This window comes from Bacillus sp. GW823-FHT06A11 (assembly GCF_058795355.1).
The window spans coordinates 1467892-1523670 of record NZ_JBXAHS010000001.1 but is presented as its reverse complement, the minus strand read 5'-3'; the positions used below and the strand labels follow the sequence as shown (position 1 = coordinate 1523670).

General features: G+C 35.2%; 50 protein-coding genes and 3 pseudogenes (1 of these 53 only partly in view). 38 read left to right on the top strand and 15 right to left on the bottom strand.

Translation table 11 applies throughout. The annotated features are described in order from the left end of the window. A pseudogene (locus AC1Q8L_RS07680) lies at positions 1-1775 on the top strand (MSCRAMM family protein); the annotation flags it as partial. A 68-nt stretch (positions 1776-1843) separates the two neighbouring features. Here AC1Q8L_RS07680 and AC1Q8L_RS07675 read toward each other — a convergent pair. Beyond that, on the bottom strand, positions 1844-3547 hold the full coding sequence (locus AC1Q8L_RS07675) for an S-layer homology domain-containing protein (protein ID WP_000726527.1): 1704 nt from the start codon (positions 3545-3547) through the stop codon (positions 1844-1846). A gap of 252 nt (positions 3548-3799) precedes the next feature. On the opposite strand from AC1Q8L_RS07675, the gene AC1Q8L_RS07670 reads away from it, so the two are divergent. Then, positions 3800-5287 (top strand): coproporphyrinogen III oxidase, encoded by a 1488-nt coding sequence (locus AC1Q8L_RS07670; RefSeq protein ID WP_000908776.1) that lies wholly within the window; start codon positions 3800-3802, stop codon positions 5285-5287. 257 nt (positions 5288-5544) lie between these two features. Further along, positions 5545-7101, top strand: a complete 1557-nt coding sequence (locus AC1Q8L_RS07665; RefSeq protein ID WP_098312152.1) for a fatty acid--CoA ligase — start codon at positions 5545-5547, stop codon at positions 7099-7101. Between the two features lie 555 nt (positions 7102-7656). On the opposite strand, the gene AC1Q8L_RS07660 is transcribed toward AC1Q8L_RS07665, so the two are convergent. Continuing rightward, a complete protein-coding gene (locus AC1Q8L_RS07660) occupies positions 7657-7854 on the bottom strand; it encodes a hypothetical protein (RefSeq protein WP_001098258.1) in 198 nt (65 codons plus the stop codon). 134 nt (positions 7855-7988) lie between these two features. Continuing rightward, entirely contained in the window at positions 7989-8453 is a 465-nt protein-coding gene (locus AC1Q8L_RS07655) for a hypothetical protein (protein ID WP_000954998.1), read from the bottom strand. A gap of 187 nt (positions 8454-8640) precedes the next feature. Here AC1Q8L_RS07655 and AC1Q8L_RS07650 point away from each other — a divergent pair, with 187 nt between their 5' ends. The 4 genes from AC1Q8L_RS07650 (at position 8641) to AC1Q8L_RS07635 (ending at position 15202) form a co-directional block, all read left to right on the top strand. Next, complete coding sequence (locus AC1Q8L_RS07650) at positions 8641-10110, top strand: SulP family inorganic anion transporter (protein WP_098312151.1); 1470 nt, start codon at positions 8641-8643, stop codon at positions 10108-10110. Positions 10111-10440: 330 nt separating this feature from the next. Beyond that, a complete protein-coding gene (locus AC1Q8L_RS07645) occupies positions 10441-11961 on the top strand; it encodes a putative polysaccharide biosynthesis protein (protein WP_061660968.1) in 1521 nt (506 codons plus the stop codon). A 143-nt stretch (positions 11962-12104) separates the two neighbouring features. Then, positions 12105-13193, top strand: coding sequence for a polysaccharide pyruvyl transferase CsaB (gene csaB / locus AC1Q8L_RS07640; protein WP_001241596.1), 1089 nt, complete (start codon positions 12105-12107; stop codon positions 13191-13193). Between the two features lie 146 nt (positions 13194-13339). Next, entirely contained in the window at positions 13340-15202 is a 1863-nt protein-coding gene (locus AC1Q8L_RS07635) for an S-layer homology domain-containing protein (RefSeq protein WP_061660967.1), read from the top strand. A gap of 47 nt (positions 15203-15249) precedes the next feature. Here AC1Q8L_RS07635 and AC1Q8L_RS07630 read toward each other — a convergent pair whose 3' ends face one another. Further along, positions 15250-16644, bottom strand: coding sequence for an O-antigen ligase family protein (locus AC1Q8L_RS07630; protein WP_098015365.1), 1395 nt, complete (start codon positions 16642-16644; stop codon positions 15250-15252). 301 nt (positions 16645-16945) lie between these two features. Here AC1Q8L_RS07630 and AC1Q8L_RS07625 point away from each other — a divergent pair, with 301 nt between their 5' ends. The 3 genes from AC1Q8L_RS07625 (at position 16946) to AC1Q8L_RS07615 (ending at position 18541) form a co-directional block, all read left to right on the top strand. Then, positions 16946-17758, top strand: coding sequence for an enoyl-CoA hydratase (locus AC1Q8L_RS07625; RefSeq protein ID WP_001999174.1), 813 nt, complete (start codon positions 16946-16948; stop codon positions 17756-17758). Positions 17759-17879: 121 nt separating this feature from the next. Further along, positions 17880-18197: a YjcN family protein gene (locus tag AC1Q8L_RS07620; protein ID WP_061660965.1), complete on the top strand. Its 318-nt coding sequence runs from the start codon at positions 17880-17882 to the stop codon at positions 18195-18197. Between the two features lie 17 nt (positions 18198-18214). After that, complete coding sequence (locus AC1Q8L_RS07615; protein WP_001277348.1) at positions 18215-18541, top strand: nucleoside triphosphate pyrophosphohydrolase; 327 nt, start codon at positions 18215-18217, stop codon at positions 18539-18541. Between the two features lie 21 nt (positions 18542-18562). Here the strand turns inward: AC1Q8L_RS07615 and AC1Q8L_RS07610 are convergent, their stop codons facing one another. Beyond that, on the bottom strand, positions 18563-18742 hold the full coding sequence (locus AC1Q8L_RS07610) for a hypothetical protein (RefSeq protein ID WP_001027083.1): 180 nt from the start codon (positions 18740-18742) through the stop codon (positions 18563-18565). A gap of 127 nt (positions 18743-18869) precedes the next feature. On the opposite strand from AC1Q8L_RS07610, the gene AC1Q8L_RS07605 reads away from it, so the two are divergent. The 3 genes from AC1Q8L_RS07605 to AC1Q8L_RS07595 all read left to right on the top strand — a co-directional run bounded on the left by AC1Q8L_RS07605 (position 18870) and on the right by AC1Q8L_RS07595 (position 22896). Next, on the top strand, positions 18870-19919 hold the full coding sequence (locus tag AC1Q8L_RS07605) for a M42 family metallopeptidase (protein ID WP_000930086.1): 1050 nt from the start codon (positions 18870-18872) through the stop codon (positions 19917-19919). A gap of 265 nt (positions 19920-20184) precedes the next feature. Continuing rightward, positions 20185-21792: an N-acetylmuramoyl-L-alanine amidase gene (locus AC1Q8L_RS07600; RefSeq protein WP_000875328.1), complete on the top strand. Its 1608-nt coding sequence runs from the start codon at positions 20185-20187 to the stop codon at positions 21790-21792. A 150-nt stretch (positions 21793-21942) separates the two neighbouring features. Beyond that, a complete protein-coding gene (locus AC1Q8L_RS07595; RefSeq protein WP_001059320.1) occupies positions 21943-22896 on the top strand; it encodes a TRM11 family SAM-dependent methyltransferase in 954 nt (317 codons plus the stop codon). Between the two features lie 143 nt (positions 22897-23039). Here the strand turns inward: AC1Q8L_RS07595 and AC1Q8L_RS07590 are convergent, their stop codons facing one another. Then, complete coding sequence (locus AC1Q8L_RS07590) at positions 23040-23270, bottom strand: YflJ family protein (RefSeq protein WP_072939984.1); 231 nt, start codon at positions 23268-23270, stop codon at positions 23040-23042. A 208-nt stretch (positions 23271-23478) separates the two neighbouring features. On the opposite strand from AC1Q8L_RS07590, the gene AC1Q8L_RS07585 reads away from it, so the two are divergent. Together AC1Q8L_RS07585 and AC1Q8L_RS07580 are read left to right on the top strand one after the other, a co-directional pair. Beyond that, entirely contained in the window at positions 23479-24483 is a 1005-nt protein-coding gene (locus AC1Q8L_RS07585) for a proline racemase family protein (RefSeq protein WP_098312150.1), read from the top strand. 19 nt (positions 24484-24502) lie between these two features. Continuing rightward, the gene (locus tag AC1Q8L_RS07580) at positions 24503-25480 is read left to right on the top strand and encodes an ornithine cyclodeaminase family protein (protein ID WP_000960318.1); all 978 of its coding nucleotides are present in this window, start codon (positions 24503-24505) and stop codon (positions 25478-25480) included. A gap of 163 nt (positions 25481-25643) precedes the next feature. Here AC1Q8L_RS07580 and AC1Q8L_RS07575 read toward each other — a convergent pair whose 3' ends face one another. Further along, the gene (locus AC1Q8L_RS07575; protein WP_000141782.1) at positions 25644-25982 is read right to left on the bottom strand and encodes a hypothetical protein; all 339 of its coding nucleotides are present in this window, start codon (positions 25980-25982) and stop codon (positions 25644-25646) included. 318 nt (positions 25983-26300) lie between these two features. Here AC1Q8L_RS07575 and AC1Q8L_RS07570 point away from each other — a divergent pair, with 318 nt between their 5' ends. From AC1Q8L_RS07570 to AC1Q8L_RS07550, 5 genes are read left to right on the top strand one after another with little or no spacing between them, the layout of a single operon-like run. Next, positions 26301-27887, top strand: coding sequence for an ABC transporter substrate-binding protein (locus AC1Q8L_RS07570; protein WP_025117822.1), 1587 nt, complete (start codon positions 26301-26303; stop codon positions 27885-27887). Positions 27888-27942: 55 nt separating this feature from the next. Then, positions 27943-28893 carry an ABC transporter permease gene (locus AC1Q8L_RS07565; RefSeq protein ID WP_000278780.1) on the top strand — a complete coding sequence of 317 codons (951 nt, stop codon included), beginning with the start codon at positions 27943-27945 and terminating at the stop codon, positions 28891-28893. Positions 28894-28899: 6 nt separating this feature from the next. Then, positions 28900-29751, top strand: coding sequence for an ABC transporter permease (locus AC1Q8L_RS07560; RefSeq protein WP_001065278.1), 852 nt, complete (start codon positions 28900-28902; stop codon positions 29749-29751). A 26-nt stretch (positions 29752-29777) separates the two neighbouring features. Then, entirely contained in the window at positions 29778-30770 is a 993-nt protein-coding gene (locus tag AC1Q8L_RS07555) for an ABC transporter ATP-binding protein (RefSeq protein WP_001291162.1), read from the top strand. Beyond that, the gene (locus AC1Q8L_RS07550) at positions 30763-31734 is read left to right on the top strand and encodes an ABC transporter ATP-binding protein (RefSeq protein ID WP_000544130.1); all 972 of its coding nucleotides are present in this window, start codon (positions 30763-30765) and stop codon (positions 31732-31734) included. Before AC1Q8L_RS07555 ends, AC1Q8L_RS07550 begins: the two co-directional genes overlap by 8 nt. 414 nt (positions 31735-32148) lie before the next feature. Here AC1Q8L_RS07550 and AC1Q8L_RS07545 read toward each other — a convergent pair whose 3' ends face one another. Then, the gene (locus AC1Q8L_RS07545; RefSeq protein WP_002093893.1) at positions 32149-32448 is read right to left on the bottom strand and encodes a hypothetical protein; all 300 of its coding nucleotides are present in this window, start codon (positions 32446-32448) and stop codon (positions 32149-32151) included. A 16-nt stretch (positions 32449-32464) separates the two neighbouring features. Further along, positions 32465-33501, bottom strand: a pseudogene (locus AC1Q8L_RS07540) (hypothetical protein). A 257-nt stretch (positions 33502-33758) separates the two neighbouring features. Between AC1Q8L_RS07540 and AC1Q8L_RS07535 the strand changes: the two are divergent. Further along, a complete protein-coding gene (locus AC1Q8L_RS07535) occupies positions 33759-34070 on the top strand; it encodes a hypothetical protein (protein ID WP_001042355.1) in 312 nt (103 codons plus the stop codon). A gap of 60 nt (positions 34071-34130) precedes the next feature. On the opposite strand, the pseudogene AC1Q8L_RS07530 reads toward AC1Q8L_RS07535, so the two are convergent. Further along, a pseudogene (locus AC1Q8L_RS07530) lies at positions 34131-34402 on the bottom strand (alpha-ketoglutarate transporter); the annotation flags it as partial. Between the two features lie 628 nt (positions 34403-35030). Between AC1Q8L_RS07530 and AC1Q8L_RS07525 the strand changes: the two are divergent. The 7 genes from AC1Q8L_RS07525 (at position 35031) to AC1Q8L_RS07495 (ending at position 39516) form a co-directional block, all read left to right on the top strand. Next, entirely contained in the window at positions 35031-35651 is a 621-nt protein-coding gene (locus tag AC1Q8L_RS07525; protein ID WP_000448622.1) for a DsbA family protein, read from the top strand. Positions 35652-35976: 325 nt separating this feature from the next. After that, the gene (locus tag AC1Q8L_RS07520; RefSeq protein WP_000477281.1) at positions 35977-36798 is read left to right on the top strand and encodes an MBL fold metallo-hydrolase; all 822 of its coding nucleotides are present in this window, start codon (positions 35977-35979) and stop codon (positions 36796-36798) included. A gap of 4 nt (positions 36799-36802) precedes the next feature. Next, the gene (locus tag AC1Q8L_RS07515) at positions 36803-37195 is read left to right on the top strand and encodes a nuclear transport factor 2 family protein (protein ID WP_001046367.1); all 393 of its coding nucleotides are present in this window, start codon (positions 36803-36805) and stop codon (positions 37193-37195) included. Between the two features lie 151 nt (positions 37196-37346). Then, a complete protein-coding gene (locus tag AC1Q8L_RS07510; RefSeq protein WP_000764214.1) occupies positions 37347-37871 on the top strand; it encodes a nuclear transport factor 2 family protein in 525 nt (174 codons plus the stop codon). 536 nt (positions 37872-38407) lie between these two features. Beyond that, positions 38408-38803 carry an alpha-ketoglutarate permease gene (locus tag AC1Q8L_RS07505; RefSeq protein WP_098312149.1) on the top strand — a complete coding sequence of 132 codons (396 nt, stop codon included), beginning with the start codon at positions 38408-38410 and terminating at the stop codon, positions 38801-38803. A gap of 288 nt (positions 38804-39091) precedes the next feature. Beyond that, positions 39092-39253, top strand: a complete 162-nt coding sequence (locus AC1Q8L_RS07500) for a hypothetical protein (RefSeq protein ID WP_000598350.1) — start codon at positions 39092-39094, stop codon at positions 39251-39253. A 104-nt stretch (positions 39254-39357) separates the two neighbouring features. Beyond that, positions 39358-39516, top strand: a complete 159-nt coding sequence (locus tag AC1Q8L_RS07495) for a hypothetical protein (RefSeq protein WP_002093894.1) — start codon at positions 39358-39360, stop codon at positions 39514-39516. 168 nt (positions 39517-39684) lie between these two features. On the opposite strand, the gene blaIII is transcribed toward AC1Q8L_RS07495, so the two are convergent. Next, the gene (blaIII, locus tag AC1Q8L_RS07490; RefSeq protein ID WP_000497845.1) at positions 39685-40632 is read right to left on the bottom strand and encodes a class A beta-lactamase BlaIII; all 948 of its coding nucleotides are present in this window, start codon (positions 40630-40632) and stop codon (positions 39685-39687) included. A 567-nt stretch (positions 40633-41199) separates the two neighbouring features. Next, positions 41200-42519 (bottom strand): MFS transporter, encoded by a 1320-nt coding sequence (locus AC1Q8L_RS07485; RefSeq protein ID WP_016513670.1) that lies wholly within the window; start codon positions 42517-42519, stop codon positions 41200-41202. A 225-nt stretch (positions 42520-42744) separates the two neighbouring features. Here AC1Q8L_RS07485 and AC1Q8L_RS07480 point away from each other — a divergent pair, with 225 nt between their 5' ends. The 4 genes from AC1Q8L_RS07480 to AC1Q8L_RS07465 all read left to right on the top strand — a co-directional run bounded on the left by AC1Q8L_RS07480 (position 42745) and on the right by AC1Q8L_RS07465 (position 46809). Next, a complete protein-coding gene (locus tag AC1Q8L_RS07480) occupies positions 42745-44334 on the top strand; it encodes an ATP-binding protein (RefSeq protein WP_000749650.1) in 1590 nt (529 codons plus the stop codon). Between the two features lie 19 nt (positions 44335-44353). Further along, a complete protein-coding gene (locus tag AC1Q8L_RS07475; protein WP_000921517.1) occupies positions 44354-45031 on the top strand; it encodes a response regulator in 678 nt (225 codons plus the stop codon). After that, complete coding sequence (locus AC1Q8L_RS07470; RefSeq protein WP_098312148.1) at positions 45028-46002, top strand: tripartite tricarboxylate transporter substrate binding protein; 975 nt, start codon at positions 45028-45030, stop codon at positions 46000-46002. Before AC1Q8L_RS07475 ends, AC1Q8L_RS07470 begins: the two co-directional genes overlap by 4 nt. A gap of 138 nt (positions 46003-46140) precedes the next feature. Further along, positions 46141-46809 (top strand): BglII/BstYI family type II restriction endonuclease, encoded by a 669-nt coding sequence (locus tag AC1Q8L_RS07465; protein ID WP_061660999.1) that lies wholly within the window; start codon positions 46141-46143, stop codon positions 46807-46809. A 230-nt stretch (positions 46810-47039) separates the two neighbouring features. Here AC1Q8L_RS07465 and AC1Q8L_RS07460 read toward each other — a convergent pair whose 3' ends face one another. Then, the gene (locus tag AC1Q8L_RS07460; protein WP_061661000.1) at positions 47040-48431 is read right to left on the bottom strand and encodes a Sau3AI family type II restriction endonuclease; all 1392 of its coding nucleotides are present in this window, start codon (positions 48429-48431) and stop codon (positions 47040-47042) included. Positions 48432-48691: 260 nt separating this feature from the next. Here AC1Q8L_RS07460 and dcm point away from each other — a divergent pair, with 260 nt between their 5' ends. Then, positions 48692-49975: a DNA (cytosine-5-)-methyltransferase gene (gene dcm / locus AC1Q8L_RS07455; RefSeq protein ID WP_000241631.1), complete on the top strand. Its 1284-nt coding sequence runs from the start codon at positions 48692-48694 to the stop codon at positions 49973-49975. Between the two features lie 1116 nt (positions 49976-51091). Here the strand turns inward: dcm and AC1Q8L_RS07450 are convergent. Both AC1Q8L_RS07450 and AC1Q8L_RS07445 read right to left on the bottom strand, forming a co-directional pair. Continuing rightward, positions 51092-51361, bottom strand: a complete 270-nt coding sequence (locus tag AC1Q8L_RS07450; protein ID WP_061660154.1) for a helix-turn-helix domain-containing protein — start codon at positions 51359-51361, stop codon at positions 51092-51094. A gap of 148 nt (positions 51362-51509) precedes the next feature. Next, positions 51510-51875, bottom strand: a complete 366-nt coding sequence (locus AC1Q8L_RS07445) for a type II toxin-antitoxin system RelE/ParE family toxin (RefSeq protein WP_061660155.1) — start codon at positions 51873-51875, stop codon at positions 51510-51512. 615 nt (positions 51876-52490) lie between these two features. Between AC1Q8L_RS07445 and AC1Q8L_RS07440 the strand changes: the two genes are divergently transcribed. The 5 genes from AC1Q8L_RS07440 to dnaB form a co-directional block, all read left to right on the top strand. Next, positions 52491-53135 (top strand): hypothetical protein, encoded by a 645-nt coding sequence (locus AC1Q8L_RS07440; protein WP_061660156.1) that lies wholly within the window; start codon positions 52491-52493, stop codon positions 53133-53135. A 32-nt stretch (positions 53136-53167) separates the two neighbouring features. Further along, positions 53168-54007: a toll/interleukin-1 receptor domain-containing protein gene (locus tag AC1Q8L_RS07435; protein WP_061660157.1), complete on the top strand. Its 840-nt coding sequence runs from the start codon at positions 53168-53170 to the stop codon at positions 54005-54007. Between the two features lie 145 nt (positions 54008-54152). Continuing rightward, positions 54153-54479 carry a nucleoside triphosphate pyrophosphohydrolase gene (locus AC1Q8L_RS07430; RefSeq protein WP_061660158.1) on the top strand — a complete coding sequence of 109 codons (327 nt, stop codon included), beginning with the start codon at positions 54153-54155 and terminating at the stop codon, positions 54477-54479. Positions 54480-54671: 192 nt separating this feature from the next. After that, positions 54672-55538 carry a DnaD domain-containing protein gene (locus tag AC1Q8L_RS07425; RefSeq protein ID WP_000312060.1) on the top strand — a complete coding sequence of 289 codons (867 nt, stop codon included), beginning with the start codon at positions 54672-54674 and terminating at the stop codon, positions 55536-55538. Further along, a protein-coding gene (dnaB, locus tag AC1Q8L_RS07420) for a replicative DNA helicase (protein ID WP_000027328.1) crosses the window boundary here: on the top strand, positions 55535-55779 show its 5' end (the start). 1045 nt of this gene lie beyond the right edge of the window; 245 of the gene's 1290 nt are visible here — the first part of the coding sequence; it begins with the start codon at positions 55535-55537; its stop codon lies beyond the right edge, outside the window. The genes AC1Q8L_RS07425 and dnaB overlap by 4 nt, the downstream gene beginning before the upstream one ends.

The window sequence follows — 55779 nt, the reverse complement described above, 5'->3', positions numbered from 1 at the left end:
AGTTACGAATGAAAAAGTAACGGGTCAATTCGAAATCGTGAAAGTAGATGCGGAAGATAAAACGAAAGTATTATCAGACGCAGAATTCGAAGTGTATAAAGATGGTAAAAAGGTAGCGGAACTGAAAACAGATGAGAGTGGAAAAGTGATGTCACCAAAATTACCGCTAGGTGAATACACAGTGAAAGAAACGAAAGCACCAGCGGGCTACAAGCTTTCAAATAAAGAATGGAAAGTAACAATTCAAAACGAGAAAGAAGTAGTAAAAGTAGAGGCAGAAAACGAAAAAATCTTAGGTTCTCTACAAATTATTAAAATGGATGATAAAGATCAAACGAAACGCTTAGCAGGCGCAGAATTTACATTGAAAGATGCGAAAGGAAATGTTGTAAAAGAAGGAATTACAACAGATAAGTCTGGAACGGTTAAAGTAGACGGACTTGTGCCAGGTGAATATACGTTAGAAGAAACAAAAGCACCAGAAGGTTATGAGTTAACAAAACAAATAATTCATGTAACAGTTGACGGTGAAAAAGTTGTTGATGTAAAAGTAACGAACAGTAAGAGTCTTGGTCAATTCGAAATTGTAAAAGTAGATGCGGAAGATAAAACGAAAGTATTATCAGACGCAGAATTCGAAGTGTATAAAGATGGTAAAAAAGTAGATACGTTACGAACAGATAAAACTGGTAAAGTAGTTTCACAGAAATTAGAACCAGGAAAGTACACATTAAAAGAAACGAAAGCACCACAAGGATATAAATTGCTAAAAGAAGAAATTGAAGTCGTTGTGGAAGCGGACAAAGTAGTAGAAGTACAAGTAGAAAATGCAAAAGAACTAGGAAGCTTACAAGTAATCAAAAAGGATGCAGAGAATGGAAAAGTTCTAGCGGGTGCGGAATTTAAATTAAAGAACGAAGCTGGTCAAGTAGTTGGAGAAGCGAAAACAACGAATAAAGACGGCGTTGTGAAATTCGAAAGCTTAGTGCCAGGAAAGTATACGTTAGAAGAAACGAAAGCACCAGAAGGTTATAAAGCGTTAGAAGTAACAGTAGAAGTAAATGTTGTAGCAAATGAAGTAGTAAAACAAGAAGTTATGAATGAAAAAGTGAAAGAAGAAATTACAGGTCAATTAGAAATTACAAAGGTAGACGCTAATAATACAAATAAAATATTAGCAGGCGCAGTGTTTGAAATTTGGAAAGACGGAACAAAAATCGACACATTAACAACAAATAAGAGCGGTAAAGCGACTTCTAAGAAGTTAGAACCAGGAGATTACACTTTAAAAGAAATCCAAGCGCCAGAAGGATATACTTTATCCGATAAGGAAATGAAATTTACGATTTCTAATGAAAAAATTGAATTTGTAAAACTTCAAATTACAAATAAAAAAGATACAGAAAAAGGTCCGGAAAAACCAGGGTGAAGGAACAGAAAAACCAGGTGAAGGAACAGAAAAACCAGGTGAAGGAACAGAAAAACCAGGTGAAGGAACAGAAAAACCAGGTGAAGGAACAGAGAAGCCAGGTGAAGGAACAGAGAAGCCAGGTGAAGGAACAGAGAAGCCAGGTGAAGGAACAGAGAAGCCGGGTGAAGGAACAGAAAAACCAGGTGAGGGAGTAGAAAAACCTAATTTACCAGAAAAAGGACAAGGTTCTTCTAATAATCAACAACTTCCAGCTACAGGACACAATACGAATTACGTTCCATTCATCGGTTTTATGCTTCTGTTACTAGGAATACGTTTAAGATTCATGGCTAAAAATAGTTAAAAGATGTATAAAAGGCATCAGAGATTATACAATCTCTGATGCCTTTTAAATTAATACAGATAAATATTTTAAGCTTCAATTACGCTAAGCATTCTGTTTATAAATGCAGCTGCGTGTGCACGTTGTGATGGTCCTTTTGGTACGAATTGATTAAATTCATTACCTTTTACAATTCCATATCCATACACTCTTTGTACTTCTTCTTTAGCGTAAATTAAGTTTTGGTCTACGAATGGTAGTTCAACTTGTTTTGCAAAAATACCAGCGTGTTTTAGAGAACGATCAATCATAATAACAGCTTCTTCGCGTGTAATTGTAGTATTTGGATCAAATGTATTATCACCACGTCCGCGGATTATGCCTGCGCTTGCTGCACGATTAATACCGTCTCTTAAAGATGGGTGTACTTGTTCTAAGTCTGTGAACTTAGCGTTTCCACTTGGTAATTGTAAAGCACGAGTAATTAGTGTAGCAAATTCAGCACGCGTTACAAGACGTTCTGGGAAGTACTTGCCGTTCCCTTCTCCTTGCATAATGCCTCTAGCTGCTAATTGACGAATGTCTTGTTCATACCATCCACCTGTAATGTCATCAGTTACGGGATTTTTTTGGTTTTCCTTATAGTATGTTTCAGTTCCTTTTAAGAAAGCATTCCATTGTCCGCGTTGAATCATAAACGCAGGGCAGTTTTTTCCTGACCAAAATTGGTGTTTTTGGACCTTATCTAGAGAAATATTTAAGTCGTTCATTAAATAAGCTGCCAATTTACGGGCATTTTCTACCGCTTTTTCATAGTTTCCATCTTGATTAACGGCAATTTCAATTCCGATAGATTCATAGTTTCCAGTTTTATTTCCAGCATGCCATCCAACTTCATTTACTGGAAGATGTTGATAAATTTCTTTATCATCTACTGTGAAATGCCAAGATGCGGCGCGATCAGCTGTTCCGCGTGCTTGATTATCTAAGAATTTTGCATGATTTAGAGCATTGGCACCTTTCGCTGTATTAGCCGTTTCGTGAATCGTAATATATTTAGGTACCATCGGGTAGCCAGGGCGAATATCGTCATTTCCTTTTGGGACAATCATTTCTTTAAATGTAACGCCATAAATATTGTTTGTTTGTAGAGCTTCCGGAGCTCTCAATAAACTATTTTTAGCAGTACGACTGTTTTTTAATAATGAAGCTTTTGTACCTTCAAATGTAGCAGAAGGTGCATAAATCCATTTTGCTGTTTCGTTTATTTGGACTTTAAACCAATTTCCAGCTTGTTCAGTAGGAGTAATGACTTGTGGTTGTAGTTTCCCTTCTTCTTTAAACGATTGGAACGGAAGGGCATGTATGGAAGCTTCTTCTTTTACGATTAATTTTTGGTTAGATAGTTTATGAATCTCTTGAACTTCTAAGCTATTATCATTGTTATCTATCCATCCAGCGCCAGTTGGCGTCGTTATGTAGTAAGCATTTCCTTTTTTCTTTGTCGCCGTTACGACTTGTTCTGTAATCTCGATATTCGATTTGTTTTTTAAATCATTCGCGGTATATAATGAATGTTTTTTTGAAGTGTATAGTAGGAATTGGCCAGTAACCTCGATATCTTCTTCATGAGTACTATGCTCATTAACATGCTCTTTAATACTTTTAAAAACTTGATCCTCCGTATATACTTCGGCGGATTTTTCAGCACTCTCTGCAAATGAATAAGTAGGTGCAAGAACAGTTTGTAATGCAAGAGAGAGAGTTAAAACACTATAAAATTTCTTTTTCATATTTTTTTTAACACATTAGATTATAGAATCTAGTGTTAACATTCCTCCTTTTTATATTGTATTTTCACTATGTATCGATTTTAACACTAATAAATTTTAACAAGAGAAAATCAGGATGTCTATATACATGAGCGATATTCATAAAAAGAATTATTTGAAAAAATGTAAGAGAAACAGGTAAAACCTTCTGTATTGACCTGTAAACGCCCTTCAAGTAAACTAAAGAGAGTTTGCAAATGAAAAGGTGATAATGTGTTAATTTCAATTAAAACGTTACAAGATGATCGTTTTTTACGTCCGCTACAAAATATTGGCGGCTTATTTTTTGAAGATAGTACGATTGGATTTGAACAAGAGGAAGCGAATCTGATCGTTGATATACACATTGAGGATAATGTGAAAGCATCCGCTCGATTAACGGATGTTAGCACAGGAAATGTGTATGAAGAAACATTCTCGAAAGATTTATCTGCTTTCACAGATGAAAAAGAGCGTATGAAGCAAGTGAAGCATGTTGTTTCTTATGTATATCTTTCTGTTCTTCAGCAGTTAACTGGACTTGAACAAAGCTGGGGTATTTTAACGGGAGTACGTCCGACGAAACTTCTTCATAAAATGCTTCAAAATGGTATGTCAAAAGAAGAAGCGCATCAAGAACTTCGTGAAAGTTATTTAATTCATGAAGAGAAAATTGAACTTCTTCAGCGTATTGTTGATTGCCAATTAGCAGTTGTTCCGGATTTATACCGTTTGAAAGAAGAAGTAAGTATTTATATCGGTATTCCGTTCTGCCCAACGAAATGTGCATACTGTACATTCCCGGCTTATGCGATTAATGGACGCCAAGGGTCTGTTGATTCGTTCTTAGGTGGTTTACATTATGAAGTTCGTGAAATTGGTAAGTTTTTAAAAGAAAAAGGTGTGAAAGTTACGACGATTTATTATGGCGGCGGTACACCTACAAGTATTACAGCAGAAGAGATGGATATGCTGTATGAAGAAATGTACGAAGCGTTCCCAGACGTGAAAAATGTACGTGAAGTTACAGTTGAGGCAGGTCGTCCAGATACAATCACGCCAGCAAAGCTAGAAGTGTTAAATAAATGGAACATTGACCGTATTAGTATTAATCCGCAGTCATACCATCAAGAGACACTAAAAGCAATTGGACGTCATCATACTGTAGAAGAAACAATTGAGAAATACCATTTAGCTCGTGAAATGGGAATGAACAATATTAATATGGACTTAATTATTGGTCTTCCTGGTGAAGGGTTAGATATCTTCAAGCATACGTTAGATGAAACAGAAAAGTTAATGCCAGAATCATTAACAGTTCATACGTTATCATTTAAACGTGCTTCTGAAATGACGCAAAACAAACGTAAATATAAAGTAGCAGGTCGCGAAGAAATTACAGCGATGATGCACGAAGCAGAAGAATGGACGCAAAAGCATAATTACGTACCATATTACCTATATCGTCAAAAGAATATTTTAGGTAACTTAGAGAACGTTGGTTATGCAATGCCGACGCAAGAAAGTATTTACAACATTGTCATTATGGAAGAAGTACAATCAATTATCGGACTTGGTTGCGGTGCATCAAGTAAATTTGTTCATCCGAAGACGGGGGCAATTACGCACTTCGCGAATCCGAAAGATCCAAAATCATATAACGATGGCTTCGTAAAATATACAGAAGATAAATTGAAAATTTTAGAAGAGCTATTCGCATAAGAAGAAAGAGGTTGTTCCGAGTCGGAACAACCTCTTTTTATCCTGCAGTAACGGGGGCCGATTATATCTTGTCAGTTTTTGTCGGTAAGTCGATATATTCGAAAAATCGCCGATATAATTTCATTTACCGTCTAGCGGTACCGTATGTAAAACTATGTCGATAATAATCAGAAAAATTAGTCAAAACATTGAAGGACAATGTCTACTTATAGACGAAATGATAGATTTATGAAAGAGAAAAGGGGGAAATTGTTGGCATGTACATGACGATAGGGAGAATTTTTGATTTATCTGTTGGTAAGTATACGAATAAAGAGGCGTTAGTGGAACCTGAAAAAAATATTCGCTGGACATATAAACAGTGGGATGAACAAATAAATAAAACGGCACACGCTTTATTAGAAGACGGAGTAAGAAAGGGAGATACAGTATCTGTTTACTTATATAACTGCCATGAATTTGTAAACGTTTACTTAGCTTGTGCGAAAATTGGTGCGATTTTTAACCCGATTAACTTCCGCTTAAAGGCGAAAGAAGTATCTTATATTCTTCAGGACGCATCCTCGAAAGTCGTTGTCTTTGAAAAAGCAGTTGATTCAACTGTTGCTATCATTGAACGAGATTTTCCAAATACATCTTTTTGGTCTATAGAAAACGATAAACCTTCCTATGCAAGTTCCTACCATGAAAAAGTGAATGCAGCATCTTCTGAGAAAGTAAATATCGAAATTGATGAAATGGATTATTGTTCAATGCTTTATACGAGCGGTACGACAGGTCATCCGAAAGGCGTATTACATCGTCATCGTGAAATGGCTGAGCATAGTATGATTTGTACGTATTTCCTAAAATATAATAGAGATAGCGTTGGGCTTGTTGTTGCACCTTTATATCACTGTGGTGAATTAAATGCCGGAATCATACCACGCATTCAAGTTGGCGGAAAGAATGTCATTTTGCATCATTTTGATACAGAAACAGTATTACATACGATTCAAGAAGAAAAGATTACGACGTTCTTTGCAGCACCGACGATGTGGAATATGTTGTTGCAAAAAGATTTAATTCAGTATGATTTAACTTCAATGAAAATCGGTATATATGGCGGAGCGGCAATGGCACCGGCGTTAGTGAAGGAATGTAAAGAACGTCTTTATATTGACCTTGTTCAAATATACGGAATGACAGAAATGGGACCAGTTGTGGCGTTTCTCGTAGAGGAGGATCAAATTACGAAAGCTGGTTCAGCAGGCACGCCATGCTTTAGTCATGAAGTTCGTATTGTGAAACCGAACGAGGATGCACCGGCAGAACCAGATGATGTATTACCTCCATATGAAGTAGGAGAAATTATTTTACGCGGCCCAACTATGATGGCTGGCTATCATAATCGCGAAGAGGCAAATAAAAAATCGATGTATAAAGGATGGTATCATTCTGGTGATTTAGGATACTTTGATAAGGATGGTTATTTATTCGTTGCAGATCGTGTTGATGATATGGTAATTAGCGGTGGCGTAAATATTTACCCTCGTGAAATTGAAGATTTCCTTCATAGTCATCCCGGTATATTAGATGTGGCGGTACTTGGTGAGCCAGATGAATTATGGGGAGAGCGTGTTGTAGCAGTTATTGTGAAGAAAGATGAAACAATAACAGAAGCTGATTTAGAAACGTATTGCAAAGAAAGTGACGAATTAGCAGATTATAAGCGTCCACGTCATTATTTATTTGTAGATGAACTTCCACGTAATGCGAGCGGGAAGTTGCAGAAGTTTGTGCTGAGGGAGTCACTGAAAGGTGCGAAAAAATAGAAAATGAAGGATGCCCCATATCTATGGGGTATCCTTCATTTTTCTGTATTAAACAGAAGAAACAATATCTTTTTCAATTCTCATTTCTTCTTGGTGAAGGTTAATTAGCGCATTTGAAATAAGGTGGAAAAACAAAATGGATGTAATGTCCAAAAAGAAAAGACACCTTAAGGTGCCTCTCTCCGACTTGAACCATTTCATTTCATACGAATCGGAATCTATCCGTATTACCATTACCCCTTTGTTATGAGTGTAAACACACACTATAAAGCAGAATCGTCTATATACACTAGATTGTTAGTTCACAAAAGACAAGAGATTTGAGATCAATATCGAAGTGACGCCACATCCCCTATAATAATTGATATGTTACGCCTTTTAAAAGAATCTGCTTTATAGAACGTGCCCACAAGTTATATTTTACTACATGTAATATTCATTTAGTGTATTTTTTAATGAATATGTATAATTACATAAACTGTATGAAAAAAAAGAGAGTATACTCTAACATTTTGTAATAAAGATAAAGCCCGCTTACGGAATAGGGGGCTTTTCTTACTTTTTATAGATATTTATTCCAATTATATTATCAGATGAATCTAAACGAATATAAACGTCAGCTGATAAAAGGTGTGCATTATATATTCGTTGTTTATATGTTGATATCTCGAAGCGTTTTCCATTTAATTCACATTCTAGAATAATCATATCGCCATGTTCTTTCCAATTTATTAATTTAGCAGTTGTATTCATATAAACCTCCTCTGAATCATTTTATGAAAATTAATAGAGATAGTGTGAGAAAGGAGTTTATATAACAAAAAAAGACACCTTAAGTGTCTTTTTTGATTACTATAAAAGTCGTTGGATGAAATAGGTTTCTATTTTTATTTACGTGAAAACCCTTCTTCATCAAGGTATTCCGCAGCTTCTGGATAAGAGTTGAATGTACCGTCTAAGTTTACACCAGCGTACACGTTCCACATGTCATCCTCTGAAATAAGAGTAAGAATATGACCATCTTCGTTCTGCCATTCTTCTTCTTTTGCAGGTTCTACAGGTGCTACTACTTCTTCTTGTGATAGAAGGTCAATTGATTTCTCAATTACTGAACGTAACTCTTCTGCTGAAAACTCACGGATGTTAACCATACCCTTATCATCCGTTTTGTAACCTTTAATACCGCTTGCATACACAAATCCATTTCCATTTGGGTGTAAATGAAATACAACGTTCTTTTTATCTAAACGACTTTCTTCAAAGTGGAAGTTTACACGTTTTAATGATACGTTCTTTCTTTCTAGTTCTGGGAAAGATTCAATAATCGATAATTTTTCTTCAAAAGTTAGCATAGTGCCTCCAAGTATATAGTAAAAGATTTAATTTGTTCATTATAGCATAGTTGCAATTGTTTCCAAAGATAAGGGGGAAACTTTTCATTGAATACGTTTACGTCACGAGAATGTAAAAAGTGAGCTAACGAATGTATCTTTTTAGGTGTACAATGGAACATGGACTTTATACAAAGGTGGTTTTTTTATGTTTCAAAAAATAGTAAAGGAATGTTTAGCAGGATTTACTGTTGCGATTGTTGCGTTACCACTTGCGATTGCATTTGGTATTGCCGCGACAGGAACGTCTGAGGGAGCGCTTGTTGGATTGTATGGTGCGATTTTTGCAGGTTTATTCGCAGCGTTATTTGGCGGGACACCTGGGCAAGTAACGGGGCCAACTGGACCAATTACCGTTATCGCAACAGGAGTTATTGCGACGCACGGGTTAGAGGCAAGTTTTATTGCCTTTATGATGGCAGGGTTATTTCAAATTTTATTCGGTGTATGTAAGCTCGGTTCTTACGTTCGATATATTCCGTATCCTGTCGTTTCGGGATTTATGAATGGTATTGCATTAATCATTATTTTAGGTGAAATAAAGCACGTACAAAATAGTTTTCTACTTGTTGTGTTAACGATTATTGTAATGATTGTTTCTGGTAAGTGGATTAAGGCGATTCCGTCTAGTTTAGTAGCACTAGTCGGTGTGACAGCTTTGCTACCTTTATTTTCTTCCCTACTCGAAGGACTTACAGTAAATTTACCGATTATCGGAAATCTTTCATTAAATAAAGTAATTGAAAAGATTGGAACCATTCCAGAAGCGATGCCTACGCTTCATATTCCATCTTTAAGTGGAACAGGAATAGCAGCACTTATTTTACCAGCGCTTAGTATTGCTTTATTAGGATCGATTGACTCGTTGTTAACATCGGTCGTAATGGATAATGTGACAGGTACACGTCATAAAAGTAATAAAGAGCTCGTTGGACAAGGTATCGGTAATATGATGAGCGGATTGTTTGGCGGATTAGCAGGTGCAGGTGCGACTGTAAGGTCTATCGTGAATATAAGAAGTGGCGGTAAAACGGCACTTTCGGCATGTATGCATAGTGTTATCTTATTCATTTTTATTATGGGTCTTGGTTCGGTCGTACAATATATTCCACTTGCTGTACTATCAGGTATTTTAATTTTAACTGGTATTGGAATGTTCGATTGGGAAAGCATGAAAAAGATGCATGTCACTCCTAAAGGTGATGTCGTTGTTATGCTCGTAACGATGATTGTAACGGTGAAGTTCGATTTAATGATTGCTGTTGCATTCGGTATTATTCTTTCGTTCATCATATATATGGTGAAATGTAAAGAACGTAAAACTTCTATCGTAAAAGAAAGAGAAGAAACGTATACAATTCAAGGACCGCTCTCTTTCTTATCAGTAGATCGTATTTTCTCTACTTTACAAGATGTGAAGTCACCGGTTGTTTTACGTATGAAAGATGTGCGTTATATGGATGTATCAGGAGCTATGGCATTATTAAATTTTGTTGAGCAATCAAATAAAGCAGGGGCAAGTGTAAAGCTTGAGCAAGTACACCCGAGTATTGAAAAAACAATCGTAGTAATGGCAAGCGATGAACAGAAAGAGCAATTGAAAATCTTAAGTGTTTAGATGGTAATTGGAATATCTCACAATCTTACATACATTATAATGTAGAGTTGTGGGATATTCTTATAATGTTTTTAGTAATATGTACCGCAGTGATAGAGAAGAGCTCTTTTTGAGTAACGAAAACAGTTATAATGTGCACATATAATGGAAGGTATTGGAAATTAGAGTGTGAAGAGATAGGCGTGAATTGGTTCTCTTTTCTATTTTGTAAAAAAAACCAAGTATTCAACCTATAATAAATTTGTTATGATAACCAATGGGATAAAGTGAATCCCTATCGTTTAAAACAATATGTTTGAGAGTATATGTATAAAAGAAAAGAGAAAAAATATGAATAAAACATTTGTAAAAGGAGCAGCGATTTTAACAATTACAACCTTTTTGTCAAAATTGCTTGGTAGTTTTTTTCAAATTCCATTACAAAATATTGCAGGAGATGAAGTGCTCGGTATTTTCCGCCTTGTTTTTCCTGTATATATGATTGCTCTTACATTATCGGTAGCCGGAGTTCCACTTGCAATTTCGAAATTAATTGCAGAGTTGAACGAAAAAAATAAGCAAAAGGAAATTGCGAAATTATTTACATCAGCGTCAATTATAGGGATAGCATTTGGCGTTTTCGGCTGTTTAGTCATTGTATTATTTTCTATTGAAATTGCAAATATGCTTGGTGGACAAGAAACTAGAATGCCGTTGCTTATTACTTCATTAGCATTACTCATTGCTCCATACATGGCAGTTTATAGAGGGTATTTTCAAGGTTTCGGTGATATGAAACCAACAGGGGTATCACAGGTCATTGAGCAATTTGTACGTGTGTTTTTTATGTTAATAATTGCTTACATACTAGTATCATGGGATAAGAGTAATACTGTTATTACTAGTGGTGCGATGGTTGGCTCTTTTCTTGGAGTCATTAGTTCCCTTATATATTTGCGTATAAAATATAATAGAAGTCCATACTACAATAAAAGCAATTCCTATTCACTCCGAGATTTAAGAGAAAACGGCAAAAAGATATTGCGGGTATCGATCCCAATCGCTATCGGAGCTTTATCAATGCCACTTTTAAATTTAGTAGACTCGCTTACAATACCGCATGTATTACAAGGATCATCAACAGAAATTCAAGAACAATTTGGAATATACAGTCGCGGTTTTGCATTCACGCAAATAATTGTTATTTTTGCAAGTGCAATTGTATTTCCGTTAATACCACTCTTAACTTCCGCATTGGCCAAAAGAGATATAAATTTGGCGAAAATAACAATTCAAAATACAAATCGACTAGCGCATGTTTTGACAGCACCGTTAACAATATGGTTGATGGCATTAACAGTACCGTTAAATGTCGGATTGTTCACAGACGTAAAAGGCAGTAGTATGTTAACAGTTATGATTGGCAGTTCGTATTTTACTGCGGTTATGGTATTATCAATAGGTGTTTTACAGGGCATTAATCGTTCTGCACAAGCTGCATGGATTGTTATTGGTGCGAGTTGTGTGAAAGTCGTGTTAAACATAATGTTCGTGCAGAAGTTTGGCATAGATGGAGCGGCGTATAGTACATTCATTACTTACGTATTGATTTGTATTGTAAATCATTTGTATATTCGAAGCTATATTGCCTATTCTATTCATTTAAAAAGCTTTTTTGGTGTGCTAGCAATAGCATCTATTTTAGGACTAGGATTGTATGAACTATTTAATGTGATAGATGTTACATTTTCAAGAATTATGACGTTATTATTCAGTGGTATAGCATTAAGTATTACAACCATTTTGTATGGTGTATGTGCTTTGAAATTAAAATGGATATCAATAAAAAAAATACCATTTTTGAAAAGATAAATATAAAAATTTAATTTTTTATTAAAATTCATATGAGCTGATAAAGAGGAAACTATGTAGGGTATTAAGTGTTTAGGTAAGGAATGGGTACCAGTTTATGTTAGATGAAATAAACGGTTACCTAGTTTTGGAGGAGATTTAGGGTGCGTTTAGTCTTATCAGGATATTATGGTTTTTATAATGTTGGAGACGAGGCGATTCTACAATCAATTATTGAATCGTTAAGTAAAGAGAACCCGGATATAGAACTAGTAGTACTATCAAATGATTCTAAATATACAAAGGAAATGTATGGTGTAGAATCGGTAGATCGCTGGGATATAAAAGCTGTTTATCATGCGATCAAAAACAGTGATGGAGTTATTAGTGGTGGCGGGAGCCTTCTTCAAGATCAGACAAGTACGAAGAGTATTCTATATTATACGGGTATTATGGGACTCGCTCGATTATTAAAAAAGCCGTATTATATTTATTCACAAGGAATAGGTCCAATTACAAAAGGATATAATCGTCTATTAGTAAAATGGAACTTGTCAAAAGCTTCCTATGTATCAGTTCGAGATGAGGATTCGTTTTTATATTTAAAAGGACTTGGCATAAAAAACGATATTGAAATTGTTCCAGACCCTGTTTTAACATGGAAACGGACAAAACAATCGGATTGGTTGCAAAAGCATTCGATACATGGAAAAGTAATCGCGGTTAGTGTGCGTTATTGGAATGCAAAAGAAGATTATATAAAAAAATTAGCTGCGGCATTAAAAAAATTAAAGCAAGAAGGATATCAAATTCTATTTGTTCCAATGCATGAGCCATTTGATCAAAAAGCTTCGCGTGAAGTAGTAGACTTAATGGGAGAAGAGACGTATATGCTTCCATATAAAATGGATATCGACGAGAAAATATTCATTTTATCACAATGTTCATTACTAATTGGTATGCGTCTTCATGCACTAGTTTTTTCTGCTGTAGCCAAAACTCCAATGGTCGGGATTTCATACGATCCGAAAATTGATTCGTTTTTAAGTCAAGTGAATCAGCCAGTTATAGGAAGTGTGGATGGCGAATGGAGTGCTGAATATTTATATGAAATTGCGAAAAAGCAATTAATGCAACAAGGAACTGTGCAGCAAGAGTTACAATTGACAATAGATGAGCTTCGGTTGCAAGGCAAACAGGCAACAAAGAAACTCATTGATCATATGGAAAAAGGCACTTTATTAAAAAAGTAAAGTGTCTTTTATTTTGTTTTGAATGTAATGAAAATTCTAATTAAAAAACGTTTTATTTTAATTCCTATTTATTATGCTAAAATGATTGTGAGTATTATATAATCAAATTTGTGATAATAAATTCGTAGATTACGAGGAGGATAACCTTGAAGACTTTTTCAAAAGGTATAACAGCAGTGGCATTAACGGGATCATTACTTTTAACTCCTATTTCAAGTTATGCGGCAAATGATGATATTACAGGACATATGTTTGAGACGCATATGCGCTCACTTATTACTAAAGGAGTTTTAATGGGGTATGGAGACAATGTATATGCGCCTGATAAATTAGTAACAAGAGCAGAGTTTGCTACATTCATAGCAAGGGCTTTAAATTTACCGAAAGCTGATTCGAATTTTGAGGATGTGCCGAAGACTTACGGTTTATATGATGGTGTAAGTAGAGCATATGGAGCGAAAATTATTAATGGTCGTACGAACGAGACATTCTCACCAAATGATGTGATTACACGTGAAGAAATGTCGATAATGGTAAAGCGAGCGTTAGACTATAAAAATATTAAAGTAGCTGTAAGTCCGCTTACCTTTACTGATAAAGATAGTATTAACTATAAAGAGCATGTGCAAGTTATGGTGGCTACTCAAATTATTAAAGGGTATCCAGAAGATAATACATTTAGACCACATTTATCAGCTACAAGAGGGATGGCTTCAGCTATGTTGGATCGTATGCTTCAGACGATTGAAAAAAACGGAAATAGCAATCCTGTAGAAACTAAGAAATATGTTGTGACAAATGTAAGAGAAAACGGAACAGAGCAAGAAGTAGAGCGCTATAATACGTATAAAGAAGCGGTTACGGCTGCTCAAAATAAAGGTATGAATGCGGTAAAATACGAGAACGAATTTTTATGGATTAAAGATGGTTTTGCAAGTGCGAAAAGAATAACTGGGCAAAACATCATTAATATTTATGATGAGAATTTATCAACAGTATATACGTATATTCAGTATGGAACAGAATTGAAAGTGTTAGAAGTTGGCGAAGATCGTGTGAAAGTTCAACTTTCTGGTTTGACAGGTTATGTGAAGAAGAATGAAATCACTTTAATTCCTACAAATGAAATGAAACAGTCGTCTTATTATGTGAAATCAGATGGATATTTATACCATAAATATTATACATATAATACAAGTTCACCTGGATATACAGAATTTAGATATGGTGTGGCACCTTCTTTCATGAAGCAAGGACAGCAAATGTATAGTGTAGATGGAAAGACATTTGGAGACGAAACTTTCTATCAATATTTCAATTATTTATCATTACGTTCGAAAACAGATTATACAGCTGAACAACTAGATAGTTATGTGAAATCGATTAAGCCAGACTCTCCATTAATTGGTTTAGGAAAGAAATTTAAAGAAGTAGAAAGCAAGTATAATGTAAATGCATTATTCTTATATTCATTAGCAATTCATGAAAGTTATTATGGAACAAGCGCTCTTGCAAAAGACAAAAATAATTTATTTGGTTTAAAAGCAACAGACGATAGTCCATATGGCAACGGAGAAGCATTCAATTCAAAAGAAGATTGTATTGAACATGCAGCACAATTATACATGAATGAAGGATATTTAAATCCAGGACATTGGCGTTATACAGCAACATATACAGGTGATAAAGCTGCTGGTTTAAATGCGAAATATGCATCTGATGCGAACTGGGGTAAAAAAGTAGCGGGGCATATGAACCGTTTTGATTCTTATTTAGGTAAAAAAGAATACAACAAGTACAAACTTGCACGTGTGATGAATAACGTGGAAGTGAAAAAGAATCCTAGTATATCAAATGAGCGACTGTATCGTTTAAATACAAATGTAGTTGTTACAGTTACTGGTGAAGAAATAATAAATGGAAAAGCGTGGGTTAAAGTTATTTCAGATAATCCTACTGTAACAGAAGCGTATATTGCGAAAGAAAGCTTAGAATACGTAAAACATTAATTAAATAAAAAAGAAGGTGCTACTGACATTTCGTAGCACCTTCTTTTTTATTCAATTTCAAAATCAACAATGATATAAGCGAGAATAACAACGAAGAAAATGCTAACGGCTGGCGCTGTTAATACGTGGCCAGACATAAAGCCAATGCCAAGTGATAGAATGAGTGTGCTCGCTAATAGCATATACTTTACAGTCATGATTTTCTTAAAGTTTGTGATCATGCGGATGAATAATTTAATACCAAAGTATAGAAGTGGTATTAAGTAAATAAGGAAACCGACAATTCCAAAGGCGAAAAATAGGTCATGGAAGTCCATTTCAATTAATTTAATTTTATCTGTGTAGTTACCAGCGTAACCCATTCCGAATAGTTTTTGTGAAAGCGGTGCGTCTTTATAGTACTGTTTGTATGTTTTTAAGAATTTGTCGCGATCACTGTAAATTAAACTTTTCACTTCAGAATCTGTAAGTTCACCTTTTGCATGTTTTTTTGCATCTTCTGGATCTTCTTTAATTACTTTTCCTTCTTTTCGATCTTTCTCTTCTTGTACTGATTTTTTGTATTCGTATATTTGCATGTGAATGCCCATATTTTTTGCGATAGGAGTATGCGGTGTAAGAGCAATTAAACCTCCTAGTATAACAGCTGCAACAACGGTATTTACAATATGTGTGAATCCTTTTCCTTCTTTTTTACGATTTATCATGTACTCAATGAATGAGAAGAAAAGTGCTACGCCTAATGTAATAACAATTGCGCCATATCCGACTTTCGTTCCGACCATAATACTTGCATACATCGCAAGTATTGTTGGAATCCAGTAATATATTTTCGAGAAAGAAGTTGTTTTATGAATTGAATATAAGACAATGATTGGGAACATAATGGCGAAAAGAGAACTTAAATCATTTCCAGCGAAGAACCAACCTCTTGAACCGATTTTTGAATGAGGATAGCTTGGGAAATCCGTTCCAGTTTGCATTGCGACAATCATTGTGATGCTTAAAATTAAAGTTGCATATAAGAAATATGTAATGATTTTATGAAATACATACTCTTTATTTTTTAGCTCTTTAAAGGCGATAATATATCCAAACAGTAGCACAATTGGATATACGCTCTTTAAAATGAATTTAACTTCTTCTCCAAATGAAACTGGAGATTTAACCATCATATTATTTACAAGACCGATTGCGAGTGCGATTCCGAGTAAACATAAATAGAGGATGTACTTTTTCGCATCTTGTTGTTTGTGATGAAGAAGTAGGTATCCTAATGCAAGAAGCATAAAGGCGAAACGGACTACAACTCCAACTGTTGCGCTCATGTGTAATATATAGATTGAAAAAGATGTTAATAAATCTAAAATTGGTTGAAACACAATGAATAGCAATAGGAAATGTGGGAAGTAGTTATCCGTTTGTTTCAACTTATTAACCATATGTTCCTCCAGTTCTTCATTCCTTTATTACAACACCCAAAAGATGGGTATAAAGCCTTTTTTACATAGTAAGGCGAATGAATTTCAATATTTGTTTTTTTATCAAACTTAAGAATACACCATTTCATTGTAATGGTAAATAGATGAAAAGCATGGATAAACCGACTTTAATTTCTATATTTTTCAACGGAATTGTATGTTTTATACGGTATATGTACAAATTGCGAGATTATTAGACAGAAAATTGAGAAAAAAGAAGGATTTTTCAATGGTTCTCTATAATTATATAAGTATAATCTTTATGGAGAAAAGAGGGGTATATATAATGGAAATAACAAGTAAAACAGAATCTGTCGTTGTGAAATATGAAGGCCACGTTGCAACGGTTATGGTCAATCGCCCAGAGGTGTTAAATGCGTTAGATGAGCCGACATTAAAAGAGTTATTACAAAAGTTGAAAGAAGTAGCGGAAAGTTCTGCGCATATCGTTGTGTTATGTGGGAACGGCCGTGGTTTTTCTGCGGGTGGGGATATTAAATCGATGCTTTCAAGTAATGATGAAAGTAAGTTTGATGGCATTATGAATACTATTTCTGAAGTTGTCGTGACGTTATATACGATGCCAAAGCTTGTTATTAGTGCAATTCATGGACCAACTGCAGGTCTTGGGTTAAGTATTGCGTTAACAGCTGATTATGTAATGGCGGATATATCATCTGTTATTGCGATGAACTTTATTGGAATCGCTTTAATTCCAGATGGAGGCGGTCATTTCTTCCTTCAAAAGCGCGTCGGTGAAAATATGACGAAGCAAATTATTTGGGAAGGTAAGAAATTATCAGCGACAGAAGCGCTTGATATCGGCTTAATTGATGAAGTAATCGGCGAAGATTTCCAAACGGCTGTGAAGCAAAAAATTAATGAATGGTCACAAAAACCGATTAAAGCAATGATTCAAACGAAGCAAATTTTATGTGAAGTAAATCGCTCTAATTTAGAGCAAACATTGCAATTAGAGAAGCGTGGTCAATATGCAATGAGACAAACAGCGGATCATAAAGAAGGAATTGCTGCGTTTTTAGAGAAACGTTTACCAGCATTTAAAGGGGAATAAAGTGAAGTGAGGATTTTGTCCATTCCTCACTGATTATTAGCTCGTTAATTCGGGATAAAGGGGAGAAAGTGCTAACACATTTTAGTATAATTGTGTTAGCACTTTTTTTAAGGAGTAATACATGAAGAAAATGATCGGTGTTATTACTATTATTTTGCTTACATATTCTGCTTTGCATAGTACACCATCTTTGGCAGTTCGGACTGCGTTGTTTTTTGAGGGACATCCAAGTGTTGCATTTTCTGATGGGGTGACGAAAGAAAAAGATGTGAAAAAAGAAGCGATTCTAGATGAGTATCAAACTCTATATGGTAAGGACGAAGACTTAGAGCACTATTTCTTTCCACATGTAAGAGCACATGGATCAGGAATTGATATGTTAAGTGCGTGCGTGAAGAAAAAATGGTTTTTCTATAAAGCAGAGCTCGGATGTTATTAAATATAGGAGGATGAATGATGTCAGCATATAACAAGTTAGTAAGAGATCGTGTTCCAGAGAAGATTTTAATGTCTGGAAAAACGTATACAGCACAAAAATTAACAGGGCAAGCATACATACAGGCTTTAGCGAAAATTGGAACGGAAGAAATTCGTGAATTTGCTTCTATGAAAGAACGCGAACATGCGCTAGATTCTCTTGCGGATGCGCTAGAAGTTATCATTTCATTAGCACGTGCAGAAGGTGCATCGATTGAAGATGTAGAACGCCTTCGTAAGAAAAAAGAAGTAGAGCGCGGTGGATTTGAAAGAGGTATTTATTTATTAGACGTTTCAGAAGAATAGTTTTATAGGAAAAGCATAGCGTTAATGAGTAACGCTATGCTTTTTTGTTGCAATGAAGCTAATAATGAAGAAGATAGCTGTTAATATCCAGCCGATTGTAATAGAAGTAGTAGTATGAATGGCATAAGAGATTTGTAAACAAAATAATGATGCTAAAAACCAAATGAGTGCAATGTGTATATATTTTTTTGATATATTCATATTTCAGGACTCCTTTTTGTATACTAAAAAGAATTTTACTACAATTTAGAAAATTAAGCTATATAAGTAGAGGTTTTCTGGCGAATTTTGTATACTGAATAGTAGAGAAAATGAGGAGGAAACGACAATGGCACATCATACGAAAGAAACGATGGAATTGATCAAGGAGCTTGTCTCTATTCCGAGTCCATCTGGAAATACAGCAAAAATTATTAATTTCATTGAAAACTATGTAAGTGAGTGGAACGTAGAAACGAAACGTAATAATAAGGGTGCTCTTATTTTAACGGTAAAAGGGAAGAATGATGCGCAGCACCGCTTATTAACGGCACACGTTGATACGTTAGGTGCGATGGTGAAAGAAATTAAGCCTGATGGTCGCCTGAGTCTTTCTATGATTGGTGGATTTCGTTGGAACTCTGTAGAAGGAGAATATTGCGAAATTGAAACATCAAGTGGCAAGACGTATACAGGAACGATTTTAATGCATCAAACATCTGTACATGTATATAAAGATGCAGGTGAAGCAAAACGCGATGAGAAAAATATTGAAGTTCGTATTGATGAGCGCGTATTTTCAGCTGATGAAGTACGCGAATTAGGAATTGAAGTAGGAGACTTCGTGTCATTTGATCCACGCGTTCAAATTACAGAGAGTGGATACATAAAATCACGTCATTTAGATGACAAAGTAAGTGTTGCGATTTTATTAAAATTAATTAAAAGATTACAAGATGAAAACGTAACATTACCATATACGACGCATTTCTTAATTTCTAATAATGAAGAGATTGGATACGGTGGTAATTCTAACATTCCAGAAGAAACTGTTGAATACTTAGCAGTTGATATGGGAGCGTTAGGTGATGGACAAACATCTGATGAATATACAGTATCTATTTGTGCAAAAGACTCTAGCGGCCCGTATCATTACGCACTGCGTAAACATTTAGTAGAGCTTGCGAAAACGAATCATATTGAATATAAAGTAGATATCTATCCATACTACGGATCTGATGCATCAGCTGCGATTCGCGCGGGATTTGATGTGAAACATGCTTTAATTGGAGCGGGTATTGATTCTTCTCACGCATTTGAACGTACACATGAAAGTTCTATTGCGCATACAGAAGCATTAGTGTATGCATATGTAATGTCTAATTTAATTGAAGAATAATTTCATAGATAATAAAAAGCGATTAGGAGACATGTCCTAATCGTTTTTTTTATCCTGCTATTTGTGGGTTGATTAAAATTTTATTTTATATACATTCATTATAAGTTATATATATGCGATTTTTGTTATACGGCCGGAAACGTATTTACTATAGATATATAATGTTATACACTATGAAAGGAATTAATTAATAGTTAATATTTTTTAGTTAGCTTGAATAAAAAAATTGTATGAATATGAAGTTTTGAGAGGAGATTTATTTTTCATGAAGTACAAAGCAATAGCCGCAGGTTTATTAGCAGCAAATTTACTAGCACATCCAATTAGTAGTTTAGCAGAAACGAAGAAATTTCCTGATGTTTCAGATAGTGCGTGGTCGAAAGACGCAATTTATTATTTAGTAGAGAGAAATGTAATTAACGGTATGCCAGATGGTAACTTTATGCCATACGGAAATTTAACACGTGCCCAGGCAGCAAAGATTATCGCAACAGCAATTGGTGCTAAAGTAGATCCGAATGCAAAGCCGTCTTATAATGATGCAAAAAATAATTGGGCAGCTTCATTTATTGCAGCCATGGAAAAAGAGAATATTATTAAAGGGCGAGAACCAGGAGTATTTGATCCTGAAGGAAAAGTAACTCGTGCTGAAATGGCAGCTATGCTTGTAAGAGCATATAATCTGAAAAGCAAAGTAACAGGACCAGTTCCTACAAAATTCGCTGATTTAGAGAATCATTGGGGTAAAGAAGAAGTTAATATTTTAGTAGAATTAAAACTTTCTTTAGGTACAGAGAATGGCTGGAAACCGAATGATTCTATTACGCGTGAACAAGCAGCTCAGCTTACTGCGCAAACAGATAAATTTAGCAAGAATAGTGATCGTCCAGTAGAAACAAAGAAAATGTACATAGATAGAAAATTCATTACATATCACGCACCATCATTAAGTTCTGGGATTAGTGCGAATCAGCATAATCCACAAACGGTAGAAATTAAAGAAGAACGAGATGGATGGATCAAAATTGCAACAAGTAACGGTGATAAATGGACACCTTTAGTAGAGAAAACGGAAGTTATTAATGAAGGATTCACTACTTATGCAGAAGCTTCTTCTTCGTCAAAAGTAATGGGAACACATAACGCACAGCAAGTAACTGTTATTGAAGAGAATGGCAGCTGGATTCGTATCCGCATGGGCGCTGGTTTCCAATGGGTTAATAAAAATCAATTAAATCCAGTGAAGCAAGGTAACTTCTTAGAAGGAAAAGCGATTATCATTGATCCAGGTCATGGTGGAGCAGATTCAGGTAATCCAGGTTATTATGAGAAAGAAAGTGAAACTGTATTAGATGTATCATTACGATTACAGAAAATATTTGAGAAAAAGACACCATTTACTGTGTTATTCACTCGTACAGATGATACACGTCCAGGAACAAGTGCTTCTGATTCTTTAAAGAAACGTGTAGAATTTGCTCAAAAAAATAATGGGGATATTTTTGTAAGTATTCATGGTAATGGCACGGAAGAGAAAAATGGACAAGGTACAGAAACATTCTACTATGAATCAGCGACAGCAAGAGGAACAAATCCTAACGTATCAGAAAGTCGTTTATTAGCAGAAAAAATTCAAGAGCGTCTTGTAGATGCACTGGGAACAAAAGATCGTGGTGTGAAAAAAGGCGATTTATACGTAATTAGAGAAAATACAATGCCAGCTGTATTAGCAGAATTAGCATTTGTAGATAATAAAAGTGATGCAGATAAAATAGCTACACCAGCGCAAAGACAAAATGCAGCGGAAGCTATTTATCAAGGTATTTTAGATTACTATGAAGAAATGGGTAACAACGTGTCTTCTTTCCGTTAATAAATAATAAGAGATTGCCATTGGCAGTCTCTTTTATTTATTAACGTTTCTCTTTATTTCCGGCATATGATATCATTTAATTTTATATACAAAAAAGTATTTGAGTAATTGTAATCATAACAATTTTAAACGATAGAGGATGATAATAGATTGAATAATCATAGTAAAACACCTGCCTGTATATATACGTATGCATTTCGTGAGGAGGAGCGTGCTTTATGTTACTTGGAAATGCGCTCGTTCTTTGGAATGGAGTCGCACGTTAATATTTTAAAAAGTGATGTAAAAATTGACCCAAGTAGAAGTGCGTTTATGAAAGAGCGCGTTGAGGTTATGTATGAAGGGGACGACTTAGAAAGCATTTTAAAACAAGTGGAACAAATTGATTTAGCGGGGGCGTCGTTTAAAGTTATCTTCGTTAAAATCAATGACCTCGTTGGAGAAAATAAAATTGAATATGGAGAAAGACGTCTTATTGAACGAGACCTTGGCATGCATATTGAAGGAGAAGCGGATGTTCGTAATCCAGAGCGTGTATTCGGGATTGTTCCTCTTGGAGGACGCTGGTACTTCGGGCACTATGTAGAAAGCGAACCAGTTTGGTATCATCACATAAAAAAACCGCATAGTTATTCGACATCACTTAGCACACGTGTTGCGAGATCGGTTGCAAATATCGCTGTACCAAATCCAGAGGGAGTACGAGCAATTGACCCGTGCTGCGGTATTGGAACAGTAGTAGTAGAAGCACTTTCTATGGGGATTAACATCGTTGGTAGAGATATAAATCCACTTGTAGTTCTTGGAACAAGAAAAAATATCGCACATTTCGGATTTGAAGGAACAGTAACAAAAGGACCAATCGAGGAAATTACTGAGAACTACGACGTTGCCATTATCGATATGCCGTACGATCTATTTACGCACGCCACACCAGAAGATCAACTATCAATTCTTTCAAGTGCACGCCGCATCGCGAAAAAAGTAGTCGTTGTCACGATGGAAACAATGGACGACATGATCCATGAAGCAGGATTTGAAATTACAGATCGCTGTATTACAAGAAAAGGATCATTTACTAGACAAATTCTTGTTTGTGAATAAGAAAGGAAGGTCACCCGTTTGGGTGACCTTTTTCTATTGTAGTTTGATGTGTGATTGATTGGTGGTGTAGATAGATGAATTAGCGGAATTTGTCGGTAAGTCGATATTCCATGGCGAATCGCCGATATCGTTACATTAGAATATTACTGTTCTTTTAATTTTTCTTGTTGTGCGATTAATAAATTGCGTAATACGTGTCCGCGGTAACTTTCTAGTTTTCGTCCTTCATGATAGCGTACGCCTAATTTTTTTAGTTCAGCTACGTACCAGCCCTTTGTTCCGTAATACATGGGATCACTTCCTTTTTGCTTTTGAACAGTATATGTATGGGAGCGAAGTAACTTTACATTGAAAATAATAATGATAAAGGGAATTTTGCATGTGTGTACGAGAGGAATTGCAAAGTTATCGAGGTGTTTTATAACGTAACGTCCAAGCCGTGTATAAAAAAGTAGACAGTTGTATATGAATTTGTTGAAAAAAGAATACACATTACTGAGGGGATTTGAAAAAAGTAATGCTATACGATTTGGCATGATACTTGCGTTGGAAATAGTATCAACGTATAGGGGAGAGATAGAAATGAAGGTTAGTAAAATATATACAACGATTGATGCACACGTAGCTGGGGAACCGCTTCGAATTATTACGGGCGGCGTGCCAGAAATAAAAGGGGAAACGCAGCTGGAAAGACGCGCATACTGTATGGAACATTTGGATTACCTTCGTGAAATTCTGATGTATGAACCGAGAGGGCATCACGGAATGTACGGTTGTATCATTACACCGCCAGCAAGTGCCCACGCTGATTTTGGTGTTTTATTTATGCACAATGAAGGATGGAGTACGATGTGTGGTCATGGCATTATTGCTGTCATTACAGTTGGAATTGAAACAGGCATGTTTGAAGTAAAGGGTGAAAAACAAAAGTTCATTATTGATAGCCCAGCCGGAGAAGTTATTGCGTATGCAAAATATAACGGGAGTGAAGTAGAATCTGTATCATTTGAAAATGTTCCTTCATTTGTATACAAAAAAGACGTTTCTATTAAAATAGATAACTATGAATTCCAAGTAGATATCGCGTTTGGAGGAGCATTTTACGCTGTTGTAGACTGTAAAGAATTTGGTTTGAAAGTTGATTTTAAAGACTTGCCCGCTATTCAAACGTGGGGCGGTAAAATTAAACATTATTTAGAGAGCAAAATGGAAGTGAAACATCCACTTGAAGAAGGATTGAAAGGAATATACGGCGTTATCTTTTCAGATGAACCGAAAGACAAAGGTGCTACGCTACGAAATGTAACGATTTTTGCTGATGGGCAAGTAGATCGTTCTCCTTGCGGTACAGGAACTTCCGCAAGAATCGCAACTCTTTTTGAAAAAGATGCTTTACAAAAGGGAGAAATTTTCGTCCATGAATGCATTACTGACGGGAAATTCGAGGGGGAAGTATTGTCGGTAACCGCAGTAGATACATATGAAGCTGTCGTTCCAAAAGTAACGGGGAATGCCTTTATTACAGGATTTCATCAGTTCGTTGTAGACCCGAGAGATGATTTGAAACGGGGATTTTTGTTAGGATAGAAGGAGGAGGTGGAAAGATATGCTAGTTATAAGCGCGAACGAACAAAGAAACTTAGTAAATATGAATGAAGTTATTGAATACGCGGCGCTTGCTTTAAAAGAATTTTCCGCAGAAAGAACGATTACACCAATAAGAGGCTCATTACCATTTGCGAACGAGCAAAATACGGCATTAATTATGCCTTCAGTAGCGGAAGGACTTGAGGCACTTGGAGTAAAAATAGTAACGGTAGTCCCGCAAAATAAACAGATAGGAAAGAAAACGATCAATGGGATTGTGATGCTATCAGACTTTCAAACGGGAGAACCGCTCGCACTTCTAGAAGGATCGTACTTAACGATGATCCGAACGGGCGCCTTATCAGGAGTAGCGACAAAATATTTAGCTCGTCATAATGCAAAAACTTTATGCATTATCGGCACGGGCGAACAAGCGAAAGGAATTGCCGAAGCAATATTTGCAGTTAGAGATATCGAAAAAGTCATCTTATACAATCGAACAGAAGAAAAAGCGTATGCATTTGCGCAACATATACAAGAGAAATTTGGTAAACCTGCTTACGTTTACAGGGATCCAAATGAAGCAATACGTGAAGCAGACATTATCGTCACAACTACGAACGCAACCACACCAGTCTTCTCAGAAACACTACAAAAAGGCGTCCACGTAAACGCCGTCGGCTCATTCAGACCGAGCATGCAAGAACTACCCTCACATGCCATAGCTGAAGCAAACAAAGTAGTAGTCGAATCAAAAGAAGCAGCACTAGACGAAACAGGAGACCTTCAAGTTCCGATAAAAGAAGGTCTATTCAAAGCAAACGCCATTCACGCTGAACTTGGTCAAATTATAAGCAAAGAAAAAGCTGGCCGCGAAAATGATGAAGAGATTACTATTTTCAAATCAGTTGGTTTGGCGGTAGTAGATATTATCGTTGCGAAGTATTTGTATGAGAAAGCGGTGGAGCAAGGAGTAGGGAATAAGATTGAGTTTTGAGACTGCCTTTTGGTGGTCTTTTTGTCAGGATGGGTGTGCTAGTATTTATAATTGAAGCCTTTTAATATTATGTTGAAATATATGAATTCTGCGCGGACATCAAATCATTCATTCAATTGGTATATGAAAAAGTTGCACCTCTAATTATTAGAGATGCAACTTTTTACCATTCACGCCATTCTTCTGTTATATCTTCCTCGGATTCTAAGCCAGCTATTCGTGCTGCTGTATCGATAAATTCATAGAGATCTTCTCTTTCCATTGTTTCGATAAAATGGTCATGTTCGATATTTAATTCATTTAATTTAATAACTACCTCTTTAACAACTTGCATTACTTCGACTTCGGTTGGATTCTCTCCTAATCGCTGTAAATTGTTAATGTAAGTGTCAAGAACTGTATTTGTTGCACTTATATTTTCTTCAGTAAAAAATTCCCCATCTTCATCATACTCAACCCATGAGGTTGTTGGTTTATTTTTTTTCAATTCATCAAATGTCATGATAACCTCCTAAATGTGTTTTTTGTCTTTAATCCCATTCTACATTTTCGATCATATAAAACAATCATTTTAGAGGGATTTTCTGTAAGTTGATAGTTTTTTAACTCATTTTATGAGGCTACTTATTCGTGGTCTTTTTATTTTCTTCTCCGCATAAATATAGTTTATCGCAAGAATGCATTAATAGATTACAAACTTTCTACCTTTGCGAAAAAGTTTGACAATACATACGGGTAGTGGTAATTTAAAACCTATAAGAAAACTCGGTATTAATTCCGAGTTTTCTTATAGGTGTAAATAGTCGAGAGGGGTCGAAATATGAAGAAGAAGTTGTTTATATTACCATTTGTCCTACTATTATTTATTGCATTAGCTGCTTGTTCAGGGGAAAAAGATTCGAAGCAAGCGAGCACTAGTAAATCAGGGACTCCGAAAGACGGAGGGGCGTTAACGATTGGTGTTAGCGATAATCCAGATACGATGAATCCGCTTTATGCGAATGATCGTGTGTCATTAACTGTGCAGCAAGCTTTATATGCGCCGCTATATCATATGGAAGACGGTAAGAAAAAGTTTGTTCTTGCTGAGAGCTTTACGCCTTCAGAAGATCAATTAACGTGGACACTGAAGTTAAAAGATAATTTGAAATGGCATGATGGTAAGAAAATTACATCAGACGATATAGCATTTACATTCCAATCTATTTTAGATGAGAAGCAAAATAGCTCAAGTCGTGAAAACTTTATTTTTAAAGGAAAGCCGCTTGAGGTGAAAAAGGTAGATGAGTTAACAACTCAATTCGTTTTACCACAAGTAAGCGCATCTTTCGAAGGTGTGATGAATGATTTCTTCCCGATTCCGAAACATGTATTTGAAGGGGAAGCAGATTTAGCGAAGAGTAAGAAAAACTTACAACCTGTAGGGTCAGGTCCGTTTAAGTTTAAAGAATATAAATCAGATGAGTACGTTGCATTAGATCGATTCGATGATTATGTAGGTGGGAAAGCTAAATTAGACTCTATCGTATACCGAGTTGTAAAAGACCGTAATACAGCAAATGTTTCACTGCAAAATGGTCAAATCAACATGAAAATGATTGAGCCGCAAGACTTTAAGAAACTAGATAGTACTGGGAACTTCTCAATGGTGACATTCCCTGAAGGTAGATTATTCTACTTATCTTATAACATGAATACTGATCTTATGAAGAAAAAAGAAGTGCGTCAAGCAATTGCGCATGCGTTAGATAAAAAAGAAATGATTAACTCAGCATTCGTTTCAGGTGAATTTGCAGAACCAGCAAATTCAATCTTAACGCCAGACGCTATGTATTATGCGAAAGATATTAAAGACTATAAGTATGATAAAAAAGAAGCGAAAGATTTATTAGCAAAAGCTGGCGTGAAAGATAAGGAAAAAGTACGTGTGATGTATGTAACGAATAATAAAATTATGGAAAGCTTAGCGTTATATACACAACAAAAATTAAAAGAAGTTGGCTTAGAAGTTGAACTAAATGCATTAGATGCTAGTGCGGCAAGTGAAAAAGGCTTAGATAAAGAGAATAAAGAATATGACATTACATTTGGTGGTTACATAATGGGACCTGAGCCAGATTCATATAAGAGCTTATTCTTAAGCAATGCTGAATACAACTATGCACGTTATAAAAACGCTGATTTCGATAAGTTATGGGAAGAAGCTGCAGTTGAAACAGATAAAACAAAACGTGCAGAGCTATACCATAAAATTCAAGAAACAGCTAGAGAAGATGTACCTTATCTACCAATCGCATATCCGAAAGCAGTTATTGCAGTAGATAAAAAGTTTGATGGATTAAAAGAAGCAAAAGCAATTCCTGTCACAATGTTTGAAGATCTATCTAAGATTTATGAAGTGAAATAAGAAACAATAAAGAAGCTGGTGGAAATCAGCTTCTTTAGCTTGAGGGGGGAAGTTTGTGTATAAAGTAATTGCGAAGAGGCTTTTAAATGCAATTCCGCTTTTATTTGTTATTTCTATTATTTCTTTTCTATTAATAAAGCTAGCGCCGGGGGATCCTGTTCGAAACTTTGTTACGCCAAATATGAGTCCAATTGATGTTGAGCGTATTCGCAAAAGTTTAGGACTAGATCAACCAATTTACGTGCAGTATTTTTTATGGTTAAAAAACATTTTAACAGGAAACTTTGGTTACTCACTTCAAAATCATCGTCCTGTTTTGGAACTTATCACAGAAAGATTACCTGCAACAATTGGGTTAATGGGATCATCTTTACTCGTCTCATTCGTAATCGCAATACCGCTTGGACTATTTACAGGTGTGAAAAAGAATTCATTCTTTGACCGCATTGTAAACTTTATTTCATATGTTGGTATTTCTATGCCGGTTTTCTGGTTTGCACTACTATTAGTCTACTTATTCTCTTTAAAATGGAACCTACTTCCGAGTATGGGTATGCGCACCGTTGGTAAAGATTCTGTTTGGGATATTGTGCAACACGGCATTTTACCTTGCATGGTGCTAGCGTTCCAAAACGTATCTGTTTATATGAGATATATTCGTTCAAGTACGATTCAGCAATTAGAAGAAGAATATGTACAAATTCAATATGCGTACGGCGCTTCAAAGAAAACGGTGTTATTTAATCACGTACTTCGAAATGTATTAATACCGATCATTACAATTTTCGGATTATCGATTCCAAGTTTAGTAGGCGGAGCATTTATTACGGAAACAGTATTTTCATGGCCGGGTCTTGGTTCACTTGGGGTAAATGCTATTTTTAGATTTGATTATCCGATTATCATGGCAATTACATTACTATCATCATTCATGTTAATTCTCGGTAACTTAATTGCTGATATTTTATATGGCGTAGTAGATCCGCGCATTCGAATGAGGGGGTGATTTGGAATGAATAATAGGAGATTTCAAACGATAAAACATAGCTTTACGAAAAATAAGTTTGTTGCAATGGGAGTTATTATACTTGCGATTTTAACGGTCGCATCAATTTTCGCATTCGTATCGCCGTACGATCCTAGCAAAATGTCGATTCCAGATCGCTTACAAGAACCAAGTATGAGTCATCCTTTCGGAACGGATGATTACGGAAGAGATTACTTAACGAGAGCGTTATATGGCGGACGAGTTTCACTTGCGGTCGGTTTTCTTGCGATGGTTGTTTCTATTACAATCGGTACCGCAGTTGGAACAATTAGCGGATATTTTGGCGGAAAGTTAGACAACTTTTTAATGCGAGTTGTTGAAGTGCTTATGTCAATTCCATCATTCTTTTTAATGCTACTATTAAATGCGTATTTAAAACCAGGAATTACGACGTTAGTTCTTATTATCGGATTACTAACATGGATGGACACCGCCCGTATTGTAAGGGCAGAAACGTTATCTGTAAAAGAGCGTGAGTACGTTTTATACGCAAAAGTATCAGGACAAAAATCACTTATGATTATTGTAAGACATATCATTCCTAACATTTTATCAACCATTATTATCGCTGCGACATTAACAATTGCGACATCGATTTTAATGGAATCATCACTTAGTTTTTTAGGTTTAGGTATTAGAGAACCAGATTCTTCTTGGGGCAGCATGTTAAACAATGCGCAAGGATATATTGGTGAAGCTTGGTATTTAACACTCTTCCCAGGATTCCTTATCCTTTTAACGGTACTTAGTTTTAACGTAATTGGTGAAGCATTGAAGAAAGCTTTCGCACCAAAAGGAGCCGGACATGAAAACTAAAGTGTTAAGCGAAAGGAGTGAGAAGCGTGTCTGAAAAACTACTAGAAGTGAAAAATTTAAAGACTTCTTTTTTCATAGAAAGTGGCGAAGTTGAAGCGGTTCGCGGCGTTACATTTCGCTTAAATAAAGGAGAAGTAGTCGGTATCGTTGGGGAATCTGGAAGCGGAAAGAGTGTAATGGCGAAGTCTGTTATGTCTCTCGTTACGTCACCAGGAAAAGTGAAAGAAGGGGAAATCCTTTTTCATAATGAAAACATACTTTCTAAATCTGAAAAAGAATTACGTTCTATTAGAGGAAATCAAATTTCACTTATCTCTCAAGACCCAATGTCAGCGCTAAATCCAGTCGTGAAAATTGGGAAACAAATGACGGAAGTAATTATACGTCATCAAAAAGTGAAAAAGAAAGAAGCAGAGCAAATCGCGATTAACTTGTTAAAACAAGTCGGCCTTTCGTCACCAGAAGAAAGGGTAAAACAATATCCGCATGAACTAAGCGGTGGTATGAAGCAGCGGGTTATGATCGCAATGGCGATGTCTTGTAACCCAGACCTTCTTATTGCTGACGAACCGACGACTGCACTTGATGTAACGATACAAGCACAAATACTAGATTTAATGAAAAACTTAAAGAACGAAACGAATATGGCGTTACTTCTTATTACGCATGACTTAGGAATTGTCGCGCAAAACTGTACGCGCGTCATCGTTATGTACGGCGGGCTTATTATGGAAGAAGGATCTGTACTTGATATTTTCCAATCGCCGAATCATCCATATACGAAAGGGCTATTAAACTCTCTGCCAAAAATAGCGAACGGCGTAAAAGAAAGACTCGCTCCTATTCAAGGGGTAACACCAAACTTATTAAACCCGCCACAAGGTTGCCCATTCGCAGAGCGTTGCCCGCATGCGATGGATATTTGTGAAAAAGAACGTCCACCATATTTTGAAATCGGAAACGAAAGACGTTCCATGTGTTGGTTAAATGATAGGGCGGTAGGTGATTTCCATGCATGAAGAAAACTTAATTGAAGTTCGGAACTTAAAAAAGTATTTTCCTATTAAAAAAGGACTATTTGGCAGGAAAACAGAGCAACTAAAAGCAGTCGATGACCTTAGCTTCACCATTAAAAAAGGTGAAACATTCGGATTAGTAGGAGAATCAGGTTGCGGAAAATCAACGACAGGAAGAAGCATCATTCGTTTACACGATGTCACTTCAGGTAACGTTTTATTCGACGGAAAAGATATCGCAAGTTTAAAAGAAAGTGAACTAAAAGAATATAGAAAACGAATGCAAATTATTTTCCAAGATCCATACGCATCATTAAACCCGGCAATGAACGTATTCCAAATTATTAGCGAACCGATGAACATTCACGGTTCCTACGAAAAAGAAGAACAAAAAGAAATCATTTTAGACCTTCTGAAAAAGGTAGGCTTAAAAGAAGAACATTTATATCGCTACCCGCACGAATTTAGTGGAGGCCAGCGCCAGCGCATTAGCATCGCGCGCGCACTATCTGTAAAACCAGACTTTATCCTATGTGACGAACCAATCTCAGCACTTGATGTCTCAGTCCAAGCACAAGTCGTAAACATGCTGCAAGACATCCAAGAAGAAACAGGCGTCACATACTTATTCATCGCACATGACCTATCTATGGTAAGACACATATCAGACCGAATCGGAGTCATGTACCTAGGAAACATAGTAGAAATTGCCGACAGCGAAGACCTATACACAAAACCGGCACATCCATACACACAAGCACTACTCTCATCTATGCCAGAACCAGATCCAACAAACATAGGAAAAGAACGGATCATCCTAGAGGGAGAAGTGCCAAGCCCACTAAACTCACCATCCGGCTGCAAATTCAGAACGCGCTGCAAATTCGCCACTGAAAAATGCGCGCAGGAAGTACCGAAAATGGTGGAGATTGCGAAGGGGCATCAGGTGGCTTGTCATTTGTTTTAGGGGGAGAGCACTAGGGGGACCTGGTGCTTTTTGTTTTACATGGGCATTAAGCTAACAAAGGGAATTATTAGATACGAAATGCTTCTTGTTCAAAAATAAAAATTTTTGATTAGCAGTGCTCCAAAATTAGGTGGAGAAAACACTATGGAATTATGCGGTAATCAAAGGGGACAGGTTCTACAAAATTAAATGTTTTAGAATTTAAGTCATTTTTTATAGTAAATAAACTCAATATGTAGTACGTATTATTTTGTAAGATGAAACAAACATTAGTTATACATGCATAATTTATAATAACCTTCATATTGGTAAGGTTAAATTTAGACTTAAGTATGACAAATAAGCAAAGCGCGCAGAGCTAAGATTATATATATTTATCGAAGTCAGAAATGGATACATTAGGGTGTTTTTATACTAATATTTAGGCCCCATCATCATGAATTGATTCGCGAAGCTATCCATTGCTCTTCTATATCTATCTAAATCATCTCCTATCTTTCTAAATTCATCAATTCTATAGACAAGTTCTTTCTCTACTTCACTTAACCTTCTTTCAATTTCTTTAGCGGTATTTCCTTTCCAGCTATGTCCCAATAGTGTTTTTATGGCATTGACATTTTTTCTGTGATTTTCTAATTCTAAAATACACGATTCTAAATCATTTTTGGCACCTACTACATCGGCAGCATGTGCTATAACATCATAATTTTTCATGAAGATCACCCGTTTTTCAGTTTTGTTTATCAACAGTTTCAAATTCAACCGCTCTTTGTTCTATGAAATCAGCCTCAGAACGAATACGTTCCATATACCCTCTTTGAAATCCATAAATGCCGTATGTAAGTGTATTAATTAAATTACCATCAACACTAGCTGGTGATTGTTGTAATACATTAATAATTTTATTGCTTGCTTGTACGATCTTTTGGTTAATATCATCAATTTCTCTTCTTAAATCTGAAGTGATTTGTTTAACTTCTTCGACTGTTAAATGAATTGTAACCCCATCAGCGCGCGGGGATCCCTGAATTTTCTCTCCTGTCTCCCCATCGTACATATTCGGCATATTTAAATAACCGTATTTATCGTGACTAAGGTTATCCATGGAATGAAAGCTTGGTCCCATAAAACCCATGAAAAAACGAACAGTATTATAACCATTTGTTAAAAAAGGTAAAAATGGAATATAACTACTTGCATCATGAATCCTATTATCATTTTTTATATCTGGTTTATCTGTATAAAATAAATGACCTATACGACCTCTATTTTTATTATCATTTCCTCTAAAACCAGTAAATACAGTATCATTGGGGTTTCCGATAGTTGTAATTTGATCTTTATAATCCCCCCTTAAGGCTTTTTCCTTTTTATCTTTAGGTAATGAATCAATAACATTTGGAGCTTCGTAACTAACAACTGCTACATCATTCATAACCCCAGCGTATTCACCTAAACCACCACCTAGAGAATGGCCGGTTAATGTAAGCTGGTATCCGTCTAACCCATTTTTAGGGTCTTTCATATATTTCTTTACTTCTTTTGTAAATCATCAGCATTAGTAAATTGACTTTCTGCAACTATTTTTTGCTTTCTTTCTTTCGCCATAGTGAAATTAAATTGTTCAGTTAAAGGAAGTGATGAAGTGTCAAAGCTATTCATTTTTTCCAAACTATCTTGATTTTTTCTAAAACGATTACCCATAACATCAAATGCATCTGCATCATAAAAATCAGGTGCTTCCCAAGAGCCGCGAAAAGCAATCACAACTTGTTTTGTTTCTTCATTCTTGTAAACAGTGGCATCAAAGCTATTATTTGAGTTATGAAGAACAGCACCATTTATTTCTACAGGTTTCCAAATCTCTTTTTGTTTACCAAATTCTACAACTTCTGTAAGAGCATCACCATAACTACTAGTAGCCAAATGGGAAAGGCTTTTATCTGAAACTGAACTTCCCATATTTCCATCTCCTCAAAAAAGATTTATAGTTATATTATAAATCTTCTTAAGGAGGAAATATATTGAATAAGAGAAAAAAGGTGAATATTGCTATTTTTACAATTTTATTATTAATAATAGGCTACATATCTTATACAATGTACAACAAAAATATTACTCAAGATAAAGCTTCAAAAGTAGCAATAAACTATATGAAGGATAAAGAAAATATAGATCTTGTAGTTACTAAAGTTGAGATTTTACATGGAGTACGTGATGGTTTTATTGATGTAGAAGGTTATTCTAAAAATGATAAGAAAAAGGCAATTCGCGTTACGATAAATAAAACGCAAAACTATTTAGTCTCCGGTTGGGGATTTAAGGATCAAAGGTAAACGATTAGATTACTCAAATAGTAAATTCAAATGAGAAAAAGGCACCTTAAGGTGCCTTTTTTAACTAGATTTATTATTAACTAATGTATCCCCACCACCAAGCTCCGCCTCGATCTTCGAAGTCTTCGATGACTCATCCATACGCCAATACGTAATAAAGCTTATCGCGATACAGCCAGCTACGTAGAAGTAGAATAGTGATTCCATTCCGATACTCTTTAGCAATAATGCGATGAACTCAGCTGTTCCGCTTTTACAATTGCGTTAATGGATGTGTAGCCAATAAAAATGATGAGGACGAATATCATGAGTGAAAATGCTACCATGGGTTCTATATCCATCATTTTTGAAACTTGGTGGATATGGAGAGATCTGGTACTTTTTTGTTTTGTAGGTGAACGTGATGTGGGATTGGTTGTTAGTTTAGGAGATAACGCGCTCGAAATTTGTCGGTAAATCGATATGTTGTGTCGAAACGTTGATATATTCGGAGTTACGATCGATATAATCGAATAATCGTTGATATATTTTTTTAAAGAGTGGGATTGGTTGTAGATTAATGTAGAAATTTAATGTTTTCGAAAAAAAGAATTGACTTCTATATTAGTTGTAACTAAAATAGTTACATAAAGATGTAATCAATTTAGTTACAACTAATATCTGCTAAAAATATGATTTATATATTTAATTAAGGATGGTGGTCCATACGTTGCCACCCGGTGTAGAAAGTTACTAACACATTCAAATCAATGCATATTCTAAGCTTTAGTATTTTCTGTTACGGGGCAATAAGGTGCAACGTTATCTTTTGTTAAAAACATTGGTGGATCTTTCTTTGGAAATATTAGTTTTGGGGAAATATAGTAAGGTATCTAAAAAAGAACAAGGTATAAAAAGATGTACTTATATAAACCAAAAATTTAGTTGAGCTGGATAATAAAAAAAAGGTAGGAGATTTAAATGGAGACGAAACAAGATAACCTTATTTACGTATGGGATGCATATTGTGGATGGTGCTATGGTTTTTCAGAAAGTATTAAAGGATTTTACAAAAACCACACTGAAGTGCCATTAACGGTTTTATGTGGAGGGTTATTTTTAGATAATTTACCAATGAAAAACTTCTCATATATAGAAGAAGGAAATAAAAGAATTAATCAACTTACAGGTGCTGAATTTGGTCCTTCATATCAAAAATTGGTGGAGGAAGGGACTTTTAAAATGAATTCGAAAGATGCTGCAATTGGCTTTTCAGCTTTACGCTCATTAGCGCCAGACCGTTTATTAGAATTCACTTCGGCTATGCAAAAAGCGTTTTATTATGAGGGCCAAAGTCTGAGTGATCCTGAAACATATCGCAAAATTGCAATCGAGCATGGTTTGGACCCTGAACAAGTATTAGAACGTTTAAACGCTCAAGAAACAATAATAGATGTCCAAAATGATTTCAATAAAGTTCGACAGCTTGGTGTTAATAGCTATCCTTCCTTACTTTTACAAAAGGATAATCAAATTATTCCTATTGGTGGTGGCGTAATGACGCCGGATAAAATTGAAGCACGTTTTAAAAATTTATATTAAGAAAATTTAGGATATAGTAGCAAACATGTTATCTTAGGCCACCTGACATTCATCTCCGGAATATTCGCCAGTACTATTACACTTTCAGATGAATGGGAGTGGGAGATTTTATCCCGCTTTAACGGGCAGTAAGACCCCCACCTCAAAATTCAGTGGAAGCAAAGAAGTTAGGTGGGGGATCAACTGTCCGTAAAAGTCCGATAAAGTGAAACTTTAATCAGTGGGGGATGAACAAAACCCCCACTGATTAAAGTTTCACTTTATCGGAACAAGATAAAAATATGATAATTAGTTCATAACTTTAACAAAAGGAGAATAACATACTATGTTTAAAACAATCGATACAAATCAACAAGATGTGAAATTAACGGTGTTTAGTTCGGATGAAAAAAGCTTTATGGTCACAGCAACATTAGTTGAGAAAGCAGGACATGCATTTTTAATAAACTCAAAATTTACTCAATCTGATTCGAAAGAAATTGTTGAGTATCTGAAAAAAAATGACTTATCTTTAGATAAAATCTTTATTACTCATGGGGATCCTGATTACTACTTTGGATTAGAAAATATTAAAGTTGCTTACCCAGAAGCTATAGCGTATGCTACGGAGTCTACTGTTGAACATATCGTTCATTCTGTCTTAGGGAAATTAAAAGTTTGGAAAGACGTCCTTGGAGAAAATGCACCAAGTAACGTGGTATTACCTCAAGTGTTTAAAGAAAACACAATTGATTTTCAGGGGTTAACATTTGAACTAGTAGGCTTAGATCATTACAGAACTAGCTTATTTAATAAAGAGCTGAAAGTATTAATTGGTGGTATTGATGTATTTAACGAAATACATGTATTCTTAGCGGATACTAGTTCAAAAGGGGCGATGGAGGCGTGGATTGAGAACTTGAAAGTGTTACAAGCATTACATGCTGACATAATTGTACCAAGCCATGGATCAATCGAAAAATCTCTAAATAATCAAGCACTTACTGCGACAATGGATTATCTAAGAACTGCGGTTCAAGCTTCTGAGGAAAGTGGAACTTCAAAAGATTTTGTGGCAAAACTTGAAGCAGCATATCCAGACTATGCAAATAAAGGTGTATTAGAATTAAGTGCAAAAGTTGTAACAAAAGAAATGCCTTGGGGTTAATGATATGAATAAATATCAAAAACTATTACATGAAACGTATGTGTTAACTGGCGAAGGGAAATTGGATGCGTTCAAAACGTATTTAAGTGAAAATGTATCTTGGACAGAAGCTGCTGGGTTTCCATATGCAGGTACTTATATAGGTCCAGATGAAGTAGTGAAAAACGTACATGAACGTCTTGGCACGGAATGGGATGACTATAGCGCTAAAGATGAAATTTATACTTTTAATAACAATACTGTTATTGTGTATGGAAAATATAGTGGAACATATAAAGCTACAGGTAAGTCATTTGTAGCAGATTTTTGTCATCTTTATAAGTTTGATGAGAACGATAAGGTTAAGAAGTTTATTCAAATTGTGGACAGTGCAACTGTTAATGAGGTATTAAGTTAGAGTTAATCGTTTCTAATATGCCTTGTATAGGGGGAGGTTAGGATAAATGAAATTCCTAACATTACCCCTGACATTACATTTTGGGGAAGGTTTCTCCTTCTTCAAACTTTTTATAGAAGAAAACTTATTTAAGTAGAAGAGGTAGGTATATATGAAATTAGAGAAAAGTTTAATCATAACAATTATTTCTGTATTTATTTTAGGAGTAGTTTCGACTTTGGTATATCAAGCTTCCACCGGTAATAACAAAGGAAACTCAATAAAGAGTGAGAATGTTGCTTCTGTATCAAAAGAAGTGAAAGAAAATGAAAAGAATAAAAAGATGGTAGTTGATTTCTATAATGAAGTTTTTAACAAACATAATATCGATATTATCCCTAAATATGTTAGCGAAGATTATAAGCAACATAATCCTTTTGTTGCTGATGGACGAAAAGCCTTCATGGATTTCTTTAAGGAGGATTTTGTTAAAAATCCTAATTCCTCTGCAGAGATTAAACGTGTAGTAGCTGAAGGGGATACAGTTGCTCTTCATGTACATTCTCGTACTAATTCTCAAGATAAGGGAGTTGCTATAGTGGATATATTTCGTATCAAGGATGGAAAGATTGTCGAACACTGGGATGTAATTCAAGAGATTCCAAGTGAAGCAGCTAATGATAATACGATGTTTTAGATAGAAGATATATTTAATAATTGTCTAATTGATAGTGCGGTATAGAATTTAGAAATCTAGATAAGTAAAGGAGATGTCCTAGTACCATGCCTGGGATATCTCCTTTTTGTTTTAACGAGATTTAATTTATTGTTACTTGTATTTTTTTATGTACTACTATTCGATTACACATCATTTCAGGCGGTTTTCTTTTATCTCGCATTAACGGGCAGTAAGATCCCCACCTCTTTTAATTCTTCAATTAATAAAAAGTTTGCTTTCAAATTAGAAAGGGTTAGTCCCTCACACCCAAAAACAAAGGGGAACTCAATTATTCAAATTCATATAAAGTTTCAATCTTGTCTAAGCATCCATTAGGATATGCAATGGATCATCCGTTTTTCTTTACATAATCTCCAGATGCAGTCCATATCAACTATAGATTCTTGTCTTATGCTAAATGTAATCAAAAAGCAAGTAGATAAAGATAATGACTAAAACATTAACTCTAGATACTTTTTTGATGAATATTACAAATAAACAGGAGGTAATGAAAAATGATTAAAACATTATTAGCAGGAGCAATTTTAAGTACAGGATTGGTAGCGGGAGGTGCAGATGATGCGAAAATGGAAAATTTAAAGTCAAATGAAGATAGTTCAAATCAAGTAATTACACAGAGTGTAGATGGAACAACGTCTTTCTCACAAAACTTTGATTTACCTAAAGATGCAGTGCCAGCAACTCCTAAAGGAAACGCAAAAACTGTTGAAAGAACAGAGGGGACAGGTTCTCAAGAAGGAAAAATGGTACCAACAAAAGAAGGTACAGATTCTCAACCAGGATTTGAAATGGGATCCCCTGAGAAACCAGAATATGCAAAAACAGTTGAAAGAACAGAAGGTACAGATTCTCAAGAAGGAAAAATGGTACCAGCAAAAGAAGGAAATTAAATAATATATAGTTATAACGAGGAGCATCCAAAAAGTGGTGCTCTTTTTATATTATAGGGATTAACCAGTTTTACTGAATATAGAACTGTAGGAGGAATTGAGACTAGAACATGGGGGCCTATCTCTTCAAATCATGGTGTTTAGGGCAATAGTTTTGGTGGTAACGTTACAATACAAACATTTTATTAGAGATTTTCTAAATTTACATACACTCTAGATAGACTACATATCAACTTCAGATACCTGTTTTATGATACAAGTAATCAAACAAAAGGAGGGCAATACAAAATGATTAAAACAGTATTAACAGGGCACTCTTTTAAGTACAGGAGATTATTAGCAGGTGGAGCAAATGTTGAAGATGTACAGACAAATCAGCATATTCTATATGAACAAAATGAATTGCAGCAAATTCTAGAAAAGTACGATTCGAAGAAGTTTGAGTTATAAAAAGAAAATAGATAAATGAACAAGAGAAAAGTATTTTCATTTGGATATAGGACTTGAATCAAACTTTTATACTAAAATATATACGGCAAAAAGGAGGGAGTACATTGCACAAAATTATTTATGGAATATTAATTTTAATATATACTTTGTATTCATTTTTTGTAAGTGATGGAAGTGAAGTAAGGTTTATTATGCTGTTAACTATAGTACTTATCTTTTCTGTGGTTTTAGAAAAAGGAAATGCAAACCAAACGACTGATTAAGGGGCGTTTGGTTTGCATTTTTTATTGGCTATTACAGTCTAGATGTTTTAGGGGTAGCACCAAATTTCGTTTTGAGGACACTATTAAATTTTTAGTTGATGAAAATGCGGTGCAACTCCTACTAGAGAAAAAACCGCCTAAAATAGAAAACTTTTAACCTATTATCATTTATTCCGTAGCTTTTAAGGTATTTAACACGACTTTGGTTGCGTCTGCAATAAGTTTATCATCATATTTAGCATCTTCTTTATCATGATTAGAAAGTATAGCAAGAACAATCGGCTTTTTATTTGGTGGCCAAATAATTGCGATATCATTTCTTGTTCCGTAAGATCCCGCGCCTGTTTTATCAGCTACTTCCCATCCTTTTGGTACGCCAGCACGAATCAATTTATCTCCAGTTGTATTTCTCTTCATCCAATCTACTAATAGTTCACGTTTTTCTATTGGAAGTGCAGTCCCTAATGTAAATGATTGAAGCGTCTTAGCTATTGCTTCTGGTGTACTGGTATCATGTGTTTCTCCTGGATGCACTTCATTTAATTCAGGTTCAAATCGTTCTGAAGTAGTAACAGTATCTCCCATTTCTCTCAAGATTTTTTCAAATTCAGAGGGACCTCCTAACTGTTTAAGAATCAAATTATGTGCTGTGCTGTCACTATATCGAACTGAAGCATCTGCAAGTTCTTTTAACGTCATTCCTGTATCAACATGCTTTTCAGTAATTGGATTATAATTAGAAAGATCTTCATGAGTATACGTAATTCTTTGATCAAGAGCTTCTAATGAGTTCTTGCGTAAAAGAGCGCCCACAGCTAATGATTTAGATGTAGATGCAAACGCAAAACGATCATCTGAATGATAAGCAATCGTTTGATTCGTACCTGTGTCCAGTGCATAAATACCAAGCTTAGCATCATATTCTTTTTCAAGTTTAGCAAAAGATTGACTTCCTGTATTTTCTTGTTTAATTTGATTAGCTTGATTCGTTTGTTTAGGTGGTTCAGATTGAGCATTACTATTGGAACAGCCTATAAGTGATACGCATGAAAGTAATACTACAGGTACAATCTTTTTGTAATGTAAAATGTTATAGAACTTGTTTAAAACGAACATAAATTTTCAACCTCTTTCAAGAATATATGGATTTTGTCTAGGTATTCTAAATACCAATGCAATTAAAGATGGCATTGGGTAACAATACTACTGCAGCTAAAATTTCACAGGTTAAATGACATCCAAAACGTTTATCCCGCTATTTGCTGGGCAGTAAGACCCCCGCTGATTAAAGTTTCACTTTATATGATTGATAAGTCACAGTTTGCGTTATTTCTTTTTTGTTTCCACTTGTAATGGTTCACCTGTGAAAGTATTACAATACATGTTTTTTACTTTTGGGAATAATAAGTCCTTTCATTTTTTTGTAATACATAAAAATAGATGTCAAACGGGATATGTTGTATCCAATCTGGACAACTCATATTAGAAATACACTTATTAGACACTCTAAGTAATAAATTTGTTCCACTTTAAGATGAGGAAGAATTTGGGGTTTGTAAATTAACAATGGAACTACGTGTTTTTTCGTTATACAAAAACCTCTACATATAAGTAGAGGTTTTTAAATTGCATATTAACGAATTATGCTTTTTCAGATAAACGAAGATAATAGAATACATAATTTTAACTAGATTTATTGTTAACTAATTTATCCCCACCAAGCTCCGCCTCAATCTGCGAAGTTTTCGATGACTCATCCATACGCCAATACGTAATAAAGCTTATCGCGATACAGCCAGCTACGTAGAAGTAGAATAGTGATTCCATTCCGATACTCTTTAGCCATAAAGCGATGAACTCAGCTGTTCCGCCAAATATCGCAACTGTTAGTGCATATGGTAAACCTACGCCAAGTGCGCGAATTTCAGTTGGGAAGAGTTCTGCTTTTACAATTGCGTTAATGGAAGTGTAACCAGTAACGATAATGAGACCGACCATCATGAGTAAAAATGCTACGATTGGTTCTGTCGTTTTTTCCATGAAGAAGAAGATTGGCGCTGTTAGTAATGTTCCGAGAATACCGAATGCCATTAATAGTGGGCGGCGTCCAATTTTATCGGATAGTAGCCCTGCAATCGGTTGAAGTACGACAAATATAAGTAGTGCGACAAAGTTAATCCAGCTTACAACTTCTTTCGGAAGGCCGACTGTGTTTACCATGAACTTTTGTAAATATGTTGTGTACGTATAAAATGCAACGGTACCTCCTAAAGTTAGGCCGACTACTGTTAATACTGCTTTCGGGTGTTTCATAAGCGCGCGAACGGTTCCTGCGCTCTCGCGTTTTTGTGATTTTATGTTTGAGAACTGCTCCGACTCATCCATCGTGCGGCGAAGCCATAATACAGCTACTGCGCCCATCGCTCCAATAATGAACGGGATACGCCATCCCCAAGCTTTCATATCTGGTTCGCTTAGTAATTGCTGAAGAACAATTTGAACGCCTAACGCAACCATTTGCCCAGCAACGAGCGTTACATATTGGAAACTTGAATAAAAGCCACGGCGTCCACTACTAGCCATTTCAGATAAATATGTTGCGGAAGTTCCGTACTCTCCGCCGAGTGACAACCCTTGAAGTAAACGAGCAAGAACTAAAATAATAGGGGCCATAATACCGATACTTTCGTAACTCGGTGTACAGGCAATAATTAAAGAACCACCGGCCATAACTGTAATGGAAAGCGTTAATGCTGCCCGGCGTCCGTGCCGATCCGCATAGCGTCCCATTAATAAACTTCCGATAGGGCGCATTAAAAATCCAACTGCGAAAATAGCCGCTGTGTTCAGTAACTGACTCGTTGGATCGCCTTTAGGAAAGAACTCTGCTGAAAAATAAACGGCGAAAGCAGAGTAAACGTACCAGTCGTACCATTCAATTAAATTACCGACAGAACCTTTAAAGATATTGCCGGCGACTCGGTTTGATTTTACTTGAGCCATACTAATTCCTCCTCTTGCTTATAAATAAAATGATAATTATGAAAGCGTGTTCATTGTAGTTGAATTGTACTGTTCTTTAAATAAAATCTCAATATTATGACAATTTTATTCTTTTTGTACTTTATGAACATGGATATTTTTAATAGTTGCTTCATTTTCAGTTTTGTCATAATAATAGAAAAAGGAGATTGATAGTTTTGAATATTTTATCAAAGGATATGGAGTATGAAGAAATCACGCAAAGTTTCATTGCAAACGAAAATAGTAAGCTTAATTATCGCGTTAATTGTATTTGTCGTTCTCCTATTAGCGGGAATATTTGTTTACATTCAGTCCGTTGATACGAAGCGCCAAGTGGAGCAGTTAGCACTGCAAACAGCGAAGTCGCTTTCTTTTATGCCAGCTATAAAAGATGCTTTTCAAAATAACGAGCATAAAAATACGATTCAATCCATTGCGGAACAAGTTCGGGAGCAAGCTGGTGCAGATTATGTCATTATAGAAGACCGTTTTGGGGTTATGTATTCACATTCTAATTCGGGGTTGATTGGAACAAAGAGTAACAACCCGTATAACTATGAGGCACTCACTTTTGGAGGGTACTATACGCTTGAAGGAAATGGTGTAAGTGGTCCAGCCTTAATGGCAAAGGCACCTATTATTGTTCATAACGGAGACTATGATCAAGTAGTAGGCGTTGTAACAGTAGAGTTTTCAATACAAGGTATTGAATCTAACATATTGAGTAGAACGAAAGAAATTATACTCTTTTCCTTAGCGGTATTATTAGCCGGCATTGTTGGTGGAATCCTTTTAGCGCGTAGCATCAGAAAAGATACACTCGGTTTAGAGCCGAATGAAATCGCAGCGTTATACCGGGAACGAAGCGCGATACTACTATCTATAAAAGAAGGAATTATAGCTATTGATCAAAACGGTTTTATTACGATGATGAACACGTCGGCAGAAGAAATGCTTCATGTAAATGATGATTATATGCAGCAGCACATTTCAAAAGTTTTACCGAATTTTAATATGGAAAGAGTGCTAGAAACCGATCAAGAAATCGCGTTTCAAGATAAAGTGTTTATTTTAAACATGACACCGATACTCGAAAATAATAGTACGGTAGGCGTTGTATGTAGTTTTAGAGATAAAACAGAACTGCAAAACTTAGTGAATACGATATCTGAGGTAAGAAAATATTCCGAGGACTTACGTGCTCAAACACATGAATTTACAAATAAACTTTTCGTCTTATCAGGATTACTTCAGTTAGGACATTACAAAGAAGCAATTGAATTTATCCAACAAGAATCTAACATTCATCAAAGCCAAAATCATATTTTGTTCCATCAAATTCACGATGCGAAAGTACAAGCTATTTTATTAGGAAAACTCGGAACAGCGTCTGAGAAGAAAATTGAGTTTCATATTGAAGGAGATAGTGCGCTTCATCCGTTACCAGACCATATAAAGGTGTCGCATCTTATTACGATCCTTGGAAACATAATTGATAATGCATTTGATGCGGTGAGTGAACGAGAGGAGAAGAGAGTTTCTTTCTTCGTTACGGATATTGGGCACGATATTGTGTTTGAAGTGATAGATAGCGGGATAGGAATACCGGCAGAAAAAATAACGACCATTTTTCAAAAAGGATTTTCAACGAAAGGAACTGATCGTGGTTACGGACTAGCAAACGTGAAAGAAATGGTAGATCTACTAGAGGGAACAATTGAAATTCAAAACGAGAAAAATGGGGGAGCTATTTTTATAATTTACCTTCCGAAAACATTGAAAGAAAGTACATGACAAACAGGGGGATGGACATATGTTGAAGGTGGCAATTGCAGAAGATGATTTCCGCGTCGCGCAAATTCAGGAAGAGTTTTTATTAAAAATAAAGGACGTAAAAGTGATTGGAAAAGCATTGAACGCGAAAGAAACGATGGAACTACTACAAAAGGAAGAAATCGATTTGCTTCTATTAGATAATTACTTACCAGATGGAATTGGAACTGACTTATTACCACAAATTCATGCTGACTTTCCAAGCGTTGACGTCATTATGGTAACAGCGGCGAATGAAAACTATATGCTAGAAAAAGCAATTCGAAATGGCGTAAGCAATTACCTTATAAAACCGGTCACGTTAGAAAAATTCGTTCGCACCATTGAAGACTATAAAAGAAAGAAGCAATTATTACATAGTAACAATGAAGTAAATCAAGCACTCATCGATAACTTCTTTGGGACTTCGCAAACACAAGACATAAAAAACTTACCGACAGGTGTGGATCCGTTAACACTGCAAAAAGTGAAAGGGATTATAAAAGGATTTGAAGAGGGCATTACAATAGAAGAAATGGGAGAACAAATGGGGGCCTCCAGAACAACCGCAAGAAGATATTTAGAATACTTAGTAGCGACCGGCGAATGCACAGTAGAGTACACATACGGCATTATCGGACGACCAGAACGAAAATACCGAATAGGAAGAGGACTATGAAAAAACGATTATTACTATGTATATGGATCATGACAGGAGTAATAGTAATAGCTGGTTGTTCCTCGGAAAAATCCCATACGAATAAAGTGAACATCGACAAATTAGAAATCGTTGCGCCAAACGTTCAAGGAGCAGGATGGGACTTAACAGCACGAGCAATGCAAAAAACACTAGCAGAAGAAAAAATCTTCACAAAACCAATCACAGTCACAAACAAAGTAGGTGGCAGCGGTGATGTCGGATGGAAATATACGAAACAAAAAGGCGGTCACGTACTGGCGATTAACTCAAGCTTACTCATAACGAACAACCTACTAGGCCACAGTAAACTAACATATAAAGACTTCACACCGCTCGCAACACTTGCATCAGATTGGGAAGTTGTTGTCGTATCAAAAGACTCAAACATAGAAAACGCAAAACAACTCATGGAACAACTAAAACAAAACAAGAAAAACTTCAAAATCGGCGTTGCCCCAGGCCTAGGAAACGACGATCACCTATCCTTCGTACAAGTAAGCAAAGCATTCGGCATAAACCCTGCCGAACTACAATTCTTCGTCTACGAAAACAAAGAAAAAATCATAAACGCCCTAACGAACAAACAAATAGGCGCCGCAACCATGACCCTATCCGAAGCCGAAAAACAATACAAAGCCGGCAAAATAAAAATACTAGCCGTATCCGCATCAAAACGACTAGACCGACTACCAGAAATCCCAACATGGAAAGAACAAGGAATCAACGTTACATTCCAGCACTGGAAAGGAATTATGGGCCCGAAAGATATGACGGAGGAAGAGGTTGCTTATTGGGATGGTGTTATTAAGAGGATGGTGGAGAGTGAGAGTTGGAAGGGGATTTTGAGGGAGCGGGGTTGGAATTCTTATTATAAGGATAGTGGGGAGAGTAGGGGGTTTTTGGAGGAGAGTAGTGGGTGGTATGGGGGGATGGTTAGATTTAGTAATTAACACCCTTCTATTGGTTTGTTTGTAAAAATTAGTATATTCAATGTTAATAATGCTGAATTTTAAGGTATACTTTGGGAGTAGCAAATTAATTAAATGCTAGAGAAGTATTGTAACTAAGATATTTAGGGAGATAGAAAAATGAAAGTAGAAACATATTCTTATAGGTATGCAGAAGAGATTTTGCAACATCCCCGTTTTGAAGCTGCATATAACGAATTGATAATGGTTTGTCGTGATTGCCCTGTTCCAATATACAAGGGGAAATCGGGCAGTCAGTCACAGCTGGAAGTTATACAGCAGATAATGAATACTTATTTTCTTTTGAGATTCGAAGAGCTTGGCTGGGAAAAAGAGCCTCGAGCTACACCGAATACATCTGATGATGCATTACGCTCTGATTTTCGAAAATACTATATTGATCCTGATACAGGAGAAGTTATTCTTAAACTTCAAATTGAAGTTGAGTTTGGTAACGTTGCTTCCAGTTATCGTAACTACTTCAAGTTTCAACTCAGCTTTTCTTATGATTTAACAGATATATGTATTTTAATTGTTCCTTCTTATGAACTTTGTAAGAGAATTGATAGTGGTGTTTCAAATTATGAAAAAACAATAAGGGAAATACCAGCTGCAAAACTATCTGTTACTGTTCCAACACTAGTTATTGGACTTTTTGATGATGGCTCTACAGCCTGGAATGTAAAAGATATTACAGAAGATTTAAAAGTTTTGAAAGGAGCACTAAAAGATACATATCCTCAGCATTGTGAGATAGTGAAAGGATACATAAATGATTTAAAAGTATAAAAGGTTAGGGAAAGTACTTATTTTTATTGGGATTGTTTTTTGAATATTCATCAATTATTAATTATATTATTAGGGATTTCAACTTCAATTAATGTTGGAATAACTAGATAATCGGTCATTAGAGATACTATTTGTAAAATCGTAACAAATTGATAAAAGCAGATATCTTTAGGGATAAAATTGATATCTGCTTTTTATCATGAATGGTAATTTCTTTATAAATTAAATCTTTATGATTTTTTATCAGTAATAATATTAGCTATGTATGAATTATTTAACCAATAACACTGCTTTGTAATTTGCTGGCCATCAGGTAAAGTTACTTTATCGGCACCGTTGCGGGCTTTTGGTCTAATATGCGCGACACCGTTGAAGTTTATTTTTGGTAGGTTATTTGTTTCGACGACTTTATCACCACGTTTTTTATATTCAATTTGAATACCTTCATTTATAACTTTATTAACTTCTTCCCATAGTTCACGTATTTCTTTTTCTATTGTAGGGACAGGCATGTTCCAAAGCTTAATGCCTTTAAAGTAGAGTTTACGGTTTGGGTTTTCTTTTTTTGTTTGGTTAAATTCAAAAATTACGAATAAAAATTTGGTTTGATAGAAGCGTTCTCGAATTTCGCTTTCTTCCCATGATTCGTTTGTCCATTGATGAAAATCAATCGTTTCAAATGACATGCTTTGTTCTGGCTTTCCGTTTGGTTCTAAACGAATTGTTTTGAACTCTATATTGGCTTTTGCAAATTCTTCAATTTTATCGAGTCGAGTTCCTTTAATACCAAGTAAAGAGCTTACTAGTAATGGAACAAAGTTCTTGGTTGTAGGTTTGTACTCGATAGATAATTCTTGAGCGATTTCTTGATCAGTTAAGCCTATGTAATTTTCAAATTTTGAATAAAGGATTTCTTCTAAAGATTTTCCTTTTAGTTCATTTGTTGTTGTAAAACTTACTAGTTCTTCGTTTAGGTGATACCTGCGAACTAGTGCTGTCATATAAGAAGGCTTTAACGAAAAAGCTCTTTGCATTGCTGGAATTTCAGAATGCGGTTGTGAGCGAAGTGAATTTTTATTGGAACCTTTTGTACAAGCTCCTAAATAGTTTGTATCACCTTCAGATAATTCATGTGCTTTGCCGGCACGAATTTTATTTACGATGGTTTCCCAGTCTTGTTTAATTATTTCTAAATCAGCTTCAGGATAGGTGAACAGAAGGCTTTTTGTAATATGAAAATCTTTACGGTCTACGCCAGGTACCCATTCATAGAACATTAGTAGTAGCTTTTCGTTTTTTTTCCAAAAGCTTGATGTCTCAAAATGTGTATGAACTTCTTCCATGTAGTTGATAATATTTAAGACTAGCCGTTCTTTGGCTGATAATGAACCGTTTTTATTTTGTTTAAATGCAGTTACTTTGAGTTCAATACCAAGGTGTTTAAAGTCAGCTTCTGCGTTTGAATTTACTTCATATCCAAAGAAGCTTTCCTCGATTACTTGCCCTAGCCCACCTTTTGATTTTGCATTTGCGAGTCGGTCAGTTGTGTCGATTTCACCAAATGTTTTTCCTTCAGCTTCATGTGCTTTTTTCATTAGTTCTTCTATTGTAGTGTAGTCCATAATAATCTCCTTTCTGTATCCAGTGCTGCGGTGTATGATTTTAAACAATACATATTAAAGTTATGCTATAATAAAAAGCTGTTTCAAATTTATATAAGTAAAATTTATAAGAAAGTGCGAACAATTTTCTTAATTGGTACAAGCCAAACAAGGAAATACAAAAAAGTACGGTTCTTGAAATGTTATAGTTGATCTTTTCCTCACTTTTTATTATAATGAAGCATAGATAAATAAAATACCGAAAGGATGTTCGTGTATTTATGGTGAAAGTAGTAGAACTTTTCGCGGGAGTAGGAGGTTTTAGATTAGGACTAGAAGCAAACGAAAACTTTGAAGTTCTTTGGGGAAACCAGTGGGAGCCCTCAACTAAAGCACAACATGCATTTAATTGTTATGCAACTCGCTTTGAAAATAAAGGAATACATGTAAATAGAGATATAGCGGAAGCTTGGCCGGAAATACCTGAGCATGATTTATTAGTAGGAGGATTCCCTTGCCAGGACTATTCTGTAGCACGTACTTTATCGAATGAAAAAGGAATACAAGGGAAAAAAGGTGTTCTTTTTTGGGAGATAATGAATATAGTTAATTCTCGAAAGCCAAGATTTGTTTTGTTAGAGAATGTAGATAGATTATTGAAGTCACCTGCAAAACAAAGAGGTCGTGATTTTTCTATTATGCTGGCTAGCTTTAGAGATGCAGGTTATGTAGTGGAATGGAGAGTCATTAACGCTGCTGATTATGGAAATTCTCAAAGAAGACGAAGAGTATTTATTTTTGCGTATTTAAAAGAATCTCATTTCACATCTGTTCAAAGTAAAATGAAGCCTTTAGAGATATTGTGTGAAAATGGATTCTTCGCTCCGATTTTTAAAGTGCATGAAGCGCCTGAGGAAAACAAAAAAAGAGGGCAATTTGAGTTGCCGGTCGATATTATTGAGGTTTCTGATACATTTAAAGCTGAATACTATAATTCTGGCGTAATGATGGATGGACAAGTATATACGGAAGAATTAGTTCCAGTAACTGAAAGTCCAGAGACTTTAGGTGAAGTTGTTCAAAAAGTATATGATAAATTTGGTCCTGCAGATGAATCATATTATTTGAAAATGGATAAGGTTAACAAAAAGGGAAGAACGGAATTTGAGGAACTTAAGTACCTTAAAGGTCCTAAAAAAGAAGAAAGAGTATCAAAGGCGACGGGGCATAAATATTTCTATTCTGAGGGAGGAATGGCTTTCCCGGATGATTTAAATAAGCCTGGACGTACAATGTTAACAAGTGAAGGAACATGTAATAGGAGTTCACATGTAATCGAAGATCCTTATACAAAAAGACTAAGATATTTAACACCAGTTGAATGTGAATTGTTAAATGGCTTCCCGATGGACTGGACGAATACAGGAATGCCACAAAGAAACAGATACTTTTGTATGGGAAATGCTTTAGTGGTTGATTTGGTGAAGCAAATGGGTCAAAGGATTTTAGAGATTAACGAAGAAGAAGAGAAGATGGATAGTATTGTGCAGTTGAGTTTATTTTAATAAATGAAGAAAGGAGTATAGTGAATTAGTTCACTATACTTTTTTTTGTAAAGAATAAATGTACGAAGCGGATAAATAGAATTGAGAGAGTGTATTTCGAGAAAATGGAGGGTTATTTTTATTTTGGTCCTACGAAGCCAGAAGAAAATCAAGAACAATAAAAAAGCACTCTATTAGAGTGCTTTTTTATTATCTAAAATATCACATGTCAGATTAAATATATTTAACAGGAAATCATAAACAAATTATTAATGATAATTAATAATTTGAAAAAACATCATAGAATGTATATTTATAGGTATTTAGACGTGAAGTTAAAATAAAGCATTGTAATTCTTTATTTTGCATAACCGTTCTGTACAATTTTTATGGCTCCAGATTCAATAGAAGGATTTCTCTATATTTAGATTTCTGATTCAGAAACATTTTTTTCTACGTACATTTCGAGAGCATTTTCATTAGCGATGGTAAGAGAAACAACCTGCAAAGAATGGAAATTCAAAATTATTATAGTTGATGGTAATAAAAAATACGATTTTACTTTCAGTATGAACTTTGTTACTCCTATATGTTATTTAGAAATTAAATATTGATTAATAGTCATAGTTAATTACGACTTAAAGTATATGCTTTCATATGCTATTTTAAAATTGACGTTTTTCACATCGTTATATAGCACTTAATAAAGTTTAATTTGAATTCAAAGATAATTCTATAGATTCATTGTTGAGCCAGATAGCTACTATGGATTTGAGATAAAATAGGATTGTCTAAGCTGGATTTACATTACTTTGAAAATAGATTAACCAGATATTATTTTTCAAAATAAAAAGGAGGTGATGGGAAAATATCACCTCCTTTTCTTATTAATAATTTTAGCTAAAAACATTAATTAAAATATATTAACTGTGTCTATAACGTTTCATAATTTTTATTTTCTATATCAAAAACCTATCAAATATTTTCTTTTAATATCTTCCCGAAAAAATCATTTGTACATCTCCTTAGAGTATCCGCTATATCAAAAACCTATCAAATATTTTCTTTTAATATCTTCCCGAAAAAATCATTTGTATATTACCTTAAATCAGGTATGCTTTTTAGTCTATTCTCTCTTTATTTAGGTTTAATCTCTATTTTTAAATCTAATCCATCTAATATTTTAAGCAAAGTATCTATATTGTAATTATTAGCACTCGTAACTCTTATAATTTGAGGGTGTTTCAACCCTATATTTTTACCTAAGTTTCTAATTGATAAGTTTTTTTCTTTTAAAGCTTCTTTTATTACTTCTGTTATTTCAAGCTTAGGCTCTGATATTGAATAATACTCTTTAGGAACATCCATGAATTCGGAGATATCATACTCTTTGATATCCTCTTTCATATATTTTAATCCACTCCTTTAATTAAATTTCTTTCATTCTTTCCAATACATCCGATTCAGCTCCACTCCATTTCTGTAACTTCCTTTATCAAGCAATTATATTCTAATCCATACGAGAGTTTTTTAGGGTGTCACTGCCAGAGAAGGATTAAAATCCTTCTCTTTTAGCAACACGTTCTGCAGTATCTAAATCTCGTTTTGTAATAGGTTTGGTTGTTTTTCTAAACATATGTAACAGCGCATATTGCGGCGGATTAGTTTTATGAGAAATCTTTTTAAACAAAATCCGCCACTCTGTTTTGGATTTATCTTTAAATTTCATTTCCCAAATTTTATCTCTATGTGTCATTTCAATTCGCCCCTGCAAATGATCATTATTTGTTCCATTAGCATTTAACAAAAATAATGATTCTCTTACCTTCACTTTTACCTCCTCACTTGGAGCATTGATCATTGCTAATACCGCTTCTGCAAAAACGAGATTCGGATACTGAGTAATACGTTTTTTCCCCATATTCTCAGTCTCCTCTGTATGGAATTTTTATAGTAATTCTTTTTGATGGTAACATACATGTTACCAAAGGTCAAAGAGGAAAACCTCTGACTTTATCAAATTCAAATATTCCCACATACCAACTTTTCGTCTTCAACGCACTCATTTATGTAGAAGTACCTGAAAAATATCTTACATTTATAAACCTATACATAAAAAGGTCTGAAATTCACCAAAAGATGGCTATGTGATAAGATGTTTTCTTTTTTTAGTATCAATGTAGCTATAATTAAAGTCTTTCTTATATGTGTCGCGGAAGGATTTTTATAAGCAATAATGTACTACTTCGCTGATATTATTATAAAGAGAAGATCTAAAATTACTGCTGTTGATTAATGGTGACATATATAAAGTATAAAATGTTTTTTAGACACCTAGCAGTCACGAAGGGTGTCTTTTTTCTATATAAAAGAAACTTTGAAAGTGTAATTCTCTTAGAGAATTATTAGTACATTTAAGTTTCAAATTAATATCAAAGAATTAATCAATAAATCTATGAAAAATTGCTATAATAAGGATGATGATAAATTTTGGAAATGTAAAATGATTAGAGTTATATAAAAGGGGCTGAGTAAGTTGGACATTGAAGAATTGTTTCTTAAGCAGGCTGCAGTAGGTGAAGATTTTAATTATAAGGTTCTTTATAACGATAGTAGAGGAGCGGTTTATAAGGATGAATATAAGTCTTTGATTAGGGAGGCTATCGAAAAGAATTTTATAGCAATAGAGAAATTTATTATTGCTGAAAATGTTCAAGAGGAACTTTACCAAATAATTGAGACAAAAGGGGTTCAATATACCTTGATTGAATGTTTAAAGAATTATCATAGTGAATCTGACTCTATAATTACTCCACTAATTTACTTATTAAAGAAGTTAGACCCAAAATTTACACTGGAGATTAATGAAGAAGGGTTGAAAATTGTTTCTAAGTTAGTCGACGTTGAGATTCGTCCAAGAATTGATGGTAAGAATGCTGAGCCGAGAATATATTTTCCTAATGAAAAAGTTGCAATTACTTCAACAAATGATAATGTTGAAAATTTAGGGGATATTTTAGCAATTAGAGGTGTAAAAATCTATATTATAGGTACTGATAATCGTTCGAATTTAATTTATGCGTATAAAATAAACAGGTATGATAGATATTTTGATGTAGCAGAGGGGTATAAGAATAAATTAAGGTCGGAATTGCTTGATAATATATTTGCTAATAACTAATTATTAAATTTATATAAAATTGGGTGAAGAATATGAAGAAATTAGATAAAGATTATGTTTGGGAATGCGATTATGGTATAAGAAAACCATTAATCCCAGCTTTGAAAGAGTTGTTAAGTGAACAAGATGCGACATCTCTTCAGATGGTAAATTTATTGACCAATTCAATTCCATATAATTTAGAATTTTATATTGTATTAAGTTACGATAATCCTCAGGAAGACCATATTGAGGTTATGAAAAATTTGATGCTAGGAGAAGGTTTGCGTTATCGTCCAGATATTACATTCCATGAATTACAGCAAGAGATAGGTAATAGAAGATTTAATAGTCAAACTTTAGTTGGAGAGTGTGATGTAGAAAAGGCGATGAAAAGTGAATTTCTATTCCCATTTGCTGAGAAAAGTGAAATAGAAAAGCTAGGTTATATTATAGATAAACCACTTGGAAATCAAATGCCTATTTTTTTAAGTCACTCTTCTAAAAATAAAAGTGAGGTTGAAGATTTAATTCCTTACATCAATGGTGCTGGATTACCTGTATGGTTTGATAAAGTAAATATTGATTATGGTGAATCTATTGTCAAGGCAATTCAAAAAGGAATTAAACAGTCGACAGGAGTTATTTTTTGGATTACAAATGATTTTATTAATTCTAATTGGTGCGATTTAGAGCTAAATAAATTTGCAAATAGATACGCTTCAAAACGGGATGTATTAACCATTGCTGTGGTTCATCAAGATGTTGATATAGAAAAAATAGACTTTTTATTCGATGATATTAAGTATTTAAAACGTACAAATGAAGATTTAGAAACAATAGCTAAAGAGATAATTCCTACATTAAAAAGATATATGGAGAGTATAAAATAAGGTGTTTATAAAAGGAGAAATTGAATTCCCCTCTCTTTATACCCAAAGAAGAAAACAATATAAAAGAAACAATAAAGCAGTTTAACAGCCAGTTAAACTGCTTTTTAATTATAATAGAAGAAAAACCAAACGGAGAGAACCCCCTATGCCAACCTACAACAAACTAATCCGAAAAAAAATCCCACAAATAATAAAATCCAACGGAAAAATACCAACAACAAGAATCCTACCTAAAGACGAATACATAAAAGAACTCTGCAAAAAAACACAAGAAGAACTAACAGAATATATCGAAGCAAAAACAAAACCCGATAAACTAGAAGAACTATCCGACCTACTAGAACTAATAAACCCCCTATTCAAACACGAAGGCACAACACTAGAAGAAATCAACAACATCCGTAAAAAGAAAGCAAAAGAAAGAGGCGGCTTCTCAGATCGAGTTTTCCTAATCGAAGTAACCGATAACTAACCCCTCCTAAGCCCCTTACAAGCCCCTACCAAGTAATAAATCACTAAGAAAAAACACAACAAAAACAAAAACAACAACAAACACCGTAGTAGTAGTCAAAAAAATTTAAAATAACACGCCAAAAACCCGCTCAGTCTCCCATATATATTATGAAGGGGCTTTTAATTTTGAACGGAGACGGGAGGAATTAGGATGGCGGTGTATCGTAATGTGCAGGTGAATTTTTGGCAGGATGATTTTGTTTTGGATTTGACGCCGGAGGAGCGGTATTTTTATGTTTACTTATTAACTTGTTCGAAGACGACGCAGTGTGGGATTTTTCCTTTTCCGAAGCGGTTAGCTGAGATGGAGACGGGTTATAATCGGGAGACTGTTGATAAGCTTGTGCAGCGCTTCATTGATTATGGGAAGATTCTGTATGATGCGGATACTCGGGAGTTATTCGTTTTGAATTGGCTTCGTTATAATCCTGTGACGAATACGAATGTGGAGAAGTGTGTGCTACGTGAGCTGAAGGGTGTGAAGAATAAGGAGTTTGTACATATGTTTCTTCAGAAGTGCGTAGAGGAGGAGCTGAATGTTCCGATGCTTTTAGCGCATTTCGGTATGCCGAGTGATTTAGCTGTGGATGATGTTGAGCCAGATCCAGTTTGTGAGGAGACAGAGGAAGAAGAGGTTATAGAGGAAGAAACGGGAAGTCGCGTGTTTTCTTTTTATGAGCAACATTTCGGTAGTTTGTCTCCGCATACTGTGGAGGAACTGAGTGCGTGGATGGATGATTTGTCAGAGGAGCTTGTGCTGAAGGCTCTTCAAATTTCGTATGAGAATAAAAATCGGAAGATGGCTTATGTGAAGGGGATTTTGCGTGGTTGGCACGGGAAAGGGTTTACGAAAGTGTCTGAGGTTGAGGCGGATGCTGCGAATTTCCGGAAGAAGGGGTCGTCTGTTAGTACGGGGGAGACGGAGGAGTTTTTGGCGAGGTGTGAGGAGTGGGAGAAGAATGCGCCGTCTGAGGAAGAGTTGCAGCGCTTTTTAGCGGAGCGCGGGTGGCGTCCATGAGTATTCAAAATGTGGAGGCGGAAAAGACGGTGTTAGGTTCTCTATTACTTGATGGAGAGCTTATTAAGGAGTGCCGTTTGACGGAGCAGTATTTTTCTCTGTCAGTGCATAAGTCTATATTTCAGTTAATGCGAAAAATGGAAGAAGAGGGGCAACCGATTGATCTTGTGACGTTCATTTCTAGGGTAGATCCGAAGTTTTTAGAGGGGATCGGGGGAATGGAGTATTTTATAGGGTTAAT

Excerpts from the sequence above, each read along its gene's own strand:
- AC1Q8L_RS07580 (WP_000960318.1), top strand. The coding sequence starts at position 24,503 with ATGCTAGTTATAAGCGCGAACGAACAAAGAAACTTAGTAAATATGAAT.
- AC1Q8L_RS07575 (WP_000141782.1), bottom strand. The coding sequence starts at position 25,982 with ATGACATTTGATGAATTGAAAAAAAATAAACCAACAACCTCATGGGTT.
- AC1Q8L_RS07560 (WP_001065278.1), top strand. The coding sequence starts at position 28,900 with ATGAATAATAGGAGATTTCAAACGATAAAACATAGCTTTACGAAAAAT.
- dcm (WP_000241631.1), top strand. The coding sequence starts at position 48,692 with ATGGTGAAAGTAGTAGAACTTTTCGCGGGAGTAGGAGGTTTTAGATTA.
- AC1Q8L_RS07510 (WP_000764214.1), top strand. The coding sequence starts at position 37,347 with ATGAAATTAGAGAAAAGTTTAATCATAACAATTATTTCTGTATTTATT.
- AC1Q8L_RS07525 (WP_000448622.1), top strand. The coding sequence starts at position 35,031 with ATGGAGACGAAACAAGATAACCTTATTTACGTATGGGATGCATATTGT.
- AC1Q8L_RS07470 (WP_098312148.1), top strand. The coding sequence starts at position 45,028 with ATGAAAAAACGATTATTACTATGTATATGGATCATGACAGGAGTAATA.
- AC1Q8L_RS07435 (WP_061660157.1), top strand. The coding sequence starts at position 53,168 with ATGAAGAAATTAGATAAAGATTATGTTTGGGAATGCGATTATGGTATA.
- AC1Q8L_RS07425 (WP_000312060.1), top strand. The coding sequence starts at position 54,672 with ATGGCGGTGTATCGTAATGTGCAGGTGAATTTTTGGCAGGATGATTTT.
- AC1Q8L_RS07660 (WP_001098258.1), bottom strand. The coding sequence starts at position 7,854 with ATGAATACAACTGCTAAATTAATAAATTGGAAAGAACATGGCGATATG.
- AC1Q8L_RS07600 (WP_000875328.1), top strand. The coding sequence starts at position 20,185 with ATGAAGTACAAAGCAATAGCCGCAGGTTTATTAGCAGCAAATTTACTA.
- AC1Q8L_RS07630 (WP_098015365.1), bottom strand. The coding sequence starts at position 16,644 with ATGGTTAATAAGTTGAAACAAACGGATAACTACTTCCCACATTTCCTA.
- AC1Q8L_RS07650 (WP_098312151.1), top strand. The coding sequence starts at position 8,641 with ATGTTTCAAAAAATAGTAAAGGAATGTTTAGCAGGATTTACTGTTGCG.
- AC1Q8L_RS07655 (WP_000954998.1), bottom strand. The coding sequence starts at position 8,453 with ATGCTAACTTTTGAAGAAAAATTATCGATTATTGAATCTTTCCCAGAA.
- AC1Q8L_RS07445 (WP_061660155.1), bottom strand. The coding sequence starts at position 51,875 with ATGGGGAAAAAACGTATTACTCAGTATCCGAATCTCGTTTTTGCAGAA.
- AC1Q8L_RS07505 (WP_098312149.1), top strand. The coding sequence starts at position 38,408 with ATGATTAAAACATTATTAGCAGGAGCAATTTTAAGTACAGGATTGGTA.
- AC1Q8L_RS07475 (WP_000921517.1), top strand. The coding sequence starts at position 44,354 with ATGTTGAAGGTGGCAATTGCAGAAGATGATTTCCGCGTCGCGCAAATT.
- AC1Q8L_RS07485 (WP_016513670.1), bottom strand. The coding sequence starts at position 42,519 with ATGGCTCAAGTAAAATCAAACCGAGTCGCCGGCAATATCTTTAAAGGT.
- AC1Q8L_RS07545 (WP_002093893.1), bottom strand. The coding sequence starts at position 32,448 with ATGAAAAATTATGATGTTATAGCACATGCTGCCGATGTAGTAGGTGCC.
- AC1Q8L_RS07430 (WP_061660158.1), top strand. The coding sequence starts at position 54,153 with ATGCCAACCTACAACAAACTAATCCGAAAAAAAATCCCACAAATAATA.
- AC1Q8L_RS07610 (WP_001027083.1), bottom strand. The coding sequence starts at position 18,742 with ATGAATATATCAAAAAAATATATACACATTGCACTCATTTGGTTTTTA.
- AC1Q8L_RS07520 (WP_000477281.1), top strand. The coding sequence starts at position 35,977 with ATGTTTAAAACAATCGATACAAATCAACAAGATGTGAAATTAACGGTG.
- AC1Q8L_RS07570 (WP_025117822.1), top strand. The coding sequence starts at position 26,301 with ATGAAGAAGAAGTTGTTTATATTACCATTTGTCCTACTATTATTTATT.
- blaIII (WP_000497845.1), bottom strand. The coding sequence starts at position 40,632 with ATGTTCGTTTTAAACAAGTTCTATAACATTTTACATTACAAAAAGATT.
- AC1Q8L_RS07625 (WP_001999174.1), top strand. The coding sequence starts at position 16,946 with ATGGAGAAAAGAGGGGTATATATAATGGAAATAACAAGTAAAACAGAA.
- AC1Q8L_RS07550 (WP_000544130.1), top strand. The coding sequence starts at position 30,763 with ATGCATGAAGAAAACTTAATTGAAGTTCGGAACTTAAAAAAGTATTTT.
- AC1Q8L_RS07665 (WP_098312152.1), top strand. The coding sequence starts at position 5,545 with ATGTACATGACGATAGGGAGAATTTTTGATTTATCTGTTGGTAAGTAT.
- AC1Q8L_RS07620 (WP_061660965.1), top strand. The coding sequence starts at position 17,880 with ATGAAGAAAATGATCGGTGTTATTACTATTATTTTGCTTACATATTCT.
- AC1Q8L_RS07675 (WP_000726527.1), bottom strand. The coding sequence starts at position 3,547 with ATGAAAAAGAAATTTTATAGTGTTTTAACTCTCTCTCTTGCATTACAA.
- AC1Q8L_RS07605 (WP_000930086.1), top strand. The coding sequence starts at position 18,870 with ATGGCACATCATACGAAAGAAACGATGGAATTGATCAAGGAGCTTGTC.
- AC1Q8L_RS07460 (WP_061661000.1), bottom strand. The coding sequence starts at position 48,431 with ATGGACTACACTACAATAGAAGAACTAATGAAAAAAGCACATGAAGCT.
- AC1Q8L_RS07645 (WP_061660968.1), top strand. The coding sequence starts at position 10,441 with ATGAATAAAACATTTGTAAAAGGAGCAGCGATTTTAACAATTACAACC.
- AC1Q8L_RS07450 (WP_061660154.1), bottom strand. The coding sequence starts at position 51,361 with ATGAAAGAGGATATCAAAGAGTATGATATCTCCGAATTCATGGATGTT.
- AC1Q8L_RS07585 (WP_098312150.1), top strand. The coding sequence starts at position 23,479 with ATGAAGGTTAGTAAAATATATACAACGATTGATGCACACGTAGCTGGG.
- AC1Q8L_RS07480 (WP_000749650.1), top strand. The coding sequence starts at position 42,745 with ATGAAGAAATCACGCAAAGTTTCATTGCAAACGAAAATAGTAAGCTTA.
- AC1Q8L_RS07615 (WP_001277348.1), top strand. The coding sequence starts at position 18,215 with ATGTCAGCATATAACAAGTTAGTAAGAGATCGTGTTCCAGAGAAGATT.
- AC1Q8L_RS07515 (WP_001046367.1), top strand. The coding sequence starts at position 36,803 with ATGAATAAATATCAAAAACTATTACATGAAACGTATGTGTTAACTGGC.
- AC1Q8L_RS07500 (WP_000598350.1), top strand. The coding sequence starts at position 39,092 with ATGATTAAAACAGTATTAACAGGGCACTCTTTTAAGTACAGGAGATTA.
- AC1Q8L_RS07465 (WP_061660999.1), top strand. The coding sequence starts at position 46,141 with ATGAAAGTAGAAACATATTCTTATAGGTATGCAGAAGAGATTTTGCAA.